We start from the raw sequence: 55,534 nt of genomic DNA, 5'->3' as shown, positions 1-55,534 counted from the left end.
GTTTTCCTCAGATACACGGCCCGCCCTCGGACGCACACGCCGCCCTGGCTGACACGGCCGCCCGGCTCCTCGGTGCCGCCGGCCCGTCAGAGGTGGGGAACCTCGCAGCGCACCTGCGCCTTCGCCCTGGCGTCGATTCCGCGCACTCCCTCCTCGGTGAGCCCGGTCACCGAAGCGATGTCGGCGTACGCGAGCCCGAACCCGTGGCGCAGCATGAAGACCGTCCGCTCCTCCTGGTCGAGCATGCCGAGGACGGTCGCGAGGGCCGCGGAGACCGACTCGGCCATCTTCAGATCGGGCTCGCCGCGCAGGGGCTCGGGCAGCCACGGGCCGATGTGCTCCTCGCCGTTGGCCTGGGCGGCCCGCAGGCGGGTGAGCGCCAGCACGGAGACCAGCCCGATGAGCGCGTCCGGGGAGCCCTCCGAAGGGTCACCCTGACCGGCCAGCCAGCGGGTGCGGGCCTCCTCGACCACGCGCGCGGCCTCCCCGGCGTCGCCGAGCATGCTGCGGGCCACCTCGTGGAGCAGCGCGGCGTGCTCCTCGAACGCCTGGGACGCGCGGCGCCGTTCTTCGGCCGGCCGTTCCGGATTACGCTCCATACACCCTCCTCGTAATCGTGGTCCGGCGTCCGGACCATAACGAACCGGTCCGGTGACTGGCCCCCGCCATTCGCCGGGAACACCTACAGGAACGGCGCCGACGAGCCCTGCGCCCCACGCTTCAGCGGTTTCTTCCCGACCCGCAACTTACACCCCGGAAACCGTTGCGCCCAGATTTGTTTTCCTCTCTCTCACCCTGCGGTCACGGCGAGACCCCGCTCGCCTTTCCCATCAAGACGAACGCGGCCCGCGAAATGTGACACAGGAACGGCCGGTGAATTCTCGATGCAATCCCGATGTCACGTTCCGGCCCCCTGGAAACGTCTTTCTTTTGGCGGCCCGATTCGCGGACCCCCTCCGCGCCGCACCATCGCCGCCTCTCCCAGTCCGCACTTCGAGGGAGCATCTGATGGTCTTCACACCGGACGCCTCCTACACCGATCCCAGCGCGTGGCGGATCGCCATGGACGCCAGCGAGGGAACGCTGTCGATGACGACGTCGAAGGGGCCGCGGCTCCTGCACGAACTCCCCTGTTTCCACGGGTCCTTCTATCTGCGCCCCGCCGGGCTCCTGGCGGGGTTCACGCTGCAGTTGCCGCTGCCGGTCTACCCGTCGTGGCTGCAGGAGGACGAGGCGCCCGTGCTCTTCTGGGAGTCCGTCGACCTGGAGGCCCAGGACCCCCCGAACCAGGTCCTGGGGAACGCGCGGCTGCGGCTGGGCAGGCGGCAGGTCTCCGCGGGCGTGTCCGGCCTGTGCACGGAGGTCCCGGTCGGCCACTCCGGCCGCCCCTATCTGAAGATCGTGCTGGAGACCGTGTTCCCCTCGGTGAGCATGCGCTGGCCGGTCGAGGCGTGGCAGCGGCTGCGGCCGGTGACGCTCAAGCTGCTCACCGAGATCCGTCCCGCCGACCCAGAGGAACCGCAGTGGCGGGTGCCGGAGCAGTGGGATCCCTGACCCGGCCCGGATCACGACGGCGCGGGCCCGGAGGAACCCTCCGGACCCGCCCGCACGAGAGCGGTCAGCGCGTCAGCGCGCGGCTCTGTCCCTCCGGCAGTGCCCCCTGTCCCTCCGGCAGTGCTCCCTGTCCCCGCGGGAGTGCGGCCTGCCCGTCCTCGTCGTGCGGATGACCGTTGACCGGTGGGATCTTCTCCCCGCCGTACGCTCTGGACATGCGCAGGCGCAGCCTGCCGAGCGGCCCGCGCAGCCCCTTGGGGGGCACGGTCTCGTCGTACGACAGCACCGGCACCGGTTCCCTGCCGCGCAGATGCGCCTCGATGTCCTCGGCCGGCCGCGAGTGGACTTCGACATACCCGCCGTTGGGCAGCCGCTTGATCACCCCCGATTCCACGCCGTGCGCGAGCACCGCGGCGTCGGAGCGCTGCAGCCCCAGGCAGACGCGGTAGGTGATCGCGTAGGCCAGGGCGGGCGCGACGAACACGAGGATCCGCCCGGCCCAGGTGGTCGTGTAGAGATCGACGCGGAAGTTGGCCGAGATGATGTCGTTGCCGCCGAACAGCCAGAGCACGCCGTAGAAGGCGATGACCGCCATGCCGATCGAGGTGCGGTGCGGATTGTTGCGCGGCCGGTCCGCGAGGTGGTGCTCGCGATGGTCACCGGTGATCCACCGTTCGACGAACGGGTAGAGCGCCATGCCGACGATGACGAGGCCCAGGGGCACCAGCGCCGGGATGACCACGCTGAGCGGGATCGTGCCCGCCTCGGCCGTGCCGAAGAGGTTGATCTCCCAGGCGGGCATGATGCGCAGCGCCCCTTCGAGGAAGGCCAGGTAGAAGTCGGGCTGCGAGCCGGCCGAGACGTCGGCCGGCGAGTACGGCCCGTACAGCCAGACGGGGTTGATCTGCGCGAACGTGCCGAGACCGGCGATCACGGCGAACGTGAACAGGAAGAACGCCCCCGACTTCGCCATGAAGGCCGGGTAGAAGGGCGCGCCGACCACGTTGCGGTTGGTGCGGCCCTTGCCCGGAAACTGGGTGTGCTTCTGCACCCACATGAGGATCAGGTGCGCGGTGACCAGCGCCAGGATCAGGCCGGGCAGAAGCAGGATGTGGATCGAATAGAAGCGGGAGATGACGTCCTCGCCCGGATACTCGCCTCCGAACAGGAAGAAGTTGAGGTAGGTGCCGACCACGGGCAGCCCGATGACCACGCCCTGGGTGACCCGCAGGCCCGCGCCGGACAGCAGGTCGTCGGGCAGCGAGTAGCCGGTCAGGCCCTCGAACAGCGCGATGGAGAGGATCACCACGCCGATGAGCCAGTTGAGCTCGCGCGGCTTGCGGTAGGCGCCGGTGAAGAAGACCCGCAGCGCGTGGGCCATCATGCCGCCGATGAAGACGAGGGCGGCCCAGTGGTGGATCTGCCGGATGAGCAGGCCGCCGCGGACCTCGAAGCTGAGCTTCAGCGTGGACGCGTACGCCTCGGACATCGTCACGCCCTTGAGCGGGGCGTACGTGCCGTCGTAGAGGATCTCCCCCATGCTCGGCTTGAACCAGAACGTCAGGAAGGTGCCCGTCAGCAGCAGGATGACGAACGAATACAGCGCGATCTCGCCGAGGAGGAACGACCAGTGGTCGGGGAAGATCTTGCGGATGTTGCGCCTGACGAAGCCGCCCGCGCCCAGGCGCTCGTCGAGGAAGGTTGCCGGCCCGGCGATGCGTCCGGGCACGGTTTTCATTGCACTCAAAAGTGGCCTCCGTTCTCCCTGGCCCGCGCCTCCGCGTCGCCGCGCTCCCAGTAGCCGGGACCGACGGGGGCGGGGAAGTCCCCCAGCGCGATGAGGTAGCCCTGTTCGTCGACGCCGATCGGCAGCTGCGGCAGCGGCCGGGCGGCGGGGCCGAAGACGACCCTGGCCCCGTCGGCGGCGTCGAAGGTGGACTGGTGGCACGGGCACAGGATGTGGTGGGTGGTCTGCTCGTACAGCGCCGCGGGGCAGCCCACGTGGGTGCAGATCTTGGAGTAGGCGACGATCCCGTCGTGGGTCCAGTTCGGGTTCGTGCGGGGCCCGAGCTCCTCGGGACGGAACTTGATGAGGATCACCGTCGCCTTGGCCAGGACGTTCAGGTCGTGTTCGTAGCCCTCCGGGACGACCGACAGGATGCCTCCGGGCGAGTTGAAGTCGGCGGCGCGGATCGGCTGGCCGCTGCCCTCGACGACGAGCCGCAGCGGCTTGCCGTCCTTGGTCTTCTCGCCCCAGACCGTGTGCGCCAGCCGCCGGTGGAGCCGCGCGCCGGGCGCGCCGCTGGTGTCGAGGTCGCGCAGCAGCACCAGCGGGGCCAGGCCCAGTGGCGCCGCCGCGAGCAGCAGCGTGCGGCGCAGCAGCCGGCGTTTGACGATGCCGCTCTCCCCCGCGCCTCGCACGAACGTGGCCGCGACCTCGGCCCGCACCTCCTCGGGCGAGGTCATGGGGTGACGCTGCTGGACCAGCTCGTACTTCGGCATGATCTGGCGCACCCAGATCACGATCCCCGCGGCCAGCGCGAGCAGCGCCAGGGTCAGCGCGCCGCCGAGCGCGACGTGCGAGGCGCCGGTCGCGCTCAGGCCGCCGACCTGGAACCGTACGTAGGCCACGAGGAAGGCCACGAGGGCGGCGAAGGCGAGCGTGAAGCACAGCGCCGCGATGCGCTCCGCCCTGCGCGCCTTCCGTTCGTCCTGCGGAACGACGCCGGGGACGGCGTGCTCCTCGCCGTGGGAGTCGGAAAAGGGTGCGTCCGATAAGGGCGTGCCGATGACGCGCGCGGGTGCCCGCCGCTCCGGCCGCCCGTTCTCGTGCTCGTTGTCTGTCATGGGGAAAGTCGCTTCTCTCGCGGCCTGTCAGCCTGCGGCGGCACGGATATGCCTGTTCCTTCCGGGTCGCCGGCCCGCGCCGACGCCGCCGAGCTTGTCCTGATTGGCGATGATCCAGATCCGCGTGACGAGGCCGGCGCTGTCGACGTCGACCACGATGACGGCGATCGGCTCGCCCCCGGCGGTGATGAGCGCCGCGGGCCCGCCGTTGACGTCCACGATGGATCCGCTCCCGACGTCGCCGGTCGCCCCGGCCGCGGCGTCCGCGGGACGCAGCACCCGGCGCAGGCCGCACACGAGCAGCCGGGCGACCTTCGCCGCGCCCTCGACCGGGTTCCTGGCCACGCCGCGGCCGCCGTTCCCGTCGATGGACAGGGTGACCTCCGGGGCGAGCAGGTCGAGCAGCGCCCGCAGATCGCCGCCCAGGCAGGCGGCCAGGAAGCGCTCGGTCACCCGCCTGCGGACCTCACGATCCTGCTGGAAGCGGGGCCGCCGGGCCCGGACGTTCGAGCGGGCGCGGCGGGCGAGCTGCCGGACCGCGGTCTCCGACCGGCCGACCACCGCCGCGATCTCGGCGAAGGAGAACTCGAACGCCTCCCGCAGCACGAACACGACCCGCTCCAGCGGGGAGAGGGTCTCCATCACGACGAGCATGGCCATGGAGACCGAGTCCGCCCGCTCGGCGCCCTCCTCGGTCGCGGGCCCGGTCGGCAGCGGCTCGGGGAGCCACTGCCCCACGTACGCCTCCCTGCGGGCCTTCGCCCAGCGCAGACGGTCGAGGGCGAGCCTGGTCGTGACCTGGACGAGGAAGGACCGGGGGTCGGCGACGCGGGAGTGATCGACGCGGTCCCAGCGCAGCCACGCCTCCTGGACGATGTCCTCGGCGTCGGTCGCGCTGCCCAGCACCCGGTATGCCACCCCGAACAGCAGATCCCGGCTGCATTCGAAACTGGCGACCGCGGTGGGCTCCCCCTGGGTCACGGCGGGCATCTGGCCTCCTTGTCTCCGCTCCCCTATAGAGACGTGCCGGATGCGCGAGACGTGACATGGAGGGCACCGGGCGCGCGGCCGCCCGAGATACACGCGGGGAATCTCCACACATCGTCCGTTTCGTGATGCTCACGGCTATTGACCGTCCAACACAGGCGGGTATAAACACATACGAAACAACATCGAAACGGCGGTGAACCAACACGATGTACGCGGAGGAGCGGCAGCAGGAGATCCTGCGGGCGGCCCGCGACGCCGGCCGGGTCGACGTGGTGACGCTGGCCGAGCGGTTCGGCGTCACGACGGAGACGATCCGCCGCGACCTGACCACGCTGGAGCGCGCGGGCGTCCTGCGGCGCGTGCACGGCGGCGCGATCCCGGTCGAGCGCCTGGGGTTCGAGCCCGCGCTGGCCGCCAGGGACGAGGTGATGACGGCCGAGAAGGAGCGCATCGCCAAAGCCGCCCTGGCCGAACTCCCCGAGGACGGCTCCGTGGTCATCGACGCGGGCTCCACGACGAGCCGGCTCGTGCAGGCGCTGCCCCCGGACCGCGAGCTCACCGTCGTCGTGAACTCGCCTCCGCTGGCCACGCTGCTCGCGGCCCGCCCCAACCTGACCGTGCTCATGCTGGGCGGCCGGGTGCGCGGCCGGACGCTGGCGACCGTGGAAGACTGGGCCATCCAGCAGTTGTCGCAGCTCAACGTCGACGTGGCCTTCATGGCCACCAACGGCTGCTCGGTCGCCAAGGGCCTGACCACCCCCGACCCGGCCGAGGCGGCGATCAAGCGGGCGATGATCGCCTGCGCCGACCGCGCCGTCCTGCTGGCCGACCACACCAAGTTCTCCGGCACCTACCTGGCGCGCTTCGCCACGCTCGCCGAGATCGACGTCGTCATCACCGACACCGGGCTCGACCCCGACCAGGCCGCGGCGCTGGCCGCCGCCGGGCCGGAGGTGGTGCGGGCGTGATCCTCACCCTGACCCTCAACCCCAGCCTCGACCGCACGATCGAGGTCGGCGCGCTGACGCGCGGGGCCGTCATCCGGGCGGCCGACACCCACCTCGATCCCGGCGGCAAGGGCGTCAACGTCTCACGTGCCCTGCTGGCCAACGACGTCCGGTCGTGCGCGGTCATCCCGTACGGCGGCAGCGAGGGGCGGCGGCTCCTCGACCTGCTGTCGGCCGAGGGCATCGACATGATCCCCGTGCCGGTCGAGGGTCCCACCAGGTCCAACGTCGCGATCGCCGAGCCCGACGGCACCGTCACCAAGGTGAACGAGCCGGGCACCGCGCTGACCCCCGCCGAGCTCGACACGCTGGCGGGCGCCGTGCTCGACGCCGCCCGGTCGGCCGACTGGGTGGTCGCATCGGGCAGCCTCCCGCCCGGCGTGCCGGTGGACGTCTACGCCCGGCTGTGCCGCCGGTTCGCCGACGCCGGCATCAACCTGGCGGTCGACACGAGCGGTCCCGCCCTCGTGTGCGCGGTGAACGCCGGCCCCGCGCTCGTCAAGCCGAACCGCGACGAGCTCGCCGAGGCCACCGGCACGGCGATCACCTGCGTCGGCGACGTGCTCGACGCGGTCGGCAAGCTGCGCGCCATGGGCGCGCGGTCGGTCCTGACCAGCCTCGGGGCCGACGGCGCGCTGCTGGTCGAGGACGACGACCAGGTCTGGTACGGCGAGTGCGCGGTCGGGGAGCCGCGCAGCAGCGTGGGCGCGGGCGACGCCCTGCTGGCGGGCTTCCTCGCCGCGGGGGCCCGCGGCGGGACGGCCCTCGCCGAGGGCCTCGCCTGGGCCGGCGCGGCAGTCGGGCTGCCCGGCAGCCGGATGCCCGGCCCGGCCGACATCGATCGCACACACGTCCGGATCGGTCCCCCCGACCCGGCCCGGCAGCTCATACCCGGGGGATGAGCGCCACCCCCACCAACCGGCCAGCCAGGCCGGTCGCCCCCTGAAGGAGCACGTCAATGGCCACGCCCTATACCCCCACTGTCACCGGCACCGGTGTGCGGGCCACGATCCAGCGTTTCGGCGGCCATCTCGCCGGGATGATCATGCCCAATATCGGCGCCTTCATCGCCTGGGGTCTCATCACGGCCCTGTTCATCCCGACCGGGTGGCTGCCGAACAAGACACTCGCCGAGCTCGTCGGCCCGATCATCAGCACCCTCCTCCCCGTTCTCATCGGCTACACCGGCGGCCGGATGGTCCACGCCCAGCGCGGCGCGGTCGTCGGCGCCGTCGCCACGATGGGCGTGGTCGTCGGGGCGGACGTCCCGATGTTCCTCGGCGCGATGATCGTCGGCCCGCTGGCCGCGCTCATCCTCAAGTACGTCGACCGGTTCACCGCCGAGCGCACCAGGGCCGGCTTCGAGATGCTGGTCGACAACTTCACCGCCGGCATCGTCGGCGCCGTCATGGCGATCGCCGGCGTGCTCGCCATCGGCCCGATCGTGGAGAAGATCACCGAGGTGGCGGGCAGCGGCGTCGAGTGGCTCGTCACCCACTCGCTCCTGCCGATCGCCTCGGTCATCATCGAGCCGGCCAAGGTGCTGTTCCTCAACAACGCGATCAACCACGGCGTGCTCGGGCCGCTGGGCGTCGCCGAGTCGGTCAAGCACGGCAAGTCGATCCTGTTCATGCTGGAGTCCAACCCCGGCCCCGGCCTCGGCCTGCTGATCGCCTACCTGCTGTTCGGCCCGAGGTCGCTGCGTCCCAGCACCCCGGCCGCGATGATCATCCACTTCTTCGGCGGCATTCACGAGATCTACTTCCCGTACGTGCTGATGAAGCCGCGGCTGATCCTCGCGGTGATCGCCGGTGGCGCCTCGGGCGTGCTCACCTTCCTGGTCACCGGGGCGGGCCTGGTCGCGACGCCGTCGCCGGGCAGCATCTTCGCCTACATGGCCGTTACCCCGAAGGGCGGCTGGTTCGGCGTGATCGCGGGCATCGTGATCGCGACGGCCGTCTCCTTCGCCGTCGCCGCAGTGCTGCTGGGCTTCGGCCGCGCCAACGGCGACCGGGCGGACGACGCGGCGCGGGCCGCGACCCTCAATGACACCGACGACACCGGCGACACCGCCATCACGAGCGACGAGAACCGCGACACAACCGGCGAGACGGCGGCCGAGAACGTGCCCGCCACCAAGGAGGCGTAGAACCGTGCCGAGCATCGAGGGCAAGGACGTCCGCAAGCTCATCGTGGCCTGCGACGCGGGAATGGGCAGCAGCGTCATGCTGGCGAGCACGCTCCGCAAGCAGCTCAAGGGCACCCAGGTCAGCGTGGAGCACACCCCGGTCAACTCGATCCCCGGGGACGCCGACGTGATCGTGTGCCACACCGGGCTGGCCGACCGGGCCAGGGCGAGCGCGCCCGGCGTCGTGCTGGTGCCGTTCCAGGTCTTCATCGGCGACCCGGCCGTGACGCGGGTCGTCACCGCCATCAAGAACGGGGGCACGATCGATGGCTGACCGGGCCGGCACGGCCCCGCTCCCCCTCGATCCCCGCGCCGTACGCACTGCCGCGACCGCGGCGGACGTCGAGGACGCCATCCGGCAGTGCGGCGCGGTCCTCCAGGAGGTCGGCGCCGTCGACGGGAGCTACATCGAGGCCATGCTCGAACGCGAGCGGTCGATCTCCACGTACGTCGGCGAGGGCGTCGCGATCCCGCACGGCACGCTGACCTCGAAGGAGGCGGTCCGCCACGACGCCATCTGCGTGCTGCGCTTCCCGGACGGCGTCGACTGGCACGGCGAGCACGTGACGGTGTGCGTCGGCATCGCGGCCCGCGGGGACGGCCACCTGCGGCTGCTGGCGGAGCTCGCCCAGATCCTGCTCGACCCGGACCGCGCCGCGGCCCTGCGCGCGGCCACCGAGGCCGACCAGGTCATCCAACTTCTGCAACCGGACGGAGAGGAAGACTCCGAGTGAAAGTCGCCCGTTTCCATGCTCCTGGGGACATCCGCCTGGAGGAGGTGCCCGAGCCCGTCGCCCGCCCCGGCGAAGTCAAGATCCGCGTACGCAACTGCTCGACGTGCGGCACGGACGTGAAGATCTACCGGTTCGGGCACCACCACATCAGGCCGCCCCGGGTGATGGGCCACGAGATCGCCGGAGAGATCGTGGAGATCGGCGAGGGCGTCACCGGCTGGAGCCCGGGCGACCGGGTGCAGGTGATCGCCGCGATCCCGTGCGGCCAGTGCGAGGAGTGCCGCCGGGGTCACCTCACGGTCTGCCCCGACCAGGAGTCGATGGGCTACCACTACGACGGCGGCTTCGCGCAGTACATGGTCGTGCCGGCCAAGGTGCTCGCCGTGGACGGGCTCAACCGCATCCCCGACGGCGTCGGGTTCGCCGAGGCGTCCCTCGCCGAGCCGCTCGCCTGCGTGCTCAACGGGCAGGAGCTGGCCCGCGTCGGCGAGGGCGACGACGTGGTCGTCGTCGGCTCGGGCCCGATCGGCTGCCTGCACGTGCGGCTGGCCCGCTCGCGCGGCGCGGCCCGGGTGTTCCTCGCCGATCTGAACGCCGAGCGCCTCGCCATGGCCGCCGATCTCGTACGGCCGGACGCGGCGATCTGCTCGGGCGAGACCGACCTCGTGGACGAGGTGCTCAAGCTGACCGGGGGCCGGGGCGCCGACGTGGTGATCACGGCGGCGGCCTCGGGTGCGGCCCAGCAGCAGGCGCTGCAGATGGCGGCGCGGCAGGGCCGGATCAGCTTCTTCGGCGGGCTGCCGAAGGACGACCCGATCATCGCCTGTGACTCCAACCTCGTGCACTATCGCGAGCTGACCATCGTCGGTGCCAACGGGTCGAGCCCGGCGCACAACGCCCGCGCCCTGCGGCTCATCGCCGAAGGCGCGGTGCCGGTCTCCGACCTGATCACCCATCGCCTCGGCCTGGACGAGGTCATGGACGCCATCGACGTCGTCGCCCGCGGCGCCGCCATCAAGGTCACCATCGAGCCCTGAGATCGAGCCCTGAGATCGAGCCCTGAGATCGAGCCCGGAAAACGAGCCCGGAAAACGAGCCCGGAAATCGATCTCTGAACCGAGTCCTGAGAGGAACGCGATGCCGGAAAGGACAGTGGCGGTCGCCTCGCGCTCCGGCCTGCACGCCCGACCCGCCAAGATCTTCGTCGAGGCGGCGGCGCGGCAGACGGTGCCCGTACGCATCCGTGTGGGCGGCGGAAAGGCCGTCCCCGCCAACAGCATGCTGGGCGTGCTGACCCTCGGCGCCGAGCACGGCACCGAGGTAACCCTGGAGGCCGAGGGCCCGGGAGCGGAGGAGGCCCTCGCCGCCCTCGCGGACCTGCTGTCCCGCGACCTCGACGCCGAAGGAGCCGCGGGAGCCGCCTGACCGATCGCCGGACCACCCGGCCGGTCGCCGTAGATGCCACGGACGCCGGGCCACCTGACCGATCGCCACAGACCCCGGCGTCGGCGGCGGGCTCGGCGCGCATCGAGCCGGGATCGCCGTTGCCGCGCGAGCCGCCCCGTGCCGTCCGACCCGTGCCGTCCGACCGGTGCCGCCTGACGAGTGCCGCCTGACGAGTGCCGGCGGTCAGGGAGCGACGGCGCGGGCGACGCACTCGCGCAGGAGTGCCCGGCGGCGCTCGTGGTCGGCGGCGGGCTCATCCGCGGTGGCGACGTAGACGCTGCTCGTCGGGGACCAGGCACAGGCCATGGCGATGACCAGGGTCAGCAGGTCGGAGGGGTCGCCCTGGCGGAGCCGTCCGGCGGCCTGGGCGGCGGCGATGGCGGCGAGCTTCGGCTCGTCGCCGGAAGGATCGGCGAGGCGTCCCGTCGGACGTCGTTCCAGCCGCAGCCAGGCCACGAGGCGGACCAGTTCGGGATGGCGCAGGTTCTCGTCGTACATCCGCACGGCCCAGCCGGGCAGGTCGTCGGCGTCGAATTCGACGGCGTCCATGAGCCGGTCGGCGCGGTCGGCGATCACCCGCGGCGACGCCCGCTACCGCTTCGTGCTCGACCTGTCCGACCTCGACCGGCCCGCCCACTCATAACGGCGACGGCCGTCGCCGCCGCGCTCCCCTTTCGTGGACACTGGAGGGCGGAAGGGAGGCGCGGGCGATGACGGCGGCGGAAACCGGCGGGCACGACGAGCCGTGCTACCTGCGCCGGCGGCCCGCGCCCGCGCTGCGTCCGCTGGTCGCGTGGTACAGCGGCTACCGCGAGGCCGGAGTCCCGCCGGCCACGCACCGCGGCCTGCCGTCGCCCTACCTGACGATGATCGTCACGCTCGACGACCCGCTCGTCGTCGCGGCGCACCCCGATCCGCGCACCCCGCCCGGGTCGTACGACACGCTGGTCGGCGGCCTGCACACCACCCCCGCGCTGATCACGCACGACGGGCGGCAGTCGGGCGTTCAGCTCGCGCTGACGCCGCTCGGCGCACGGGCCCTGCTCGGGCTGCCGGCCGGGGAGCTGTCCGGGCTCGACCTCGACGGCGGCGAGGTGCTCGGCAGGCTCGCGGGCGAGCTGCGCGAACGTCTGCTGGAGGCGCCCGGCTGGGACGAGCGCTTCGCGGTCCTCGACGCGGTCCTGTCCCGGCAGGCCCGCCCCACCCGGGCGCACCCGGCCGAGGTGGCGCGGGCCTGGCGGCGGATGCTCACCACCGGCGGGCAGGTCACCGTGTCCGGTCTCGCCCGCGAGACCGGCTGGAGCGCCAGGCACCTCAACGGCCGGTTCCGGGAGGAGATCGGCCTGTCCCCCAAGGAGGCGGCGCGGGTCGTACGGTTCGACCGGGCCCGCCGTCTGATCCAGCGGGCGGCGGCGTCCGGGCGGCGGCTCACCCTGGCCGACGCCGCGGCCGCGTGCGGGTTCTACGACCAGGCGCATCTCGCCCGCGAGTTCGGCGCCCTCGCCGGGTGCTCCCCCAGCCGGTGGCTGGCCGAAGACGGCGTGCAGTTCCGAAACGTACAAGCCGGGCAGGGGGACGGCTCGCCAGACTCGGTGGCATGAACGACACCACACCGGCACCACAGGTCTGGCCCACGCTGCGGGCCAGGGACGCACGCGCCCTGATCGCCTTCCTCGCCGAGGCGTTCGGTTTCGAGGAGACCGCCGTCTACGGCGAGGGCGACCGGGTCGACCACGCCCAGCTCTCCTGGCCGCACGGCGGCGGGATCATGCTGGGCTCGGTCCGGGACACGCCCGACGACAAGTGGAACCTCACGCCCGGCTCGTTCGGCGCGTACGCCGTGACCGACGATCCGGACGCGTTGTTCGCGCGGGCGACGGCGGCGGGGGCGCGGGTCGTCCAGGAACTGCACGACACCGATTACGGCTCCCGCGAGTTCGCCGTACGCGACATCGAGGACAACCTCTGGTCGTTCGGCACCTACCGCGGCGAGCCGCGGAAGGGAACCGCCACGGGGTGAGGCACTGCACCGCCTCCGAGGGCCGCCTCCCAGGGCGGCCCTCCAGGGCGGCCCTCCAGGGCGGCCCTCCAGGGCTCCGGCGGTGCGCGGGACGGACCGTGCCCACCGCCGGAAGCCCACGGCCACCGGCACGAATACCCCGACAAAAAGCGGAAAGGGGAGTCTTGAAGAGGAAAAACACCTCATTTGAGATCAAATAGCGAGAGGAGCCGTCCCATGACGGACGTGTCGAGCAAGGGACCGGAGCCCGGAGACGAGCGCCCGGTGCTGACCAACCGTCAAGGGCACCCGGTCTACGACAACCAGAACCAGCGGACGGTCGGCGCGCGCGGCCCGGCCACTCTCGAGAACTACCAGTTCCTGGAGAAGATCAGTCACTTCGACCGGGAGCGCATCCCGGAACGGGTGGTGCACGCGCGCGGCACGACGTCGTACGGCTTCTTCGAGGCGTACGGCAGGTGGGGCGACGAGCCGATCTCCCGGTTCACCAGGGCGAAGCTGTTCCAGGAGGCCGGCAAGCGCACCGACGTCGCGGTGCGGTTCTCGACCGTGATCGGTGGGCGCGACTCCTCCGAGTGCGCCCGCGACCCGCGCGGCTTCGCGGTGAAGTTCTACACCGAGGACGGCAACTGGGACCTCGTCGGGAACAACCTCGCGGTGTTCTTCATCCGCGACGCCATCAAGTTTCCCGACGTGATCCACGCGCTGAAGCCCGACCCGGTCACGTTCCGGCAGGAGGCGAACCGGATCTTCGACTTCATGTCGCAGACGCCCGAGAGCATGCACATGCTCGTCAACCTGTTCAGCCCGCGGGGCATCCCGGCGGACTACCGGCACATGCAGGGCTTCGGGGTGAACACCTACAGGTGGGTCAACGAGCAGGGCGACACCATGCTCGTGAAGTATCACTGGATGCCCAAGCAGGGGGTCAGGAGCATGACGGCCGAGGACGCCGCGCGCATCCAGGCCCACGAGCTGGGTCACGCCACGAAGGACCTGCACGACGCCATCGAGCGCGGCGACTATCCGGAGTGGGAGCTGCTCGTCCAGATGATGAGCGACGACGAGCACCCCGAGCTGGACTTCGACCCGCTCGACGACACCAAGGTCTGGCCGGAGGAGATCTTCCCGGCCAAGCCGGTCGGCCGGATGGTCCTCGACCGCAACGTGGACAACGTCTTCGCCGAGAACGAGCAGATCTCGTTCGGCACCGGCGTCCTCGTCGACGGACTGGACTTCTCCGACGACAAGATGCTGGTGGGCCGCACGTTCTCCTACAGCGACACCCAGCGCTACCGCGTCGGGCCGAACTACCTGCAGTTGCCGGTCAACCAGGCCAGGAACGCCGACGTGCGGACCAACCAGCGCGACGGCTTCATGACCTACCACCAGGACCGGGCGGGCGAGAACCCGCACGTCAACTACGAGCCGTCCATCACCGGCGGGCTGCGCGAGGGGCAGGGCCCGGCACACGACGAGCAGGGCCCGCAGATCATCGGCAGGCTCACCCGCAAGCGCATCCCGCGGACCAACGACTACAAGCAGGCGGGCCAGCGCTACCTGCTCATGGAGCAGTGGGAGCGCGACGACCTGGTGGAGAACCTGACCGCCAAGCTGTCGGAGTGCGACCGGCCCATCCAGGAGCGCATGGTCTGGCACTTCCTGCTGGTCGAGGACGACCTCGGGCTGCGCGTCGGCGAGGGGCTCGGCATCACGCCGGACGACGTCAAGCACCTGGAGCCGCTCGCGAGCCAGGACCTGACCGACGAGGACAGGGAGCGCCTGGCCAACCTCGGCAAGAACGGCCCGCGCGACGTCTCGGGCCTGAAGATGACGCACTGCGTCCCCGACGAGCGGGCCACCGTACCCGCCGCCTGAGACCGGCCGTGCAGGACCAGGGCCCGGCCCGGAGGTTCCGAGCCGGGCCCTGGCACGTCCGCACCCGCGTGGCCGCTACCCTACGGGAAGGCTGCGATGTTGAGGAGTGTGCGACTATGCGCGTTATTGACGCTTTCCGTGCGGCGTACGGCGGCGAGCCCGCCGGGGTCTGGCACGCGCCCGGCAGGGTCAACCTGATCGGGGAGCACACCGACTACAACGACGGCTTCGTGCTGCCGTTCGCGGTGCCGTGGGGCGTCACCGCGGCCGTCGGCCCCCGCGATGACCTCACCGTCCGGATCTCCTCGCTCCAGGCCCCCGGCCAGGCGCAGGTGCTGGAGGACATCGAGCGGGCCGAGGGCTGGGCCCGCTACCCCGCCGGGGTCGTCGCGACCCTGCGCGGCGCCGGGCTGCCGGTGCGCGGCGCCGACATCGTGATCGACGGCGACGTGCCCAAGGGCGCCGGGCTGTCCTCCAGCGCGGCGCTGGAGGTCTCCGTCGCGCTCGCCCTGAACGACCTGTACGGCCTGGGCCTTGAGCCGATGGAGCTGGCCAGGCTGTGCCAGAAGGCCGAGAACGAGTTCGTCGGCATGCCGTGCGGGATCATGGACCAGGCGGCCTCGGTGCTGAGCAAGGAGGGGCACGCGCTGTTCCTCGACTGCCGCTCGCTGGCCGGCCGCGCCGTGCCGTTCGACCTGTCGGCGTACGGCATGCAGATCCTCATCATCAACACCGGCGTGCACCACGAGCTGGCCGACGGGCAGTACGCCAAGCGGCGCCAGGACTGCGAGAACGCGGCCAAGCACCTCGGCGTCCCGTCGCTGCGGGACATCACCGACCTCGCCGCGGCCCTGGCGAAGCTCAGCGGCGACGAGCGGGCCCGCACCCAGCACGTCGTCACCGAGAACCACCGCGTCGAGGCCGTCATCGGGCTGCTGCGCGCGGGAGCCGTACAGGAGATCGGCGCCCTGCTGAACGCCTCGCACCTGTCCCTCCGGGACCAGTACGAGGTCTCCTGCCCGGAGCTCGACGTGGCGGTGGAGGGCGCGATCAAGGGCGGCGCGCGCGGGGCGCGGATGACCGGCGGCGGCTTCGGCGGCTCGGCCATCGCGCTCGTCGCCGACGACCGGGTGGACCGGGTGCGCTCCACCGTGGAACAGGCCTACGCCGGGCGCGGCTGGGCCGCGCCGACGTTCCTGCCGGCCACCCCGGCGGCCGGCGCCCACCGCGTCCGCTGACGCCCGATCAGACCGGGAACGATCAGACCGGGAACGATCAGACCGGGAACGATCAGACCGGGAACGATCAGACCGGGGACGATCAGACCAGGGCGGTCAGGCAGGGGACGATCAGGCCAGGGGCGGGAAGTCCGGCGGCCGGCGTTCGAGGAAGCTCGCCACTCCCTCGGCGAAGTCCGGCCGCCGGAACGACTCCGTCATCAGCCGCACGGCCTCGTCCCTGGCCTCGTCGAGTCCCGCCTGCCAGCCGCCCCAGATCTGCCGCTTGATGATCGCCATCGAGGCGGGCGAACACTGGGTGGCCAGCTCCTTCGCGTACGCGACCGCCTCGGCGAGCAGCCGCTCCCCCGGCACCGCGCGTACGGCGAGGCCCATGGCGCACGCCTCCGCGCCGGTGAAGACCCGGCCGGACAGCAGCAGGTCCATCGCCCGCGCCTGCCCGGCCAGCCGGGGCAGGATCCAGCCGAGGCCATACTCGGCGACGAGGCCGCGCCGGGAGAACGCCGTCGTCCACTTGGCGTCGTCGGCGGTCACGACCACGTCGCAGACGAGCGCGTGGACCATCCCCAGGCCGGCGCACGCGCCGTTGACCGCCGCGACCACCGGCGTGCGCAGGGTGGTGGGGAACGTGTTGGGCCGGGGATCCTGCTCGTCTGCGTACTCGCCGGACTGGATGGCCGTCAGGTCGGCGAAGTCGGCCCCGGCGCAGAAGCCCTTCCCCGCGCCGGTCACCACGATCGCCCGTACGGACGGGTCGCGGTCGGCCTCCTCCAGCAGGTCGAAGTAGCGCCGTCCCATCTCGGCGGTCCAGGCGTTCAGCCGTTCGGGCCGGTTGAACGTCAGGATCCGCACGCCCCCGTCGTCCTCGGACAGCACCACCATCGCACGCACTCCCCTTCACCCGAACTATGTTCTACACAGTTCTACACGGTTCTACGCCAGGGGAGGGCGGTGGACGTACGCCGGCGTCAGCGCTACGTCGTCGTAGTAGCGGTGGAAGACCGGCGTCGCGGCGCCGGACATGGGCGGCACGATCCACGACCAGTCCGCCGGGCAGACGCGCCCGCTGCGCTCCTCCCGCTCCAGATGGGTCAGGAAGCGCCGCGCCTCGGTGTGGTGGTCGGTGATGGTGACGCCGTCCTCGGCGAAGGAGTGCAGCACGGCGACATTGAACGTTTTTCATCCGCCGGGCGGCTAAGCCGGTCACAGCATGATCGCGATGCTCGGGTTTTCCTCATGATGTGGCGAAGCTCCTGGTAGACGGGTTGATCACCACAACCATCACCGTCATCGCCAGGAGCTTCGGGTGCTGTTCTATCGTGCTGCCGTCGATTTGTCGCGTTCAACGCTGAACTACGTGGCCGGACTGATCCGCAGGCGGCGCAAGGCCATCGGATCGACGTGGCGGCGGCTCAACCCCGGGCAGCAGGCGCTCCTGGTGCTGGTCTATCTGCGCAAGGGCGAGACATTCGCCGAGGTCGGAGCGGGTTTCGGAGTGTCGGCGGCCACCGCGTGGCGGTATGTGGAGGAAACCGTCGCCCTGCTGTCGGCTCGATCACCGAAACTGGCGACGGCGCTGCGGAAGGCCACGAAGGACGGCCTGCACTACCTGGTCTTGGACGGCACGCTCATCCGCACCGACCGAGTGAAGGCCGACCGGCCCTACTACTCGGGCAAGCATCGCGTGCATGGGATGAACGTGCAGGTCATCGCGGGACCGGACGGGACCATCGTGTGGACCTCCGGTGCGCTGCCAGGCAAGACCCACGACCTGACCGCCGCCCGGATCTGGGGCATCCTGCGCGCGCTCGACCAAGCCGGGATCATCACCCTGGCCGACAAGGCCTATCAGGGCGCCGGGGCCGAGGTGCTGATCACGCCGTACAAGGGCAGGAACAAGCCCGAGTCTCAAAAGCAGGCCAACCGGTCACACGCCAAGCTCCGCGGGCCTGGTGAGCGCGCGAACGCCCAGCTCAAGAGTTGGCGCATCCTGCGCAAGCTGCGATGTAGCCCGAGCAAGACCGGCCACCTGGTCAAAGCCATCGCGGTCCTTCAGAACCATCGGGTAGCACACGCCTCCCGAGGATGAAATTGGCTCATTGAGCTCCACCAGCGCCTGGTCGCGCCAGAGCGTGCGGTCGTGGGAGGTGTCGAGGCCGAGCCCCTCGGCGACCACCGGAAGCTGGTCGTAGCGATCCCGGTCGGCGAGGTTGCGCGCGCCGATCTCGGTGCCCATGTACCAGCCGTTGAACGGCGCGCACGGATAGGTGACCCCGCCGATCTCCAGCGACATGTTGGAGATCGCCGGCACCGCGTGCCATTTCAGCCCGAGATCGGCGAACCACGGGAAGGCCGGATGCCGGAGCGGCACCTCGAGGACCACCTCATCCGGCACCTCGCGCATGATCAGGGCGCCCTTGGCCTCCACGACCAGCGGCAGGACGTCGAACCTCGTGCCCTCCCCCCGCCAGCCCATCCGCAGGGCCCGCCTGGTGATCTCCGCGTTGGCCGGGTCGCCGAGCACCGAGCCGTCCTCGCGGGTGTAGCCGGCGTACCGGATGAGCTGGTCGTTGAGGATCCGCGGCGCCCGTTCGCCCGGCCGGTCGGGGGCGAACACCGTGATCGTGGGGCGGATCCTGCCCTTCCCGGTGGCCGCCCTTAGATGCTCGACGCACTCTTCCGCCACGCCGTCGGCGGTGTCGATGTGCCGCCGGTCGCGCACCTGCAGCGACTTCCAGTACAGGCGCCCGATGCATCTGCTGCTGTTGCGCCACGCCACCCGCGCGCCGAAGGTCAGCTCGCTCGTGGTGTGCGTGTACGTCCCGGTCTGGTCGATCTCCGAGAGGACCTCCCGGAGCCGGAGATCCACCGGGCCCGCACCGGGATTTTCCGCATGGTGGAGCCGGATGAAGTCCTCCGCCTCCCGCCTGTCGATCTCCTCCCCACGCTCCCGTACGGGTGCGGGGGTCTTCCCTTCGGCCTTCTCCCCGCATGCGCGCACGGGCGCCGGGGTCTTCTTCGTCTTTCGCCAAGTCAGCACGACCGCCACACACTTCGCGCTCACGAGCGTCCCGCGCCGGTTCCGGGCCGGCGGTGACACCCTTCCGCAGTGGCCCTCACCCCACTGCGCCGTCGTGGTCCGCGGCAACCGCGGCCGGTACGGCCACGGTGATCACATTTTCCGCGAAGTCTTTGGATTTGTCCGCCAAATCCACACACCGACGGCTTCAGATCTCCAGCGCCGCAAGGCTCTCCCCCACTCGTGCGGTCATCGGCCGGCCCTTGCCCGACCGCTGCCGCGGGGCAAGCACGCAGAGGGCGGCAGGCAGGCCCCGGATCCTCCGCCTCAACGAACAGCGCTTTTATCGTCACCATGCGTGAGACATGCTGGGACGTGCCGTGCTCCCTGGAGTACGGAAGTGAGGCCGGGACTACCGAGGGATATCGGGTGCCCGGCCTTCGCGTTGTCGCCTCATTCCAAGCAGATCAGGTGGATCCAGGCCGGCTCCCCTGTCGTGGCACCACTCACTCGGCAATGGCTTCCTGCTCCGCGATGGCCCGGCTCAGCTCGCGCAGATCGTCGCCGTCGGCCGTACGGCACGCCCCCGCTTCCTCTGCCGCGATCGGGAACGGCCGCTCCCGGCTGGCCCACAACCGCCCGGCGTCACTGTGCATGATCCTCCATCCGGCGAACCCAGAACCGAAGGAAAGCGCTCTACGGTGTGGCATAGGTCAGGAGTCACCTTCCCGATCCAGGACCTGCCGGTGCGCTACCACCGCGGCTGGTCCGTCTCGACCCCATGAAGCCAGATGCCTCACCGCGACGACTCTGTCATGGCTCGGAGATTCGACGGCCGAGTCGTACGCCCGAGGCGTGTCGCCCGGTTGCAGTCCACGACCGACGCCCCGCCACGACCGACGCCCCGCCACGACCACGCAGAGCCGTGTCGGCACGGCTCGACCTGGCGCTGGCACTCCTCGCCGCCGACCAACCCGAAGAGGCCGGGCATGCGGCCCTCACCGCGATCACGAGCGGGTGCCTGGTGCCCTCGAACTACTGGCGCGCGGCCGAGGTGATCAGGGCGTTGGAAGCGCGACGCCCACCCCGAGGCCGCCGAACTGCACGAGGCGTATCAAGAACTCTGCAGCCCCCGAACGGCCATAGCCGCGCTTCTTGGGCCCAGCGCCTGGCCCTTGGCCGCTCCGCCTTCCTGCTCGCCGAGAGGCTTCCGGGACCCCTTCAGGCTCCGGCATCGTCCTCTCACAGAGTCTCCGCCACACTCCCGTATAAACCATGTCATCTGACCTCCTCAGCAGAAATGATCTATCTGCAGGAATGCCAAAGCGCTTGACGGAGCCGACGGCATGGCATGTACTTGCAGTGGTCGGTGACAAGGGGTCCAGGGGACCTCTTCCCGGGAGACCGGGATAGCCGACCTCATTCATGCGGTGCCCCAGGGGGTCATCAACGAGTGGAGCTGCGGTTCAACGTGGCTCTCGAACCATTTACACGGCCGTTCTTCGAGAACGCGTTGAATCGCCCACAGGCTGTAGTCCGCAACTTGGATTCCCCAGGCGCTCTGCGCATCCCAGACACACAGGACGATTTCCCGATCAGCGGCGAATCGGTGACATACATCCTTCAGCGCCTCGCTGGCGTTTATGAGCTTACGACTCGTCGTCAGGCTGGCGGCGATCACGTAGAGGGTGTCGCCCGGCGCGCTGATCTGACACACGACATGCCTGAAGTGAGAGTGCCAGGCGAGCTTGTAGAGCCACTGCTGGCGGTCCCGCACTGCTGGATGCGCCTTGGCCTTGCACAGGAATGTCGCATCAAGGCGCGGTCTCTGCTGCCCGATCAAGTCGAAGACTTCGTCTCGGGTGAATTGCGAGTCATTCTTCGCATGAAGCCCTCTAGGCAGGTTGACCCCGCGTCGCTCCAAGTCGCAGCGAAGCCTCAACCCTTGCCAGATCTGCTCGCCGTGATCACCCCGGAACACAGCCGTACCGAATCCGAAATAGCGACTCACGCCAGGTATTCCCGGGACTCCCAGGTCGCCCGTTTCGTCGACATACATATAGATTTCCGCCATATCGAGCCTCACACAAGCAATAGAACAGCGGAAATCTTCCTAGCACATAGGCAGGACCGCTATCTCACTATCAGCAATCACCCAGCCTGCACCTCATTGCGAGATCCGCACGGAACGTGTGGCCGGTCTGGCGCTGCACGCCTCCCGCCGCGGGGCAAGGTGCGGCAAGTGGCGGCTCGGACGGCAGGCTTCCCTTGAGACGCCCTCAGATCGAGGAGGCCGCCCACGGCCTGTATGTGGGCGATGCGGCGGGTTTCCGGCATCACCGCCAAGCCGTACGCAGTCTGGCCGCCCAGGCGGCAGGCGGCGGCCTCGGACAGGGTGATCCGGGATCGATGGCCAGAACTCGTCCGGGCGCGCAGACGGGTCCGTTCGGGGTCGTGCCGACAGGGCGCGGCGGCCTGCGGCAGGTGCGAGGTGAATGGCCGTGAGGGGTGCGCCGTCACGGGCGAGGCACCGACCAAGCGCCTACACAAACAACCCGGGGCGGTGGTCTGTGACCACCGCCCCGGGTGAATGGCTCCCGCGATAGGACTCGAACCTATAACCTGCCGGTTAACAGCCGGCTGCTCTGCCGATTGAGCTACACGGGATCGTGCTGTGTACTGCTGGTACTGCCTGCTCCGCTCGTTCCGGCCTTTCGGCTTTCCTTGCGGCGCGGAACTAGATTAGCGCACTCCTGGGGGTGCCTGTCACATCGAATCCGTCCGCGAGTCGTCGGGTCTTGATCGGCGTACGGCAAAGAGCGCCGGGACGGCCCCGGAGCCCACCCGGGCGGGGCCGGGACGGCTGCGGTTGGATAGAGACAGGCCCTCGGGGTAGGGGGCCGGGGAACACGAGCGCGGAGGTGGAAGATGCGATACAAGGCGATGTTCGCCACCGGGCTGGCCATCGGCTACGTCCTCGGCACGCGGGCCGGGCGTGAGCGCTACGAGCAGATCAAGCGTTTCGCGCAGCGGTTCGCGGACAGCCCCACAGTCCAGGAAGCCGCCGGGCTGGTCGGCGCCCAGGCGTCGAAGGTGGCGGGCAAGGCCAAGGACCTCGCGAGCGACAAGGTGCCGTTCCTGAGGCGAACGGAGACCTGGGAGCAGGCCGACAGGAACGACCGGGTCGGGACGGCCACCGGCTGGCCCGCCGGCTCCGACCAGATCCCCTGAACCGTCCCCCGGCAGACCATGCCCTGACCACGGCCTGCGGGCCTCAGGAACGGACGACGGGCCCCGTTGCGGGCCCCGGAGGCCCGTCGCCTGTCCCCCGCCTCTCCAGGGCGCGAGCGCGCGCCGTGAGGCCCTCCCGCGACCCGCATGCCGCGCTGTAGGCCCCTTCCGCACGTGCCGCACCGTGAGCACGCGTGCAAGGCCCTTTCCGCGCGCACGGCCCGCTCCGTAGACCCCATACCGCACGGCCCACGCCGTAGGCTCCTTCCGCACGCCGGCGCAACGCCGTGGGCCCCTTCCGCACGCACGGCCCGCGCCGTAGAGCACGCCGCCGACGCCGCGCACCCGATGCGTCGCCGAGCCGAGCATGGCAAGGTCTCCCGGCTCCGGCGGCGTCAGACGCCGAGGCTGCGCCGCACCTCTTCGAGCGCCTGTTCGGCATGGGCGCGCAGGCCCGGGTCGTCGGAATCGAGCCCGGGGTCGAAGATGAACTCCCAGCGCGGGGTGTCGTAGCCGGGGATCCGCCGGGCGACCAGGCGCACTCCCCCGCGGCCGTCGATGGTGACGTGGCGGCTCGCGACGATCGTCGAGGTCACCCGCTCGCGGATCGTCTCCGGCAGCCTGCCCGGCTCGGTCAGGAGGGCCCGGTGGACGGCCCCGTCCGTCATCGTGACCGTCACGCCCTCCTCGTCCCACACGGCCCTGTCCATCAGGTGCCACGGCAGGCGCGGCCCGTCCGGCAGGTGCAGGGCAAGAGTGGTGGCGACGATGTGGCCGCCCCCCGGCGTCACCGCGTGGCTGACGGGACGCTCGCCACGCTCCAAAGCGAGGGCCGCACGGGCCTCACGGGGCAGCCGGGAGCCGAACAGGCGGGACAACGAGGGCTTCTGATAGGTCAAGGGAGCACCGCCAGCGTACGACGACCGTTAACACCCCCGAGGCTATCCGGCGCCCCGTCCCTCCTGTCGTACGGCTCCGCACCCGGGAGCCCCGGGGGACCGTACGCGAGCCGCTTCGCGCTCAGGAGAGCCACCCAGCGCCGAATCGGGGGCATAAAACGGCGACGAGCGCCTCCCCGGGGGCGGGAGGCGCTCGTTCGCGGTCGTGCCGTCAGTCCAGGTAGTCCCGGAGCATCTGGGCGCGGGTGGGGTGGCGCAGCTTGGCCAGCGTCTTGGACTCGATCTGGCGGATGCGCTCACGCGTGACGCCGAACTCCCGGCCGACCTCCTCCAGCGTGCGGGGGTGACCGTCGGAGAGCCCGAAGCGGAGCTGGATGATCCGCTGCTCGCGCTCCGACAACGTGGCCAGGATGTCGTCGAGCTGGTCCTGCAGCATGATGAAGGCCGCGGCCTCCATCGGCACCACCGCGTCGGCGTCCTCGATGAAGTCGCCGAGGTCGGAGTCCTCCTCGCCGATGGGCGCCTGGAGCGAGACCGGCTCCTGCGCGATGCGCTGGATCTCCACCACGCGGTCGATCGGGAGGTCCATCTCGGCGGCGATCTCCTCGGGGGCGGGCTCCCGGCCGAGATCCTGGTGGAGCTGCCGCTGCACGCGGACCAATTTATTGATCGTTTCGACCATGTGCACGGGAATCCGGATCGTTCTCGCCTGGTCGGCGATCGCCCGGGTGATCGCTTGGCGAATCCACCAGGTCGCGTACGTCGAGAACTTGTATCCCTTGGTGTAGTCGAATTTCTCGACCGCCCGGATGAGACCGAGATTGCCTTCCTGAATGAGATCCAGGAACAGCATTCCGCGGCCGACATAGCGCTTGGCGATGGAGACCACGAGCCTGAGGTTGGCCTCGATGAGGCGCTGCTTGGCGCGGACGCCCTCCCAGACCAGGTCTTCCAGCTCCGGCCGGGCGAACCTGGCGGCCGGGCTCTCGCAGAGCTTGTCCTCCGCGAACAGACCGGCCTCGATGGCCTTGGCGAGCTCCACCTCCTCCTCGGCGGTGAGCAGCGGAACCCTGCCGATCTCTCTGAGATAGATCCTGACCAGGTCGCTGGTCGGAGCGCGTTTGCCGAGATCCTCCTCGTCCGGCTTGCTGGGCTCCTCGTCGCCTTGCGGCTCGAGGACCTCAACCCCGTTCTCGGCGAGCATCCGCACGACGCGCTCCAGCGCGTCGGCGGGAAGCTCGGATCGGTCGAGCGCGGCGGCCACGTCGTCAACCGTGACGCTCCCGCGTTCCCTTCCCTTCGCGACGAGGTCCGCCACCTGGTCTACCGATGGCGGCCTGCTTGGCAGCACCGATGCACCCACGCAACACAGTGTGCAGGAAAGGCACCACTAAATGGCAGGCCTATTTTTGTCACCCAAGGTAAGGCGGAAGTCAATACCGAATCGAGATCAAAACATATGTTTGGCGACTGTGAGATCTGGAAAGGGACGTTTATTCAGGCCCCGCTGGCGCGTTCTCGCAACACGCGTCGCTGCTGTTCCAGCGCCACGAGTTCGCCGAACAGCCGGTTGTACTCCTGCTGCTCCTCGACCGGGTTGAGCCGCTGCAGCCGGGACTTCACCTGGGCGATGGCCCGGCCGACCGCGACCTCCTGGATCTTGGCCAGGACGGCCGCGCCGTACCGCTCCTCGATGTTGACGTCGGCGCGCACGGCCTCGACGGCGAACCGGGTGACGAGCGACCTCAGATCGACGCCGGTTTCGCCGGGCGCCGCGGCGTCGGCCTGCTCCAGCAGCCGGTCGACCCACTCGCGTCCGCCGGGCCCCCCGGCGACGGTCCCGCCCGCCGCCACGATGAGCTCGTAGAGCGCGACATGCTCGGGCAGGGTGAACGTCGCCGCGCCGAGCGCGTCGAACTCCGGTCCGAGCAGCGCGGGCCGCTGGACGGCGAGCTTGAGCGCCTCCGCCTCCAGGCGGACCGCGGGGTCCAGGGGCTCCTGGCGTGCCGGGGCGGGCCGCGCGGGCGCGGCCCCACGCGCCGCCTGCCGGCGTCCGGGAGCGTGGCCGCCCTCCTGCGCCCGCCCAACGACCTGCTGTACGCGCTGGATGACGAAGCCCTCGTCGATGAAGCCGAGCCAGCGGTCGAGGTCGACCACGTAGGTCTTGCGCAGCCCGGGGTCCTTGATCGAGGCCACGATGGGCGCGGCGGCGTCGAGCGCGGCCAGGCGTCCCTCGTTGGTGTTGAGGTCGTAGCGCGACAGGGTGCTGCGGATCGCGAAGGCGAACAGCGGCTCGCGGCTGGCGATCAGGTCGCGCACGGCGGCGTCGCCCTGCTTGACCCGCAGGTCGCAGGGGTCGAGGCCGTCGGGCTGCACGGCGACGAAGGTCTGCGTGACGAACTTCTGCTCGTCCTGGAACGCGCGCAGGGCGGCCTTCTGTCCCGCCGAGTCGCCGTCGAAGGTGAAGATCACCTCACCCCGGAACTCGGCCTGGTCGAGCAGCAGCCGGCGCAGCACCTTGATGTGGTCCTCCCCGAAGGAGGTGCCGCAGGTGGCCACCGCGGTCGGCACACCCGCCAGATGGCAGGCCATGACGTCGGTGTAGCCCTCCACGATGACGGCCTGCGACCTCTTGGCGATCTCCCGCTTGGCGAGGTCGACGCCGTAGAGCACCGAGCTCTTGTGGTAGATCGGGCTCTCGGGGGTGTTCAGGTATTTGGGACCGTCGTCGGAGTCGAGCAGCTTGCGCGCGCCGAACCCGATGACGTCGCCGGTGATGTCGCGGATCGGCCAGATCAGCCGGCCGCGGAACCGGTCGACGGGGCCGCGCCTGCCCTCGCGGGCCAGCCCGCCCTTGATCAGCTCCTGGGAGGTGAACCCGCGGCCCATGAGGTGCCGCGACAGCGCCTCCCACTCGTTGGGGGCGTAGCCGACGCCGAAGTGCTCCGCGTCGGCCCGCTCGAAGCCGCGCTCGGACAGGAAGCGCCGGCCGGGCGCCGCCTCGGGGGCGGACAGCCGTTCGGCGTAGAACTCGGCGGCGGCGCGGTGCGCCTCGATGAGCCGCAGCCGCTCGCCCTGCTCGCGGCCGGGCACGTAGCCGCCCTGCTCGTAGCGGAGCTGGATGCCGGCGCGCTGGGCGAGCCGCTCGACCGCCTCGGTGAACGTCAGGTTCTCGATCTTGCGGACGAACGTGATGACGTCGCCGCCCTCGGCGCAGCCGAAGCAGTAGTAGTAGCCCCGGGCCGGGGTGACGTTGAAGGATGGAGACTTCTCGTCGTGGAAGGGGCACAGCCCCTTGAGGTTGCCTCCGCCCGCGTTGCGGAGCTGGATGTGCTCGCCGACGACGTCGGCGATCGGCGAGCGCTCCCGCACGAGCGCGATGTCCTCGTCACTGATCCGACCGCTTCGCCCTGCCACGCTCGCGAGTCTAGAGCCTGCCCCCGACAGCCCGGGCGCCCCACCACGGATGGCCGAGGACATGTCACGACTTTTCGGAACCGGTCGTGATGTGCGGCTTGGTCCGTTAGAAAGGAAAGGTTCGGTAACGTCGACCAGGTGGAGATCATGCGATCGGGGAGACTGGCCGCCCTCGCCGGCGCCGCGTTCGTCGCGGCGTCCTGCGGAGCGCCCGCCGGGGTCGCGGGAGTGAGCACGCTGCCGCCCACGCCGCCGCAGGGAAACGGCATCACGGCCGCCATGGACGACGCCCAGCCCGGCCACATCGTGCCTCCGCCCGGCGACGAGCCGGTGCGGGTCCCGCCGCCGAAGGTGTCTCCCTACACGTACGCCTTCCCCATCAAGGGCTGCAGGGTGTCGTACTCCCGCAAGCTGCTCGTGCTGCCCAAGACGATCATCTGGGCGGCCAAGGGCTGCGCGTTCGTGTCGCCGGTCGACGGGGTGGTCCAGGAGGTCAACCTCAGGAACCTCTGGTCGCCCTCCACCGACCGCGGCCCCGACCGCGAGGGCCGGTTCGTCACGATCAAGGGCGAGGACGGCGTGCTGTACCTCGGCGGCCACCTCGACTCCGTGGAGGAGAGCGTCACGCCGGGCACCAAGGTCAAGGCCGGGCAGTTGCTCGGCCGGGTGGGCAACACGGGCAACGCGCGCGACACCGCGAGCAACCTCTACTTCGCCATGTCGTGGCCGGTCGCGCCCCAGTATTGGTGGATACGGCGGGGCGTGGTGCCGCCGTGGCCCTTCCTGGACGCCTGGGACGACGGCAACCGCACCGTCTCGCCGCGCAAGGCCATGCTCACGCTGCGCAAGAAGATGGGCGAGACCCCGCCCTGCACGCAACTGTGCACCTCCAAGCAGGTCACGCCCGTCCCCGAGGAGACCAAGCCGCCCACGAAGAAAAAGAAGAAGAACCGCGGCGGTGGCGGTGACGACGACGTCGTGGTCATCCCGCTCTAGACGAGCGGGCCCCGCGCCGCGGAGAACCGCTTCCGGGCCTCGTGACGGACGGCCGGACCGGCCGTGCCGCCGAGGGAGCGGGGCGGCGGGCTTCGCACGCGGATGACCGTCGCGGCGGGCGGGGTCGTCGCACACGGCCCCGCCCGCGGGACGAGGACGGTCACCAGGGCACCGGGCCGTCCTCGGCGAAGAACCCGCCCGACGGTCCGTCGGCGCCGAGCGTCGCGAGCGTGACCGCGACCGCCGCGCCCTGCGCCGCCGTACGCGGCAGGGACATGCCGAGGTCCCTGGCGAAGTCGGTGTCGCACGCCCCGGGGGCGATGGCGTTGACCAGGATGCCGAGCGGCCGCAGCTCCTTGGCGTACTGGATGGTGAGCATGTTCAGCGCGGCCTTCGACGGCGGGTAGCCCGCGACGGTCTGCCTCCGGGCGAAGTAGTGATCGGGGTCGGTCATGTGCGTCATCGACGCCGTGCCGCTGCTCACGTTGACGATCCGCCCGGCCGGCGACCGCCGCAGCAGCGGCAGCATCGCGTCGGTCACCCGGATGACGCCGAACACGTTGGTCTCGAACACCTCGCGCACCGCACCGAGGTCGACCGAGCCGGGCGTCTGCCGGGCGCCGCCGGAAATGCCGGCGTTGTTGACGAGCACGTCGAGACGGCCGAACCGCTCCCCCACCTGTTGCGCCGCCGCCCGCACGCCCTCCTCGTCGGTGACGTCGATCGTCAGGGGGTGGACCTCCAGGCCCTCCGCCCGCAGCTTCGCGGTCGCCTCGTCCCGGCGCCCCGGATCGCGCGCCCCGAGCAGCACGGTCATGCCGAGCTCGCCGAGCTGCCTGGCGATCTCGTGTCCGATTCCCTTGTTCGCGCCCGTGACCAGGGCGATGGTGTCAGTGCCGTTCATGGAGGCAAGCCCACCATCCCGTCCCTCCCGGTGCCCAACACCGTCTCGGTCACGGGCGATACCCTCGCGGTATGACCGCCGGTGACGACACCGTGGAGACGCGGGAGCTGACCTATTTCGTGGCGGTGGCAGAGGAGCTGCACTTCGGGCGGGCGGCCCAGCGGCTCGGCATCGCGCAACCGCCGCTGTCGCGGGCGATCCAGCGGCTCGAACGCCGCCTCGGGGTGCGGCTGCTGGAGCGCGACCACCGCACGGTGGAGCTGACCGAAGCGGGCGAGACGCTGCTGCGGGAGGGCCACGCCGCGCTCGCCGCGGTGTCGGCGGCCGTACGCAGGACCCGGCGGGCCGGCCGCGACACGCCCTCGCTCGTGCTCGCCGCCAAACCGGGCGGGGACGCCGACCTGCTGCCGGAGATCCTCGCGGCGTACGCGGCCACGCCGGGCGCGCTGCCCGTCGACATCGTCTTCAGCGCCCGGGAGCGAGGGGCGATGGTGCGGGACGGCCGGGCCGACGCCGCCCTGCTGCACGCGCCGCGCGAGGATCTGACCGGCCTGGCGGTCGAGGAGCTCCTGGTGGAAAGCCAGGTGGCGGTGCTCCCCCGGGGGCACCGGCTCGCCGGCCGCGCGGAGCTGTCGATGGCGGATCTCGACGGCGAGCCGCTGCCGCGGTGGCCCGAGGACATCGCCGGGGGCTCCTTCGGCATCGTCGAGAGCGGCCAGCTCATGCATCTTGTGGCGCTCGGCCGGGCCGTGGCGGTCGTCCCCCGGTCGATCCGGGGGAACCTGCGTCACGACCTCGTCGGCGTGCCCGTGCCCGACGCGCCGCCGACGACGCTGGTCCTGGCCTGGCCGCAGGACGCGCGGTCGCGCGCGCTGGCCGCCTTCGTGCGTACGGCGGCGGAGGTGGCGCGGCGGGCCGGACGGCCCTGAGCCGGACACGGTGATCCCCACGCGTCGGCCCGGGGACGGCTCGGGCAGGGGTCAGCCTGCCCTGAGGCTGTGGGCGCCCGCCGACAGGCGGCGGTGCCAGCCCATGGCGGAGGCGTCGGTCAGCGAGGCGATCTGGTCGACCACCGCGCGCAGCCGTCCCGCGTCGTCGGCGGCCTGCTCGAACTGCTGGCGCAGCGCGGGCTCCAGGGTCGCCGGGGCGCCACGCAGGACGAGGTCGCCCAGCTCGGCGATGATCTCGCGCTGGCGGGCCTGGACGGCGTGGTGGTCCTCCCTGGACATCACGTAGCGGGCCGTCACTCCCTTGAGCAGCGCGCACTCCAGGCGGGTCGTCCGCGGCACCACCAGGTCCGCGTCGTACCGGCTCCGGCCGCTCCTGCCGCCCGGCGCGGGGCGGCAGCCGTACGCCTCCCGGGTGGCGTCCTGGGCGGAGCGGCACAGCCGGCCGATGAGGGCGCTGGTGAGCCGCTTGAGCGCGGCGAGGTCGGCGAGCCCGGCGTCGAACGCGGACGGCCACAGCGGCTCGGCGAGCAGCCGGGCGAAGGTCTCCGACAGCTCCTCCAGGGCGGCGTCGGGCGCGTACCACTCCCTCGTCAGGCGGCACACCTCCAGCCGCTCCTCCGGGTCGCGCAGGGCCGCCATCGTGACGTGACCGCACGTCAGCGCGTCCTCCAGATCGTGCACCGAGTAGGCGACGTCGTCGGCCCAGTCCATGACCTGCGCCTCGAAGCCGACCGCGTAGTCGGGCGCCCCCTCCCGCGCCCACAGGAAGACCGCCAGGTCGTCGGGGTAGACGCAGTAGGGCCTGCCCTCGTCGGCGAGCGGGACCCCGGGGATCCGGCAGGAGGACCCGGCCCAGGGATACTTGCAGACCGAGTCGAGCGCGGCCCGGGTGAGGTTGAGCCCGGCGCTGCGGCCGTCCTCGGTGAGGACCTTGGCCTCCAGCCGGGTCAGCAGGCGCAGGTTCTGCGCGTTGCCCTGGAACCCGCCGCACGGCGCGGCCAGCTCGTCGAGTGCTGCCTCGCCGTTGTGGCCGAACGGGGGATGGCCGAGGTCGTGGGCGAGACAGGCGGTCTCCACGAGGTCGGGGTCGCAGCCGAGCACCTTGCCCATCTCGCGGCCGATCTGCGCGCATTCGAGGGAGTGGGTCAGCCGGGTGCGGGGACTGTGCAGGCCGGTGCAGTCGGCGGGGGTCACCACCTGCGTCTTGGCGGCGAGCCTGCGGAGCGAGGCGCTGTGGAGCACGCGTGCCCGGTCCCGCTCGAACGCGCCGCGCTCGGGGTTGCCGGGCGGTTCCGGCACCCACCGTGCCTGGTCGTGCTCGTCGTAGCGGGCCATGCGTCCTCCTTCCTTGTGGCAAACCCCGTGGCTGCGGGGAATGGAGCGTACCCGCGAAGGTCCGGTTTCACGACAGATCCAGTAGTCCGATGGGAGATTGCCCCCTTGCCCGGTAAGCGGCCACGGGTGATGCGCGTCGGCGCCGCCCGGGGACGCCGGTGAGCTGCCCGTCGACGGTGCCGCAGTAGGCGGACTCCTTGCCGATGACCCGGTAGACGCAGTCGGCGTTCTGGACGAGCAGCAGCGCGGCCGCCCGGTTGCGGGAGGTCTCTCGGTCGATCACCTCGTCGGGCGGGTAGAAGCCGGGGTTGCTCCCCCGGGGATACATCTCGAACGTGTACGTGAAGATCTTGTACGTGCCCCACATCCAGTCGTCGATGGAGCCGTCGGTGATGTAGAGGTCGCTCGACTGCTCGGCGGTGTAGCCGTTGGTGGCCGCCATGCGCCGGCCGAGTGCGGCGTGCGCGTCCCGGTCGTCCTGCGTCATGCCCGGGGCGGTGTCGGCCGTCGTGTACCCGTACGGCCAGAGCACCAGCTCGCTGTAGGTGTGCCAGTCGATGGCCGCCTTGATCTGCTGGACGCCGCCGACCACGCGGCTGCGCACGAAGTCGGCCGCCGCCCTGACCTCCGGGGCCGACTCGGCGGCCGAGCCGCGGTAGGTCTCGCTCGACGGGGTGCCGGAGGAGCCGCCGCAGCAGCCCCACCGGTAGGCCCAGTTGCGGTTGAGGTCGGTGCCCACGCCGGAGGACCCGGAGGTGGGCTGGCGGTTCTTGCGCCACGACCGGTAGGAGCCGGTGGCGATGTCGTACTCGCCGCCGTCGGGGTTGAGGTCGGGCAGGATCCAGATCTCCCGCGTGTTCACCAGGTCGGTGATCTGCGCGTCGCCGCCGTAGTTGTCGGTGAACAACCGCAGCAGATAGATCGCCATCTCGACGGTGAGGTGCTCGCGCGCGTGCTGGTGGGCGGTGAACAGCACCTCCGGCTCGTTCTCGTCGATGGCCACGTTGTCGCTGATCTTGACGCCCATCAGGTCGCGGCCCTCGTACGAGCGGCCGTAGCTGAACCTGCGGGCGATCGTGGGATGGGCGGCGACGACCTGGTCGACCAGCGCGCTGAGCTCGGCGTAGTTGTGATAGGCGGAGTCACGCGAGGGGAAGTCGAACGTCTGCGGCCCACGGTCCTCGGCGGGCGACACCAGCTCGGTGACTGTGAACCCGAGCCTGCGGATGGCGTCGGCCTCCTGGGGCGTCGCGGTGACGACCATGCTCCGACCGTGCACCTCGTCGACGGCGGCACCCGTGCGGGCCACCGCGCTGCGCTGCGCGACGTTCGCCGGGCCGTCCACCTGATACTGCCGCGACGGCGACGGCTCCCGGCCCACCTGCCGAGCCTGCCCCACCTGCCGAGCCTGGCCCGCCTGCTCGGCCGACGCCGCGGGCGCCGCGCCGAGCGGTGTGGCTCCGAGCGGTGTCGCTCCGAGCGGTGTCGCGAGGGTGCACAGCAGCGCCGCGGCGACCCCCAGCGCCGGCAGACGGCGACGTCTTCTCACTCCACGCCCTCCCTCTCGGTAGGTACGTAGAGTGATCAGTCAATCGCCCGGCTTCAACATCCACCGGGCCGTGTCGCACGACCCGGTGAACCGCCCGCACTCCGATCTGGTCATTCCACAACCAGTCCGGATGCTCTATGGAATTTCACCTCATCTCGTGTCGGACTGCGCGCAGGTCAGCGCGGCACGGCCCGCCTCCAGCCGGGCCACCGGAATGCGGAACGGGGAGCAGGAGACGTAGTCGAGGCCGATCTCGTGGCAGAAGTGCACCGAGTCGGGGTCGCCGCCGTGCTCGCCGCAGATGCCGAGCTTGATATCCGGCCGGGTGCGCCTGCCCTCCTCGACCGCGACTCGCATCAGCCGTCCGACGCCCTCGCGGTCGATCGACTCGAACGGCGAGACCCCGAAGACGCCCAGGTCGAGATATCTGCTGAAGAAGGCGCTCTCCACGTCGTCGCGGGAGAAGCCCCACGTCATCTGGGTGAGGTCGTTGGTGCCGAACGAGAAGAACTCCGCGGCCTCGGCGATCTGACCGGCCGTCAGCGCCGCCCTCGGCACCTCGATCATCGTGCCGATCGCCGCCGCCACGCCAGCCTCGGCGAGGATCCGCTCCGCCTCCTCCTTGACGATCTCCAGCTCCTGCACCGCGCCGACCAGCGGAATCATGATCTCCGCACGCGCGTCCTCCACCTGCCGGGCCGCCGCGGCGATGGCCCGCACCTGCATGGCGAACAGGCCGGGGATCGTCAGGCCGAGCCGTACGCCGCGCAGGCCGAGCATCGGGTTCTGCTCGTGCAGCCGCTTGACGGCCTCAAGCAGCCTGCGGTCGCGGTCGTCGGCCGCGTCTCCCGCGACGGCCACCTTCACGGCCAGGTCCGTGAGGTCGGGCAGGAACTCGTGCAGCGGCGGGTCGATCAGCCGGATCGTCACCGGCAGCCCGCGCATGGCCGCGAAGATGCCGGTGAAGTCGCCGGTCTGCAGCGGTTCGAGCGCGTCGAGCGCCGCCTGCCGCTCCTCGGGCGTCGCGGCCAGGATCAGGTCTTCGACGAGCCGCCGCCGCTCCCCCAGGAACATGTGCTCCGTACGGCACAGCCCGATGCCCTGGGCGCCGTAGCGCCGGGCTCGGGCGGCGTCCTCGGGGGTGTCGGCGTTGGCCCGTACGGCGAGCCGGCGCACGGAGTCGGCATGGGTCATGATCCGGTCGACGGCCTCCACCAGCTCGTCCTCGGCCGGCTCGCCCTCGAAATACCTGGCGACCGGTGAGGGGGTGACCGGCACCTCGCCCAGGTAGACGGCACCGGTGCCGCCGTCGATGGAGATCACGTCGCCCTCGTTGACGACGATCCCGCCGGGCGCGGTGAACCGGCGGGCGCGCGGGTCGACCTCCAGCTCCTCGGCCCCGCACACGCAGGTCTTGCCCATGCCGCGCGCCACCACGGCGGCGTGGGAGGTCTTGCCGCCTCTGGAGGTGAGCACGCCGCGGGCCGCGATCATCCCGGCGAGGTCGTCGGGGTTGGTCTCCCGCCGCACGAGGATGACCGCCTCGCCCTGCCCGGCCAGCTCGACGGCCCGCTCGGAGCTGAAGACGGCCCTGCCCGCGGCGGCGCCGGGCGAGGCGTTCATGCCGGTGGTCAGCCTGTGGTTGCCGGCCGTCGCGGCGAAGCGGGGGAACATGAGCTGGGCGAGCTGGTCGCCGGTGACCCGGGTGACCGCCTCGTCCATGTCGATCAGGCCCTCGTCCACGAGCTGGGTGGCGATGCGGAAGGCGGCTGCGGCCGTGCGCTTGCCGACCCGGGTCTGCAGCATCCACAGCTTGCCGCGCTCGATCGTGAACTCGATGTCGCACAGGTCGCGGTAGTGCCGCTCCAGCGTCGCCATGATGTCGAGCAGCTCGCGGTAGGCCGCCGGGTTGATCTTCTCCAGCTCCTGCAGGGGGACGGTGTTGCGGATTCCGGCGACGACGTCCTCGCCCTGCGCGTTGCACAGGTAGTCGCCGTAGACGCCCTGGCGTCCCGAGCCGGGGTCGCGGGTGAAGGCGACCCCGGTGCCGGAGTCGGGGCCCATGTTGCCGAACACCATGGCGACGATGTTGACGGCCGTGCCGAGGTCGGCGGGGATGCGCTCCTGCCGGCGGTAGAGGATCGCGCGCGGGGCGTTCCAGGAGTCGAAGACCGCCCTTACGGCGAGGTCCATCTGCTCCCGGGGGCAGGCGGGGAAGTCGCGGCCCGTACGCTCCCGGACGATGCCCTTGAAGATCTCGACCAGCCGCTGGAGGTCGCCGGCGTCGAGCTCGGTGTCCTCCCGCTCGCCCTTGAGGTCGTCCATGGCGTCCTCGAACAGCTCGCCGTCGATGCCCAGGACGGTCTTGCCGAACATCTGGATGAGCCGGCGGTAGGAGTCCCACGCGAAACGGTCGTTTCCCGACTGCTTGGCCAGCCCGATGACGGAGTCGTCGTTGAGGCCGATGTTGAGGACGGTCTCCATCATGCCGGGCATCGAGAACTTGGCTCCCGACCTCACGCTCACCAGCAGCGGGTCGTCCGCCTGGCCGAGGCGCTTGCCCATCCGCGCTTCGAGGGCGGCGAGGTGCTCGCCGATCTCCTCCTCCAGCCCCTCGGGCATGCGGCCGTGCCCCAGATAGTGGCGGCACGCCTCGGCGGTGATCGTGAAGCCGGGAGGCACGGGGAGGCCGATGTTGGTCATTTCCGCCAGATTGGCGCCCTTGCCACCGAGCAGGTCTTTGAGGTCCTTGTTGCCCTCGGTGAAGTCGTAAACGTACTTGGGCATGCGACGCTCCTTCGCCGACTTCAATAAAACCGCGGATGCGGTCCGCAACCGGACTGTACCTAGGAAAAGCAGCACCAAACCTCACCCTTCACCACATATGGCGTCTAAGCAGGTAGGAGGCATTGCAGAGGTCTAATCCAATCAAAGAACGGCCATTTTTCCGGTGATCGCGAACTGGTATAAACCAATTCGTCACCAAGGGCGGCATGAAGGTTCCGGAGCGGCCGAGAGGAAATGGTTTAGACCATTGTCCGGTAAGGCGGAGTTCCGGTGAGTCGGCGATGCGGCGCCGAGTGCATGCGATATAAACGAGGCACCCTCCGAACAGAGTCGAACACGGAGGGTTGTCGGTGTCGCGAGCGTTGTCGCGAGGGGTTCTGGAGCAAGGGGTTCTGGAGCAAGGGGTTCTGGAGCAAGGGGTTCTGGAGCAAGGGCTTCCGGAGCGAGGGGAATCGGCGCGAGTGACGGCGCGGGGAATGACGGCACGAATGCGGGCCGCACGGGTTCTGGCGGCGCGGGTCCAGGCAGCACAGGTCCTGGCGGCACAGGTCCTGGCGGCACAGCGTACGGCGGCGCGGCGCACGGCGACACGGCGCACGGCGACACGGCGGGTCGGGCCGGTGATGGCGGCGGTGGTCGCCGGGCTCGGCACGATGGCGGCGACCACCGGCTGCGGGGCCGCGCGGGTCACCCCGGTGGCGTACGTGTCGAGCACGCCGTCCCTGGCCTGGAAGGCGTGCGAGGAGACGGCGTCCGCCTCGGGCTTCGAGTGCGCCACGCTGCAGGTGCCCCTCGACTACGCCGAGCCGGAAGGCAAGAAGATCGGCATCGCCCTGGTCCGGTTGCGGGCCACCGACCCCAGCCGGCGGATCGGCTCCCTGGTCTTCAACTTCGGCGGTCCCGGCGGCTCCGGCGTCACCACGCTCATCAACGCGGCCCACGCGTTCTCCACCCTGAACACCCGCTATGACCTGGTCGGCTTCGACCCGCGCGGCGTGGAACGCAGCAGCGGCATCCGCTGCCTCACCGGGCCCCAGATGGACCAGTACATGAGCGAGGAGCCCAGCGACGACACCGCGACCGAGACCAAGCTCGTCACGGGATTCGCCCAGGCGTGCGAGCGCAACGCGGGCTGGATCCTCCCCTACGTCGGCACCGTCAACGCCGCGCGCGACATGGAGATGCTGCGCACGGCACTCGGCGAGCCGCACCTCAACTACTTCGGCTTCTCCTACGGCACCCACCTCGGGGCGGTGTACGCCACGCAGTTCCCGAAGAAGGTGGGGCGGATGGTGCTCGACTCGGCCGTCGACCCCTCGGTCAGCATGCTCGAAATGGCCAAGACGCAGACCCTCGGCTTCCAGAAGGCGTACGAGGACTACCTGGCCGACTGCGCCAAGACGCGGACGAGCTGCCCGCTCGGCGCAACCCCCGCCGAGGCGAACGCCACCGTGCTGAAGCTCCTCGACACCCTGGCCCGCACGCCGGGGAAGGTCGGCTCGCGCACGGTCACCGAGGACATCGCCAGGGCGGGCATCACCCAGGCGCTCTACAGCAAGCTCACCTGGCCGCTGCTCACCGAGGCGCTGGACGAGGGCAGGAAGGGCAAGCTCGACGGCCTGCTCGCCCTGGCCGACCAGTACGCCGGGCGGCAGCCGAACGGCACCTACTCGACCCTGCAGTTCTCGCTGCCGTCGGTGCTGTGCGTCGACAGCACCGACCGCCCCTCGGTCGCCCAGGCCAAGGAGCTGGCCCGGCAACTGGAGAAGAAGAGCCCGATCTTCGCCTCGACCGCGATCAGCGCGGGGTCGTGCAGCGTCTGGCCTGTGCGCGGGAACGACGCCGCCCAGCACGTCGACGCCACCGGGTCCAATCCCATCCTGGTCGTCGGCGTCACGAACGACCCGGCCACGCCCTACCAGTGGGCGCCGCGGCTGGCCGAGCAGCTGCGCACCGCCGTGCTGCTGACGCTGAACGGCGAGGGCCACGGCGCGTACGGCCAGGACCAGTGCATCGACGAGAAGGTCAACGCCTACCTGCTGGAGGGGACGGTCCCGCCCAACGGAACGCGCTGCGGCTGAGCACGCTCCCCCGCTCGCTCCGACGCCCTCCACAAGCGGCCCCTCACAAGCGGCCCCTCACAAGCGGCCCCTCACAAGCGGCACAGTGCGGCCGACGTCGGCGCTCACCGTGCCGCCGACGCCCTGCCGCTCAGTGTGTGCCTGTAGGGGGCCCGCTTCTACCGGGCCGTCCGTACGGCGCCGAGCCCGGCCACCACGTGGTCGACGATGCCGTACGCCTTGGCCTCCTCGGCGGTGAACCACCGGTCGCGGTCGGCGTCCGCCTCGATGCGCTCCAGCGGCTGGCCGGTGTGGAAGGCGGTGCGCTCGGCCAGGGTCTTCTTCGTGTGGCGCATCTGCTCGGCCTGGATCGCGATGTCGGCCGCCGTGCCGCCGATGCCGCCGAGCGGCTGGTGCATCATGATGCGCGCGTGCGGCAGGGCGTAACGCTTGCCCTGCGCGCCGGCGCACAGCAGGAACTGTCCCATCGAGGCGGCGAGGCCCATGGTGACGGTCACGACGTCGTTCGGCACATATTGCATGACGTCGTAAATCGCAAGACCGGCCGACACGGAACCACCGGGGGAATTGATGTAAAGGCTGATGTCCCGCGTGGAGTCCTCCGCGCTCAGCAGCAGCAGTTGGGAGCAGATCCGGTTGGCGATGTCGTCGTCGACCTCCTGGCCGAGCACGACGATGCGGCGTTCCAGCAGCTTGTGGCCGAGATCGCCGAAGCCGAACCGGTCGGCGGCGCGGTCGCCTGAGCGCGCGAAGTGGTCCATCTGGTCTCCCTGTTCCGGTAGCCGGGTTATGCCGCGACATTAGTCCCGGAACCCCGGAACAGGACTGCTTATTTCACTCTCAGCACATTTTCGCCGCCGGAAATTACGCTACAAGCATATTTCTCGCGATTAGCCGCGATCTTTCGTGCCGCGAGGCCGGGAGCGGTTCCCGGCGAGCCCGCGGCCCGTCAGACGGCGGGGTCGTACTGGAACGCGCGGACCTCCTGCGCGCACCGGCACGCGACCGCCATCTTCGCGGCCCACTCCAGCGCCGCCTCGCGGGACGGCAGCTCCAGGATGCTGTAGCCGCCTTCGAGCCGCCGCGTCTGCGGGTAGGTGCCCTCGGTCACGGTCCCGTCCCCGTCCACCATGACGGGCGGAACGCTCTCGTCGATGCCGCCGCCGAACACCCAGACACCGGCGTCCTTCGCCTCCTGCACGACGGCGTGCGCCGCGGTCGCGGCCGCCTGCAGCTCCTCGCCGGAAAGGGCCATGGCGGCACTCGGAAACGAGATCAGGTATTTCGCCATCGCGTCGGCTCCCTGGTCGCTCTGCACAGACGGCACCCATCCTCGCCGACGCCGGCGTGCCGCGCAGGATCTTCTCGGGCCGATGAGCCGTCCGTCGACCACAACGGCGAACCGGCGATCAACCGATCGCACCACTCACCGATCAATGACGAAAGGCGCCTGTCCGGGGATTTCCGGGCAGGCGCCTTGTCGTGGTGATCTAGTCGTTGAGGTGCTGACGCAGGTACGACTCGACCTGGTCGAGCGCGACCCGCTGCTGGGCCATGGTGTCCCGCTCGCGGATCGTCACGGCCTGGTCCTCAAGAGTGTCGAAGTCGACCGTGATCGCGAACGGCGTGCCGATCTCGTCCTGGCGGCGGTAGCGGCGGCCGATGGCGCCCGCGTCGTCGAAGTCCACGTTCCACCGGCGGCGCAGCTGGGCCGCGAGGTCGCGGGCCTTCGGCGACAGGTCGGCGTTGCGCGACAGCGGCAGCACCGCGACCTTGACCGGGGCGAGCCGGTGGTCGAGGCGCATCACGGTCCGCTCCTCCATGACGCCCTTGGCGTTGGGCGCCTCGTCGACCGTGTAGGCGTCGAGCAGGAAGGTCAGCGTCGCGCGGTCCACACCGGCCGCCGGCTCGATGACGTACGGCACGTAGCGCTCGCCCGACTCCTGCTCGAAGAACGACAGGTCGGTGCCGGACGCCTTGCCGTGCGCGGTGAGGTCGAAGTCGGTGCGGTTGGCGATGCCTTCAAGCTCGCCCCACTCGCCGCCGGCGAAGTTGAAGCGATACTCGATGTCCACGGTCCGCTTCGAGTAGTGGGACAGCTTCTCCTTCGGGTGCTCGTAGAGCCGGAGGTTGTCCTTGTTGATACCGAGGTCGACGTACCAGCGCAGGCGCTCGTCGATCCAGTACTGGTGCCACTCCTCGTCCGTGCCGGGCTTGACGAAGAACTCCATCTCCATCTGCTCGAACTCACGGGTGCGGAAGATGAAGTTGCCCGGGGTGATCTCGTTGCGGAACGACTTGCCGATCTGGCCGATACCGAACGGGATCTTCTTGCGGGCCGACTGCTGGACGTTCAGGTAGTTGATGAAGATGCCCTGGGCGGTCTCCGGCCGCAGGTACGCCAGGCCCGACTCGTCCTCCACCGGGCCGAGGAAGGTCTTCAGCAGGCCGCTGAACTGCTTGGGCTGGGTGAAGGCGCCCTTGTTTCCGCAGTTGGGGCAGGTGATGTCGGCCAGGCCGCCCGCCGGCTCGCTGCCGTGCTTGGCCTCGTACGCCTCGATGAGGTGGTCGGCGCGGTAGCGCTTGTGGCACGACTGGCACTCGGTGAGCGGGTCGGTGAAGGTCTCGACGTGACCGCTGGCCTGCCAGACCTCACGGGCGAGGATGACGCAGGAGTCGAGGCCGACGACGTCGTCGCGGCCCTGCACCATGGCCTTCCACCACTCGCGCTTCACGTTGTTCTTGAGCTCGACACCGAGAGGGCCGTAGTCCCAGGACGCCCGCAGGCCTCCGTAGATCTCGCTCGACGGGAAGACGAGCCCGCGGCGTTTGGCGAGGCTGACGATCGTTTCCAAGACGTCGGTGCGACGTGCCATCAGTGGAACTCCATCCGGCTGGGTGTCGGCGTTGAGATCGGGGTCAGCGGCGCGATGCTTCGCTGAAGCGGGCGGGCCGGCCCGGCCGCCGTGTCGCGGCTGCGGGACGTCCGGCCACCTGCCAGGATCCGTGCTCAAGCTTAGGGGAATCCGGCGCCCCCGCGCTCAAGCCTTGCCCACGGTCCCGGCGCTCGCCCCCTCGCCCGGCAGCGTGTAGACGCTTTCGAAGGCGCCGGGCTCGTTGATCATAAGGGTCATCAGGGGATACATCACCATGCGGGCCGCGGACAGGGCACGCCGGTAGTAGCCCGCGCCCTCCCACTCGCTGACCACGGCCCACAGGGCCGGCTCGTCCACCGACCTGCCGATCTGCCCGCGCAGGTATCCAGGCTGCGCGGCCAGCAGGTCGAGGATGTCGCGCGCCTGGGCGGCGAACTCGTCGGCGCGGGCGCCCGGCACCGAATAACGGATCACGGCGAGCATGCCGCCCAGCATGCCACCCCTCTCGTACGGCCCGCCGGGGAGGGGGCGGCCCCGGCCGGAGCGGCATAGCCGGCGACAGGGCCACGACGGGGCCGATGCGCACTAGGCTCGAACACGTGGGAAGCGAAACCGAACCGCCGCGCCGTCAGGTGCCGGCCCATCCCCTGGCGAGGAAGGCCCCCGCCCGGGAGAACGCGGCGCCCCCTCGCATGCGGCGGCCGCTGCCGCAGGGCGAGCAGTTCTTCACGCCCGGCGCCACCGGGCTGCGCGCGGAGGTCGAGCGCAGGAGCGCCGCGCCGCTGGTCTTCCTGTTCCAGCAGCCCCGCTGGGTGGTCCCTCTGGTCATGGTGGCCCTGCTGATCGCCGGGCTGGTGGTGGCCGACTGGCGTGGCGGGGTGGCCGTGCTTCCGGTGCTCGCGTTCATCGTCTGGCTGGCCTACCTGTCCTGGCCCTCGCTGCGTCCGGTGGGCCGGCTGCTGCGCGTGGCGGTGGCGACGTTCCTGGTCCTCCTCGCCGCCACCCGTTTCGGCCTGATCTGACGCGAACCGGCCTAACCTGGTAGGTCGTAGGGCGAAGCCGTACACAGGAGTCCTGATGACGAAGAGCCGTGACGCCGTTCACGAGATCCTCCGGCAGAGCCGGGGGTTCCGCAGCGCGCAGGACGTGTTCGCCGAGATGCGTGCGATCGGCTCGAAGATCGGCCTGACGACCGTCTACCGGGCGCTCCAGTCGCTCTCCGACGCCGGCCGGGTCGACGTGCTGCGCACCGACGAGGGCGAGTCGGTCTACCGGGCGTGCCAGACCGACTCTCACCACCATCACCTGGTGTGCCGGGACTGCGGGCGTACGGTCGAGGTGGCCGGGCCGGACGTCGAGCGCTGGGCCGAGGTCGTGGGGGCCGAGCACGGCTTCATCAACGTGACGCACACCGTGGAGGTCTTCGGCACCTGCTCCTCGTGCGCGGAGGCGGCGTCGCGGGCGGAGACGGCCGGAAAGGGCTGACCCCGTCCCACGCGGGCCTTATGAGAGGTACGCTGCGGGCGCCGCGACAAAGGACACGATCCCGCCCGCCGCGACTAGAGGGAGATGGCGTGCCGTTCAGCCATGACATGGTGTACTCGCTGGGGACGGTGGTGGACCTCATCAACACCGGCGCCGGCGAGCGCGACACGCTGGCCGAGGTCGGCGACCTCGAGGAGTTCGTCCGCAGGCGAGAGGTCAGCGGAGTCGAAGCGGTGACCCGGCGGGACCTCGCCGAGGTCCGCGCGCTGCGCGAGGAGTTCCACGCGGTGTTCACCGCGCCGGACCAGCCGACGGCGGTCGGCCTGCTCAACACGCTGCTGCAGCGCACCCGCATCACGCCGCACCTCGCCGAGCACGACGGCCACCCTCTCCACGTGCACTACTTCGCGCCGGGCTCGTCGATCGCCGAGCACCTGGCCGCCGACTGCGGGGTCGCGCTCGCCCACGTGCTCGTGGAGAACGAGCGGGATCGCCTGCGCACGTGCGCGGCGCCCGACTGCTCCCAGGTCTTCGTGGACGAGTCGCGGAACCGCTCCCGGGTCTACTGCGACAGCCGCACCTGCGGCAACCGCATGCACGTCGCCGCGTATCGGGCCCGCCGCCGCGACGCCTCCTGACGACGCCGGGCCCGCCGCGTTCGAGCGCCGTTCCGTCAGCCGCGCGCGGCGCCGGAGTTCGCGGCCGTCTCGTTCGGCATGGCCCCGCCATACCTGCGGTCGCGCTTGGCGTAGATCTCGCACGCCTGCCACAGGTCGCGCCGGTCGAAGTCGGGCCACAGCTGGTTGAGGAAGACCATCTCGGCGTACGCGGACTGCCAGAGCAGGAAGTTGGACGTGCGCTGCTCGCCGGACGAGCGCAGGAACAGATCCACGTCAGGGATCTCCGGCTCGTCCAGATAGCGGGCGAAGGTCTTCTCCGAGACCTTGTCGGCCTTGACCCTGCCCGCGGCGATGTCCTGGGCCAGCCGCACGGCGGCGTCCACGATCTCCGCGCGACCGCCGTAGTTCACGCAGAACTGGAGGGTCAGCGTGCTGTTGCCGACCGTCATCCGCTCGGCGTCCTCCAGCTCCTTGATCACGCTCTTCCAGAGCCGCCCGGGACGCCCGGCCCAGCGGACCCGTACGCCCATCGCGTTGAGCTGGTCGCGGCGGCGGCGGATGACGTCGCGGTTGAACCCCATGAGAAAGCGCACCTCGTCGGGCGAGCGCCTCCAGTTCTCCGTGGAGAAGGCGTACGCCGACAGGTAGGGGATGCCGATCTCGATAGCGCCCTCGATGACGTCGAACAGCGACGACTCGCCCATCTTGTGCCCCTCGGTCCTGGGCAGCCCGCGCGCCTTGGCCCATCGGCCGTTGCCGTCCATGACGATCGCCACGTGGCGCGGCAGCAGGTCGCGGGGAATGGCAGGCGGGGTGGCACCGGACGGATGCGGAGTGGGAGGACGGACCATGTACCGAGGGTATTGCGTCCGGGCCGGTCCCACGCTCGCGAGAGGTGTGGATCCCGTGCGGATTCTGTGCGTTTTGGACGACCCCCCAGACCCCCGTGAGGGCCGCTCAGACGATCCTCGCTTCGCTTGCGGTCACCTGGCAGCGCCAAACCGGGGCACGCCCCCCGGACCCCCGGAGTGCCAGGTCAAATGATCCGCACTTCGCTTGCGGTCGCCTGAGGCCACTCCCTCTCCACATGACGCAGGGAGCGGATGCCGTGCTCCAGGTGCCACTGCAGGTAGGCGGCGACCAGGCCGCTGCACTCGGTGCGGTGCCGGGCCTCGGAGGCGTCGGCCGCCGCCCAGTCGCCGCGCAGCAGGGCGATCATCAGCGCGATCGTCTCCGCGGCGGGTACGGCGGCGCCGGCCGGGCGGCACGCGCCGCACACCACACCACCGGCGACGATCGCGAAGGCGCGCACGGCCTCAGCGCCGCACCGCGCGCACTCCGACAGGGCGGGCGCGTAGCCCGCGACGGCCAGCGAGCGCAGGAAGAACGCGTCGAGCACCAGCCGGGCCTCGTGGCCGCCCTCGGCGAGCGTGCGCAGCCCGCCGACCAGCAGCAGGAACTGGCGCAGCGCCGGCTCCTTCTCCCCCACCGTCAGCCGGTCGGCCGTCTCCAGCATCGCGGTCCCCGCGGTGTATCTGGCGTAGTCGGCCACGATCGCCTCGCCGTACGGGTGCAGGGTCTCGACCTGGGTGATCACGTCGAGCGACCTGCCGCTGTGGAGCTGCAGGTCGACGTGGGAGAACGGCTCCAGCCGCGCGCCGAAGCGCGACTTGGTCCTGCGCACGCCCTTGGCCACGCCGCGGACCTTGCCGGTGCGCCGGGTGAGGATGGTGATGATGCGGTCGGCCTCACCCAGCTTCTGGGTGCGCAGCACGACGCCCTCGTCCCGGTAGAGGCTCACCCCGCCATCGTATGGGTGAGCGCGGGCGCCCGCCCCGTCAGTCGGGCATTCGCCCCGTTGAGGCGCACGAACGGTGAAAATTCGGTAATGATCCGGCGACGATGCCCTGTGACGAACCCGTCCCAAGCTGTACATCCAGGGGCCGTACGGTAAACCTGGGGTGCATCGGTTCAACCGAAAGGTCACTAAGCTTTGGGTTCCGGCGGACTTCCCCGCGCCGGTCAAGCCTGAGGGCCTGATCTCCCCCCGTTGCGTGAAAGGTTGCCATGACCCGCGTGGTCCTGCTGGGCGCCCCGCCCGGCCCGATCAGTCCCCCGCCGCTCGGCGGTCAGCCCGCCCTGCCCGCGGCCATCACGCTGAAATCGCTGCCCGGGGCCCCCACCGCGTACGACAGGCTGCTCGCGCAGGCCGCCGCGCTGGACCCGGAGCCGACAACGATCGCCCGCCCGGGGGACGCCGCCGCCTACCGCAGGCCGTACGGCCGCGTGGTGGAGAGCCCCGACATCGCAGGCGACCTGCGTGCGCTGGCCGACGCGGTCGAGGGCGCCGAGGACAACCTGCTGATCCTGCCGGCCGACTCGCTGATCCACGACGAGCTGATCTACCAGATCACCAAGGCCAAGCGCGGCGCGCTCGCGCTGGTCGCTCGGGAGCAGCGCGAGGAGGGGGACGAGCAGGACGAGAACGCCCAGGAGACCGAACTCGTCCCGATCGAGGAGGCGGAGCCCGAGATCGGCCAGACGGTCGTCGAAGGGCTGCCCATGCGCACCCGCATCGGCCGCAGCCGCATCGTCTCGGTCGGCACCGCCTACCACGCGGTGACACGGCCCAACGCGGTGCTGCTCGGGCCGCTCCACCTCCACCAGCGGCACCTGCAGACCCTCGCCGAGGTCGCCCGCGAGCTCGCGGACATGGCCCACCTGTTCGGCCCCGAGGACGACGTGACCGAGCTTCTCACGCTCGGCCTGGTCCGGCGGGGCGTGTCGGTGGGCCGGCGGGGCCGCCGCGACCTGTTCTTCCGCCGCATCCGCAGCCAGGCCGAAGCCGACGAGGCGCAGGCGGAGATGGCGGAGTACAACGAGGACCGGGCCCGGCTGAACAACGCCGTGAAGGGCGCCGACGGCTTCTTCACCACGTTCTTCGTCAGCACCTACTCGCGCTTCATCGCCCGCTGGGCGGCCCGCCGGGGGCTCACGCCCAACCAGGTGACGCTGATCTCGATCGCCCTCGGCCTGCTGTCGGCAGGCGCGTTCTCCACCGGCACCCGCTGGGGAGCGGTGGCCGGCGCGCTGCTCATCTACTTCGCGTTCGTCTTCGACTGCGTGGACGGCCAGCTCGCCCGCTACGCGCGCAAGTTCGGCGTGCTCGGCGCCTGGCTCGACGCCACCTTCGACCGGTTCAAGGAGTACGCCGTCTTCGTCGGCCTCGCGGTCGGCGCGACGGTGTCCGGGCAGTTCGGCGACGGCGAGGGCGTCTGGACGCTGGCGCTGGTCGCGATCGCCCTCCAGTCGGTCAAGCACCTGCTGGACTTCTCGTTCGGTGCGGCCAACCGGCGCAAGGCGCCCATACCGCTGCCCACGCTGGACCTGACGGTCGCCGACGACCGGCCGCTGCGGGAGGCGCTGGAGGAGCGCCGGGCGAGCCGGAACACCGGCGTGCGCGGGCTGCTGAAGCTCTGGACCAACGCCGGCAAGTTCCGCCCGGTCCACTGGGCCCGCAAGATGATCGTGTTCCCGATCGGCGAGCGTTTCGCCGCGATCGCGATCACCGCCGCGTTCTTCAACCCCCGGGTGACGTTCCTCACGCTGATCGTCTGGGGCGGCGTCGCGGCCACCTACACCCTCACCGGACGTCTCCTGAGGTCGCTCGCATGATCACTCAGCCGCAGGTCACCACGCCGCTTCCCGACCCGGACGAGGAGCGCCGCCGCATCCAGACCGCGCGCCTGCTCGCCTACCGCGACGACGGCCCGCTCGCCACCGCGCTGAAGGGCTCCCTGGGCCGGCTGCTGCCGCCCGTGCCCGCGACCGTGGTGGCGCTGATCGCGATCGTGGCGCTGACCGTCGCCGGTTCGCTCACCGACGGCCCGATCCTGATCGTGCCCGTCGCCGTGCTGCTCGTGCTGGTCCTGCCCACCGCCGGACGCGACCACCTGGGCCGCTTCGACTGGCTCACTCCCCCGCTGCTGCGGGCGGCCGAGTTCATGACGATCATCGTGCTCGGGCTGGCCGAGGACACGCCCAAGTGGCTGCTGTTCGTGCTGCTCTACGTGATCGGCTACCACACGTACGACACCGTCTATCGCACCCGGCAGGGGATCTGGCCCCCCGCCTGGCTCTACCAGGCCGGGCTGGGCTGGGAGGTCCGGCTGCTGGTCCTGGGCGTGGCCGCCGCCGCCGGATGGCTGACCCCCGTGGCGGCCGTCCTCACGGCGTACCTGCTCGTGCTGTTCGCGATCGAGAGCATCACGAGCTGGGTGCGGCTCGACAAGGCCTCCGCGCAGGCCCAGGCCGACCAGGACCTGGAGCAGTCGCCCGAGGAGGCGGCCGAGCAGGTCACCGGCGAGGCCGAGCAGGGCTGAGCAGGGCCGACCCGATCCGTCCCCGAAGGCCCTCCGAGGCCGGCGGGACCATGACGACAGGCGGGCCGCCGCCGGCATCCGATGCCGGCGGCGGCCCGGCCGCTTTCCGGGGGGCGGATGCCGCTCAGGAGGCGGGCGAGGCGTCGAAGAGGGCCCAGACCACCTTGCCGCCGCCGCGGGTGAGGATCCATCCCCACGCCGCCGTCAGCGCCTCGACCAGATGCAGCCCCCGGCCCGACTCCGATAGATCGCTCCAGGGCGAGATCGCGGGCACGCGGGCGCTGGCGTCGCTCACGCCGCAGCCGATATGAAACCGGTGCCTCACCAGCCTCAACCGGATCTGCGGGGCGTCCGCGGGGTCTCCGGGAGCGTGCCGCAGCGCGTTGGTCACCAACTCCGACACCACGATCTGCGCGTCCGGCACGAGGCCGGGCAATCCCCAGCCGCACAGCGTCCTGGCGGTGAAATCACGCGCGGCGGCAGCGGACGTGGTGCGCCCATGAAAGGTGCACGTCGCAGACGGAGGCAGGGACAAGCCGGCGACGTCGTCCCGCTCGAACATCGAGGTCAACCACGGAGGCGCTGTCGCGGCTCCCGGGCCCGCCAGGTCTGCTGTCATCGCCGATCCCTCAGGTCTCACCCATTACATGATGTGAATTTCCCTGCCGTCGTGTATCTTGCCCTGTGCCTTGCGGATGCAAGCACGCGTGCACGTGCAAATGTCACGCGTCCCCGACTTTCGTGGAAGTCCCCAGAAAAGACGGCCTCGCTCCGGTCCGGTAGGATGATCAACTCGATTGGTTCACCAGGAATCCTTCCGGGAGCGCCGCCGATGGAGCGATCGTGAACGCACAGGCGGGAAACACCGCCCCCGCACCGGTCTGGACCGCCCGCGGCGGCCCGACGGCCCTGCGGCTCCTGCTCGGGGCCCAGCTCAGGCGGCTGCGCCGGGAGAGCGGCATCACGCCAGAAGAGGCGGCCCGTGCCATCCGCGGGTCGCACGCCAAGATCAGCAGGCTCGAGCTCGGCCGGGTCGGCTTCAAGGAGCGGGACGTCGCCGACCTGCTCACCCTCTATGGCATCACCGACCCCGACGACCGAGCCGTGCTGCTCGACCTGGCGCGGCAGGCGAACATCCCCGGCTGGTGGCACAAATACAGCGACGTGCTGCCGGGCTGGTTCGAGTTCTACGTCGGGCTGGAGGAGGCGGCGTCCGTCATCCGCTGCTACGAGCTGCAGTTCGTGCCCACGCTGCTGCAGACGCCCGAGTACGCGCGGGCCCTCGTGCTGCGGAGCAACGTGGGGCGGTCCGCCGACGACGTCGACCGGCGCGTGGACCTGCGGATGCGCCGGCAGGAACGGCTGACCGGGCCCGAGGCCGCGACCCTGTGGGCCGTGATGGACGAGGGTGCACTGCGCCGCCCGATCGGCGGCAGGAAGGTGATGCGGGCCCAGCTCGAACACCTCATCGAGGTGACGCGGCAGCCGAACATCACGCTGCAGATCGTGCCGTTCGACCATGGCGGGCACGCCGCGTGCGGCGGTCCCTTCACGATCCTGCGCTTCGACGCACCCGAACTGCCCGACGTCGTCTACCTGGAGCAGCTCACCAGCGCCCTCTACCTCGACAAGCCCGAGGACACCGAGGCGTACACGCAGGTGATGAACGCGGTGTGCGTGGACGCCCGGCCGGCCACGCAGACCGGCGCGTTCCTGGAGGAGCTGCTCGCCGACCTCGGGTGACCTACTTCCTGGCGAAGAACGCCTGACAGGTCTCGGCGAAGGCGACCGCCCGGGCGGTGGGCCGCACGCCGCGCACCGAGGCGAGCACGACGTCGAGCGCGGGCACGTCGTCGCTGATCGGGACGCAGGCGACCCGGCCGCCGTCGTAGGTCTGGTCGCTTTCGGCCCGCTGGTTGAGTATCGAGTAGCCGTGCCCGCCCGCCACCAGCGAGCGGGCCGTCTCGTAGCTCGACGTACGGAACCGGACGCGCGGCTCGGTCGGATAGATCGCCCGGAAGTAGTCGCGGCTGCGCGGCAGGTCGAGCAGGATCATCGGCTCGGACGCCAGGTCCGACAGCGACACCGCCTCGGCCTGGGCCAGGGGGTGCTCCGGCGGCAGCAGCGCGTACGGCCTGGCCCGGGTGAGCGTCCGGATGTCGAGGTCGAGGGCGAGATCGATGGCGTAGACGAGGGCGACCTCGCACCGCCCGTCGAGCAGCGCCGCCTCCATGGCGGAAAGCTCGCCCTCCGCGACGCTGACCCGCACCCCGGGGTACTTCTCGGCGAACTCGCGCAGCAGCCGGGACAGGTAGAACGGCGCGAGCGTGGTCAGGCAGCCGACGGCGAGCTCACCGGTCAGCGAGCCCGCGAGGCCGCGCGCCGACTGGGCGAGCGCGGCGGCATGGGACAGGAACTCCCTGGCCTCGACGAGGAAGCGCTCGCCCGCGCGGGTCAGCGACAGGCCGCGGGCATGGTGGCGGATCAGGAGCTGGACGCCCAGCTCCCGCTCCACCTGGGCGATGGCGGCCGAGATCGCCGACTGCGCCACCATGAGTTCCCTGCTGGCCGCGGTCATGCTGCCGAGCTCGGCCGCGGTTACGAAGTAACGCAGCTGGACGAGGGTGAAGTTGACGTCCGCCACGCCCCCATTGTGACCGCCTCCGTGCCTGGCGGCGCCCGCAAACCGGTATGAACTTCGAATGCCTTTTACTACCCCTGATCAGGCGTTTTCCGTTTGGAAACGCCTGGTGCCCAAGGTAACGCCCAGGACGGCGAAGGCCAGGGACACGACTACGCCCCACACCAGGGCCGACGACGTGTAGGACCCGGCGAACAGCGCGCGCATCCCCTCGACCGCGTAGCGGAACGGCGTGAGCCGCGACAGCACGTCGAGCCAGGCGGGCGCGAGCGACATCGGCAGCAGCGCTCCCGACAGCAGCATCAGCGGGACCACCACGGTGGACATCACGGGCGCGAACAGCTCCTGCCGCATCGTGAGCGCCGCCGTGTACGACAGCGACGCCAGGCCGACCGCCAGCACGGTGATCAGCAGCAGCGCCCCCAGCGCCCCCGCGAGCGGCGCCCGCAGGCCCAGCGCGTAGCCGGCCGCGATGATCGCCACCGCCTGCACCAGCAGCACGACGCTGTCCCTGAGCACCCGGCCGAGCAGCAGCGTCACCCGGCTCACCGGCGTGACCCGCATGCGTTCGAGCACGCCGAACCGGTGGTCGAAGACGATGCCGAAGCCCGCCATCCCCGCGCTCGTCAGCCCGAGCTGCACCAGCAGGCCGGGCACGAGGACGTCCCACGAGCCCACGCCGCTGCGGTCGAACAGCGGGCCGAACAGCACGAGATACAGGAACGGCTGCAGGGCGCTGAAGACCAGGCTGAACTTGTTGCTGAAGGACGCGCGCAGGTAGTGCCCGGTCAGGGCGGCGAGGGCGGTCACGCGGCGGCCCCCTCGCGCAGCTCGCGGCCGGTGACCGCGAGGAAGACGTCGTCGAGCGTGCTCGCGCCGTGCTCGGTCTTCAGCTCGTCCGGCGTGCCCGCGGCGACGATCCGGCCGTGGTCGATGATCAGGACGCGGTCGCAGAGCGCGTCGGCCTCCTCCAGGTAGTGGGTGGTGAGAAAGACCGTCAGGCCGTCCCGCTCGCGCAGCCGGCGCACGTGGTGCCACAGGTTGGCGCGGCTCTGCGGGTCGAGCCCGGTCGTGGGCTCGTCGAGGAAGAGCAGCTCGGGCCGGTGGAGCAGGCCCATCGCGATGTCCAGCCGGCGCTTCTGGCCGCCCGACATCGTGACCGTCGTACGCTCCTCGACCCCGGGCAGGTCCAGCTCGGCGAGCAGGGTGGTGACGCGTTCGCGGGCCTGCTCCCTGCTCAGGCCGTACAGGCGGGCCTGGAGCACGAGCTCCTGGCCCACCGGGGAGAACGGCGCGAACGCGCCGCCCTGGGCGACGTAGCCGATCCGGCGGCGTACGGCCGCGGGGTCGGCGAACAGGTCGGCGCCCGCGACGGTGGCGGTGCCGGACGTGGGGCGCAGCAGCGTGGTGAGCATGCGCAGCGTGGTGGTCTTGCCCGCGCCGTTCGGCCCGAGGAAGCCGACGATCTCCCCTCGGGAGACGTCGAGATCGATCCCCCGGACGGCCTCGACCGGGCCGAAGGTCTTGGTGAGCCCTCTGGCGTGAATCATGCCGGTTAGAGTAACACCAAATTTGGAGTCACTTAAAGTTTGTGCTCACCCTTACAATCGGAGCATGGAAGAGGGCCTGCGGGAGCGGAAGAAGCGGGAGACCCGGCAGCGCATCGCCGACGTCGCGATGGGGCTATTCCTGCAACGGGGGTTCGACAACGTCACGGTGGCCGAGGTGGCCAGGGCGGCCGACGTGTCGGTCAACACCGTCTTCAACTACTTCCGCACGAAAGAGGACATGTTCCTCGACCGCAGCGAGGAGACCGAGGACCTGCTGGCCCGGGCCGTGCGCGAGCGCCGCGCGGGCGAGACTGCGGTCGAGGCGGTGCGACGGGACTTCTTCGAGGCACTCGACGCCGGCGACTGGCGTTACGGGATGAGCGAGGGCCTGGACCTGTTCACGCAGCGGGTGCGGGAGAGCCTGGCGCTCCAGTCACGGGTGCGCATGCTCGAGGTCAACCGGGAGGACCGGCTGGCCCGGACGCTCGCCGAGGAGACCGACGCCGATCCCGACGACCTGACCCCCCGTCTGGTGGCGGCGCAGATCTGCGCCGCCGTCCGCACGCTGACCCGCCACTTCGCGATGCGGCAGACGGCGGGCGAGGACGCGGCGCTGATCAGGGCGGACGTCAGGGAGCACGCCGAGCGCGCCTTCGACCTGCTGGAGCACGGGATCGGCGACTACTGCCCCCGGCCCGAGCCGTAACCGCCCGCCACAACCACCCACCGCAACCACCCACCGCAACCACCCACCGCAAACACCCGCCGTCCCCGCACACCGGCGGGCGTTTCGCAGCGCATTTCCCTACACTCTTGACTGGTTTTTAGGGGAAATTTACCATCGAAGGGCGATCTTGCGGCGTGGGATCCCATCCCGCCGTTCTCCGGACCCCCGACCGTCTCCGTCCCCTTCGGAAGCCGTGGGCGCCGGGGCGTGAGCCGGGCTTGTCCGGGGGCAGGCCGGCCACCTCGTCGTGGTCCGGATGGAGCGCCGCCGCGACCGCACCATCGCATCGCATGACCGCCGCATCCTTCGACCGCTGGGAGGTGGACCGATGACGGGTCTCGACGAGGTGCTGACCGGGATCGCGAGCCGCGCGGAGCGGCACGACCGGGAGGGCGACTTCGCCTTCGAGGCGTTCGAGGACCTGCACGCGGCCGGCGTCCTCGCGCTCACGCTGCCACGCGAGGCGGGCGGGCGCGGCGCCGGCCTCGCCGAGACGGCGGCGGTCGTGACGGCGGTCGGCCGGGCCGACCCCTCGGTGGCGCTGGTGACCGCGCAGTATCTGATGACCCACGCCGCGCTCGCCCGCCCGGACAACCCCTGGCCCGCCCACGTACGCGGGCGGGTGCAGAAGTCGGCGATCGAGGGCCCTGCCCTCGTCAACGCCCTGCGGGTGGAGCCAGACCTGGGCACGCCCGCCCGGGGCGGCCTGCCCGCGACGGTGGCCGCGCGGGAGGACGGCGGATACCGGCTCACCGGCCGCAAGACCTACTGCACGGGCATCCCCGGTCTGCGTTGGATGCTGGTCTGGGCACGCACCGACGACCCCGAGCCCCTGGTCGGGTCCTTCCTCGTGGAGGCCGGCGGCGGTGGTTACCGGGTGGAGCGGACCTGGGACCACCTGGGCATGCGTGCCACTCGCAGCGACGATGTGATTTTCGAGGGGGCGTGGATCCCCGGGGATCACGCGGTGGAGGTCGCCCCGGCGGGGATGCCGCCGACCGGCCGCGGCGCGACCTTCATGGGCTGGAACAACGTGCTGATCGGGGCGGTGTACCACGGCGTGGCGCAGGCCGCCAGGGACTGGCTGATCGAGTACCTGGGCGAGCGCACACCCGCGAACCTGGGCCGGCCGCTGGCCACGCTCCCCCGTTTCCAGGCCGCCGTCGGGGAGATCGAGGCGTGGCTGCTGGTGAGCGACCGGCTGCTGGAGTCCGCGGCCCGCGCGGTGGACGACGGGGACGAGGCGGCCATGGCCCGGTCCGGGCTCGCCAAGCACACCGTCACCGGCAACGCGATCAGATCCGTCGAGGCCGCCCTGGCGCTCGTCGGCAATCCCGGCCTGTCGAGGGCCAATCCTCTGGAGCGCCACTACCGCGACGTGCTGTGCGGCAGGATCCACACGCCGCAGGACGACACGGTCCTGACCGGTGCGGGGGTGGCCGCGCTCGGCCCGCGCGCCCACTCGTGACCCGCGCCGGGCACGGGCAGGCCGGTACGAGGACGGCCGCTGCCCGGCTGGGGCCTTCCGGGCAGGAAGACGTCGTGAGAAGTGGACGCCCCGTCGGCCGGGCCGTCGCGAGAATCAGGAGAAACAGGTGAGCATCGTTCTACCCGAGGATCCGTTCCACCGCAGGCTGCACCACGTGGTGCCCGCGGGCCTGACCTCGGAGACCGCGCAGACCGGCGGCATGCACCGGCGGGCCGCCATCAGCGGCGGGACCGTGGGGTCGAGCCGGCTGTGGATGGGCCAGACCCACGTGGCTCCGGCGACCGTCTCCGCGAACCACCACCACGGCGACTCGGAGACCGCGATCTACGTGGTCAGCGGCACGCCGTCGTTCGTGTTCCTCGACGTCGACGCCGAGGAGCCGCACGAGGTGCGCATCGACACCAAACCGGGCGACTACATCTTCGTGCCGCCGTTCGTGCCGCATCGGGAGGAGAATACCCACCCCGATCTGGAGGCCGTCGTGGTCATCGCCCGCAGCACGCAGGAGGCGATCGTGGTCAACCTGCCCGAGCTCAAGTGGACCGGCCCGGTTCGTACGACGGCGTGACCGTGGAGGTCGTCGAGCACACCGGCCCCGGCCGCGTCTGATCCTCGGCCGCCCGCCCCGTCCTGGCGCGGCGACGGCGCCCGCCGTCCCCGCGCCTCGCGCGTCCTGGCGAGTCGTCAGGGTTCCGGCGGCGCCTCGCCGCCCGCGAGCCGGTGGGCGTTCCACACCAGCGACTCGGTGACGCGGGCCTGCGACAGGCCGAGGGTCCGCCGCTGGAACTGGTAGACCTCGGGCGCGAGCGGCGCCAGCACGGCGTCCGCCTTGCCCTCCGGATCCGGCACCCCCGCCTCGGTCAGCAGCATCCGCACGTGGGTGCGCCAGAAGCGGTAGGCGCCGGTGCCGAACCGCGCGCTGCCCGTCTCGGCCCCCAGCACGAGGTGCAGGTGACGCTCCAGCAGATCGATCATCGCGACGTAGAACGCGGCGAGCCGATCCGCCGGTGAGGCACCGGGGCCGAGCGGCGGCGGGCCGTTCAGGATGTGTCCCTGCACCTGCCGCTCGTGCTCGTCCAGGAGCGCCGTCGCGATCGAGGCGGTGTCCGGATAACGCCGGTAGAGCGTGGCCCGCCCCACCCCCGCCGCCTTGGCGATCTCGTCCATGGTGACGTGTCGCGCGTCCCTGGTCGCGAAGAGCTGTTCGGCCGCCTTCAGCACGCGCATGCGGTTGCGCGCGGCGTCCGCCCGTTCGCGCACCGGCGCCGGGCGGCCCGGTTCGAGATCGAGCACGGGCAGTTCCCGGCCGGCAGGCATGGTCCCCCCTGATGGAACGCGGCCGTTCTTCACGTTCCCGCCGGGATCCACAAACCCGTTGTCCATGAGGCCATCGTAGCCCCCGGTCGAACTATGTGGACATCGCGTCCACTTTGTCTTACGCTCATCCGGACACCATGTCCGGTTCTGATCCGGCTTTTCGAATCCGGTTCTCTAGAAGAGGGATCGCGATGCATGCCCTGTTCCTCGCCTCGGCGCTGCTGGCCGGCTGCCTACTGGCAGTGCAAGCCTCGGTGAATCTCCAGCTCAACAAGGCCGTGGGGACGCCGTACGGCGCCTCGACCCTGCAACTGGGCGTGGCGACGGCCCTGCTGGCGCTCCTCGCCGCCGCCGTCGGCGCCATCGGCGCGATCCGCCTCGCGCCCGGCGTGCCGTTCTGGCACCTGCTCGGCGGTCTGGCCAGCCCGCTCTACATCACCAGCGGGATCCTGCTCTTCCCGCGCCTCGGCGCGCTGGCCGCGGCGGGCCTGTTCGTGACCGGTCAGATGTTCGCGTCGCTGGGGCTCGACCTGTTCGGCCTGCTCGGCATCGCGCGCAGGCCGCTCAGCGTCGGCATCGTGCTCGGCGCGCTCGCGGTCCTCGCCGGCATCACGGTCATCATCCGCGGGCAGCGCCCGGCGCAGACGCCGCCCGCGGCGGGACCGGCGACCGGCGGCGGGTCCGGCGGGTCCGGCGGTCCCGGCCGCGGCGCGACGGCCACCGCCACCGCCCCGGCCGCCACCGCCGTACGCCGGACCCGTGGCCTCGGCCAGAGCGGCTGGATCCTGCTGGGCATAGTGGCCGGCGCGGTCCTGCCGGTGCAGGGAGCGGTCAACGCCGCGCTGCGCAAGGACATCCGCGAGCCGGTGACCACCGCGATGATCAGCTTCATCGTGGCCACGATCACCATCGCCGTGGTGCTGCTCGTCCTGCTGGCGACGCGCCGCACCCCCCGGCCGCAGCTCGGCGGGCTGCGCACGATGCCCTGGTGGGGCTGGCTCGGCGGCGCCTGCGCCGCGGCGTACGTCACCGCGACCTTCACGCTCATCCCCACGATCGGCGCCGCCACCACCGTGGCGCTGACCGTGACCGGCCAGCAGGTCGCCTCGGCCGTGATCGACAACTACGGCTTCCTGCGGCTGCCCCGGCGCCCGCTCACGGCGCCGCGCCTGTCCGGCCTCGCCCTGCTCATCGTCGGCTCGGTGCTGGTCCAGCTCACCTGAGCCGTGCCCGGCTCGGGGCGGCGGCGGGCACGGCGCGGGGCATGCCGGGCCCCGGCGGCTGTATACAGGTCCACGTGAGGTTGGACGAGCTCGATCGCGCCATAATCCGGGCCCTCGTCGAGGACGCCCGGGCGACGTACGCCGAAATAGGCGC

At 70.9% G+C, this 55,534-nt stretch carries 55 protein-coding genes, 1 tRNA gene and 1 pseudogene (1 of these 57 running past the window's edge); 28 read left to right on the top strand and 29 right to left on the bottom strand.

Translation table 11 applies throughout. From position 1 onward, the window contains the following. Window positions 1-86: 86 nt before the first annotated feature. Window positions 87-599, bottom strand: a complete 513-nt coding sequence (locus OHB01_RS22595) for a sigma factor-like helix-turn-helix DNA-binding protein (RefSeq protein ID WP_168066230.1) — start codon at window positions 597-599, stop codon at window positions 87-89. Between the two features lie 409 nt (window positions 600-1,008). Between OHB01_RS22595 and OHB01_RS22590 the strand changes: the two genes are divergently transcribed. Continuing rightward, window positions 1,009-1,554 carry a hypothetical protein gene (locus tag OHB01_RS22590; RefSeq protein WP_328853933.1) on the top strand — a complete coding sequence of 182 codons (546 nt, stop codon included), beginning with the start codon at window positions 1,009-1,011 and terminating at the stop codon, window positions 1,552-1,554. A gap of 64 nt (window positions 1,555-1,618) precedes the next feature. On the opposite strand, the gene OHB01_RS22585 is transcribed toward OHB01_RS22590, so the two are convergent. Genes OHB01_RS22585 through sigJ form a run of 3 tightly spaced genes read right to left on the bottom strand, consistent with a single transcriptional unit; the run spans window position 1,619 to window position 5,391 of the window. Then, on the bottom strand, window positions 1,619-3,292 hold the full coding sequence (locus OHB01_RS22585; RefSeq protein WP_328853932.1) for a ubiquinol-cytochrome c reductase cytochrome b subunit: 1,674 nt from the start codon (window positions 3,290-3,292) through the stop codon (window positions 1,619-1,621). Between the two features lie 5 nt (window positions 3,293-3,297). Beyond that, window positions 3,298-4,401 carry a ubiquinol-cytochrome c reductase iron-sulfur subunit gene (locus OHB01_RS22580; protein WP_328853931.1) on the bottom strand — a complete coding sequence of 368 codons (1,104 nt, stop codon included), beginning with the start codon at window positions 4,399-4,401 and terminating at the stop codon, window positions 3,298-3,300. Between the two features lie 27 nt (window positions 4,402-4,428). Next, a complete protein-coding gene (gene sigJ / locus OHB01_RS22575; protein ID WP_328853930.1) occupies window positions 4,429-5,391 on the bottom strand; it encodes an RNA polymerase sigma factor SigJ in 963 nt (320 codons plus the stop codon). A gap of 206 nt (window positions 5,392-5,597) precedes the next feature. Between sigJ and OHB01_RS22570 the strand changes: the two genes are divergently transcribed. The 7 genes from OHB01_RS22570 (at window position 5,598) to OHB01_RS22540 (ending at window position 10,745) form a co-directional block, all read left to right on the top strand. Next, a complete protein-coding gene (locus tag OHB01_RS22570; protein ID WP_142649765.1) occupies window positions 5,598-6,359 on the top strand; it encodes a DeoR/GlpR family DNA-binding transcription regulator in 762 nt (253 codons plus the stop codon). Next, window positions 6,356-7,300 (top strand): 1-phosphofructokinase, encoded by a 945-nt coding sequence (gene pfkB / locus OHB01_RS22565; RefSeq protein ID WP_142649766.1) that lies wholly within the window; start codon window positions 6,356-6,358, stop codon window positions 7,298-7,300. Before OHB01_RS22570 ends, pfkB begins: the two co-directional genes overlap by 4 nt. Before the next feature lie 56 nt (window positions 7,301-7,356). After that, window positions 7,357-8,547, top strand: coding sequence for a PTS mannitol transporter subunit IICB (mtlA, locus tag OHB01_RS22560; protein ID WP_142649767.1), 1,191 nt, complete (start codon window positions 7,357-7,359; stop codon window positions 8,545-8,547). A 4-nt stretch (window positions 8,548-8,551) separates the two neighbouring features. Next, a complete protein-coding gene (locus OHB01_RS22555) occupies window positions 8,552-8,860 on the top strand; it encodes a PTS lactose transporter subunit IIB (protein ID WP_147942297.1) in 309 nt (102 codons plus the stop codon). After that, the gene (locus tag OHB01_RS22550) at window positions 8,853-9,320 is read left to right on the top strand and encodes a PTS sugar transporter subunit IIA (RefSeq protein WP_142649769.1); all 468 of its coding nucleotides are present in this window, start codon (window positions 8,853-8,855) and stop codon (window positions 9,318-9,320) included. The genes OHB01_RS22555 and OHB01_RS22550 overlap by 8 nt, the downstream gene beginning before the upstream one ends. Continuing rightward, window positions 9,317-10,357 carry a zinc-dependent dehydrogenase gene (locus tag OHB01_RS22545; RefSeq protein ID WP_142649770.1) on the top strand — a complete coding sequence of 347 codons (1,041 nt, stop codon included), beginning with the start codon at window positions 9,317-9,319 and terminating at the stop codon, window positions 10,355-10,357. The genes OHB01_RS22550 and OHB01_RS22545 overlap by 4 nt, the downstream gene beginning before the upstream one ends. Window positions 10,358-10,457: 100 nt before the next feature. Next, on the top strand, window positions 10,458-10,745 hold the full coding sequence (locus tag OHB01_RS22540; protein WP_142649771.1) for an HPr family phosphocarrier protein: 288 nt from the start codon (window positions 10,458-10,460) through the stop codon (window positions 10,743-10,745). Between the two features lie 204 nt (window positions 10,746-10,949). Here OHB01_RS22540 and OHB01_RS22535 read toward each other — a convergent pair whose 3' ends face one another. After that, entirely contained in the window at window positions 10,950-11,315 is a 366-nt protein-coding gene (locus OHB01_RS22535) for a hypothetical protein (RefSeq protein ID WP_142649772.1), read from the bottom strand. Window positions 11,316-11,476: 161 nt separating this feature from the next. Between OHB01_RS22535 and OHB01_RS22530 the strand changes: the two genes are divergently transcribed. The 4 genes from OHB01_RS22530 to galK all read left to right on the top strand — a co-directional run bounded on the left by OHB01_RS22530 (window position 11,477) and on the right by galK (window position 15,902). Continuing rightward, window positions 11,477-12,367, top strand: coding sequence for a helix-turn-helix domain-containing protein (locus tag OHB01_RS22530; RefSeq protein WP_328709566.1), 891 nt, complete (start codon window positions 11,477-11,479; stop codon window positions 12,365-12,367). Beyond that, window positions 12,364-12,786 carry a VOC family protein gene (locus OHB01_RS22525; protein WP_142649774.1) on the top strand — a complete coding sequence of 141 codons (423 nt, stop codon included), beginning with the start codon at window positions 12,364-12,366 and terminating at the stop codon, window positions 12,784-12,786. The genes OHB01_RS22530 and OHB01_RS22525 overlap by 4 nt, the downstream gene beginning before the upstream one ends. Window positions 12,787-13,002: 216 nt before the next feature. Beyond that, the gene (locus tag OHB01_RS22520; protein ID WP_147942300.1) at window positions 13,003-14,664 is read left to right on the top strand and encodes a catalase; all 1,662 of its coding nucleotides are present in this window, start codon (window positions 13,003-13,005) and stop codon (window positions 14,662-14,664) included. Between the two features lie 116 nt (window positions 14,665-14,780). After that, entirely contained in the window at window positions 14,781-15,902 is a 1,122-nt protein-coding gene (galK, locus tag OHB01_RS22515) for a galactokinase (protein WP_142649776.1), read from the top strand. Between the two features lie 111 nt (window positions 15,903-16,013). Here the strand turns inward: galK and OHB01_RS22510 are convergent, their stop codons facing one another. Then, entirely contained in the window at window positions 16,014-16,784 is a 771-nt protein-coding gene (locus OHB01_RS22510; protein WP_142649777.1) for an enoyl-CoA hydratase-related protein, read from the bottom strand. Window positions 16,785-16,835: 51 nt separating this feature from the next. Further along, window positions 16,836-17,063, bottom strand: coding sequence for a nitric oxide synthase oxygenase (locus OHB01_RS22505; RefSeq protein ID WP_328853929.1), 228 nt, complete (start codon window positions 17,061-17,063; stop codon window positions 16,836-16,838). Between the two features lie 145 nt (window positions 17,064-17,208). Between OHB01_RS22505 and OHB01_RS22500 the strand changes: the two genes are divergently transcribed. Continuing rightward, on the top strand, window positions 17,209-17,991 hold the full coding sequence (locus tag OHB01_RS22500; RefSeq protein ID WP_142652781.1) for a transposase family protein: 783 nt from the start codon (window positions 17,209-17,211) through the stop codon (window positions 17,989-17,991). Window positions 17,992-18,003: 12 nt separating this feature from the next. Here OHB01_RS22500 and OHB01_RS22495 read toward each other — a convergent pair. The 4 genes and pseudogenes from OHB01_RS22495 to OHB01_RS22480 all read right to left on the bottom strand — a co-directional run. Next, window positions 18,004-18,903: pseudogene (locus tag OHB01_RS22495) on the bottom strand (nitric oxide synthase oxygenase); the annotation flags it as partial. A 524-nt stretch (window positions 18,904-19,427) separates the two neighbouring features. Continuing rightward, window positions 19,428-19,577 carry a hypothetical protein gene (locus OHB01_RS22490; RefSeq protein WP_240971780.1) on the bottom strand — a complete coding sequence of 50 codons (150 nt, stop codon included), beginning with the start codon at window positions 19,575-19,577 and terminating at the stop codon, window positions 19,428-19,430. Between the two features lie 767 nt (window positions 19,578-20,344). Further along, complete coding sequence (locus OHB01_RS22485; protein WP_147942302.1) at window positions 20,345-20,995, bottom strand: DUF3800 domain-containing protein; 651 nt, start codon at window positions 20,993-20,995, stop codon at window positions 20,345-20,347. A gap of 517 nt (window positions 20,996-21,512) precedes the next feature. Continuing rightward, window positions 21,513-21,588 (bottom strand) — tRNA-Asn (locus tag OHB01_RS22480). Window positions 21,589-21,849: 261 nt separating this feature from the next. Here OHB01_RS22480 and OHB01_RS22475 point away from each other — a divergent pair. Next, on the top strand, window positions 21,850-22,152 hold the full coding sequence (locus tag OHB01_RS22475; RefSeq protein ID WP_142649780.1) for a YtxH domain-containing protein: 303 nt from the start codon (window positions 21,850-21,852) through the stop codon (window positions 22,150-22,152). Window positions 22,153-22,547: 395 nt separating this feature from the next. Here the strand turns inward: OHB01_RS22475 and OHB01_RS22470 are convergent, their stop codons facing one another. From OHB01_RS22470 to dnaG, 3 genes are all read right to left on the bottom strand, one after another. Then, on the bottom strand, window positions 22,548-23,051 hold the full coding sequence (locus OHB01_RS22470; RefSeq protein ID WP_261985631.1) for a hypothetical protein: 504 nt from the start codon (window positions 23,049-23,051) through the stop codon (window positions 22,548-22,550). Between the two features lie 211 nt (window positions 23,052-23,262). Further along, window positions 23,263-24,402 carry an RNA polymerase sigma factor RpoD gene (gene rpoD, locus OHB01_RS22465; protein ID WP_221889969.1) on the bottom strand — a complete coding sequence of 380 codons (1,140 nt, stop codon included), beginning with the start codon at window positions 24,400-24,402 and terminating at the stop codon, window positions 23,263-23,265. A 146-nt stretch (window positions 24,403-24,548) separates the two neighbouring features. Continuing rightward, window positions 24,549-26,468, bottom strand: a complete 1,920-nt coding sequence (gene dnaG, locus OHB01_RS22460; protein WP_328853928.1) for a DNA primase — start codon at window positions 26,466-26,468, stop codon at window positions 24,549-24,551. A 147-nt stretch (window positions 26,469-26,615) separates the two neighbouring features. On the opposite strand from dnaG, the gene OHB01_RS22455 reads away from it, so the two are divergent. After that, on the top strand, window positions 26,616-27,464 hold the full coding sequence (locus OHB01_RS22455; RefSeq protein ID WP_142649783.1) for a M23 family metallopeptidase: 849 nt from the start codon (window positions 26,616-26,618) through the stop codon (window positions 27,462-27,464). Between the two features lie 160 nt (window positions 27,465-27,624). On the opposite strand, the gene OHB01_RS22450 is transcribed toward OHB01_RS22455, so the two are convergent. Continuing rightward, window positions 27,625-28,368: an SDR family oxidoreductase gene (locus OHB01_RS22450; RefSeq protein ID WP_142649784.1), complete on the bottom strand. Its 744-nt coding sequence runs from the start codon at window positions 28,366-28,368 to the stop codon at window positions 27,625-27,627. A gap of 71 nt (window positions 28,369-28,439) precedes the next feature. On the opposite strand from OHB01_RS22450, the gene OHB01_RS22445 reads away from it, so the two are divergent. Then, entirely contained in the window at window positions 28,440-29,297 is an 858-nt protein-coding gene (locus OHB01_RS22445) for a LysR family transcriptional regulator (RefSeq protein WP_168066232.1), read from the top strand. A gap of 51 nt (window positions 29,298-29,348) precedes the next feature. Here OHB01_RS22445 and OHB01_RS22440 read toward each other — a convergent pair whose 3' ends face one another. The 3 genes from OHB01_RS22440 to ppdK form a co-directional block, all read right to left on the bottom strand. Beyond that, window positions 29,349-30,653, bottom strand: coding sequence for a deoxyguanosinetriphosphate triphosphohydrolase (locus OHB01_RS22440; protein ID WP_142649785.1), 1,305 nt, complete (start codon window positions 30,651-30,653; stop codon window positions 29,349-29,351). 67 nt (window positions 30,654-30,720) lie between these two features. Continuing rightward, window positions 30,721-32,202, bottom strand: coding sequence for a M14 family metallopeptidase (locus tag OHB01_RS22435; RefSeq protein ID WP_261985633.1), 1,482 nt, complete (start codon window positions 32,200-32,202; stop codon window positions 30,721-30,723). A 150-nt stretch (window positions 32,203-32,352) separates the two neighbouring features. Further along, window positions 32,353-34,989, bottom strand: a complete 2,637-nt coding sequence (ppdK, locus tag OHB01_RS22430; protein ID WP_147942304.1) for a pyruvate, phosphate dikinase — start codon at window positions 34,987-34,989, stop codon at window positions 32,353-32,355. 488 nt (window positions 34,990-35,477) lie between these two features. Here ppdK and OHB01_RS22425 point away from each other — a divergent pair, with 488 nt between their 5' ends. Then, window positions 35,478-37,070, top strand: coding sequence for an alpha/beta hydrolase (locus OHB01_RS22425; protein WP_328853927.1), 1,593 nt, complete (start codon window positions 35,478-35,480; stop codon window positions 37,068-37,070). Window positions 37,071-37,228: 158 nt separating this feature from the next. On the opposite strand, the gene OHB01_RS22420 is transcribed toward OHB01_RS22425, so the two are convergent. The 4 genes from OHB01_RS22420 to OHB01_RS22405 form a co-directional block, all read right to left on the bottom strand. Further along, a complete protein-coding gene (locus OHB01_RS22420) occupies window positions 37,229-37,831 on the bottom strand; it encodes an ATP-dependent Clp protease proteolytic subunit (protein WP_142649788.1) in 603 nt (200 codons plus the stop codon). Window positions 37,832-38,019: 188 nt separating this feature from the next. Beyond that, window positions 38,020-38,397, bottom strand: coding sequence for a YciI family protein (locus OHB01_RS22415; protein WP_205830665.1), 378 nt, complete (start codon window positions 38,395-38,397; stop codon window positions 38,020-38,022). Window positions 38,398-38,560: 163 nt separating this feature from the next. Further along, window positions 38,561-39,946 carry a glycine--tRNA ligase gene (locus OHB01_RS22410; RefSeq protein ID WP_142649789.1) on the bottom strand — a complete coding sequence of 462 codons (1,386 nt, stop codon included), beginning with the start codon at window positions 39,944-39,946 and terminating at the stop codon, window positions 38,561-38,563. Between the two features lie 165 nt (window positions 39,947-40,111). Then, a complete protein-coding gene (locus OHB01_RS22405; RefSeq protein ID WP_142649790.1) occupies window positions 40,112-40,429 on the bottom strand; it encodes an antibiotic biosynthesis monooxygenase family protein in 318 nt (105 codons plus the stop codon). Window positions 40,430-40,545: 116 nt separating this feature from the next. Between OHB01_RS22405 and OHB01_RS22400 the strand changes: the two genes are divergently transcribed. The 3 genes from OHB01_RS22400 (at window position 40,546) to OHB01_RS22390 (ending at window position 42,069) form a co-directional block, all read left to right on the top strand. Next, on the top strand, window positions 40,546-40,968 hold the full coding sequence (locus OHB01_RS22400; RefSeq protein ID WP_312845767.1) for a DUF6703 family protein: 423 nt from the start codon (window positions 40,546-40,548) through the stop codon (window positions 40,966-40,968). Between the two features lie 55 nt (window positions 40,969-41,023). Beyond that, entirely contained in the window at window positions 41,024-41,431 is a 408-nt protein-coding gene (locus OHB01_RS22395) for a Fur family transcriptional regulator (RefSeq protein WP_142649791.1), read from the top strand. Window positions 41,432-41,520: 89 nt separating this feature from the next. After that, window positions 41,521-42,069: a CGNR zinc finger domain-containing protein gene (locus OHB01_RS22390; protein ID WP_221889967.1), complete on the top strand. Its 549-nt coding sequence runs from the start codon at window positions 41,521-41,523 to the stop codon at window positions 42,067-42,069. Window positions 42,070-42,104: 35 nt separating this feature from the next. Here OHB01_RS22390 and OHB01_RS22385 read toward each other — a convergent pair whose 3' ends face one another. Then, window positions 42,105-42,902 (bottom strand): isoprenyl transferase, encoded by a 798-nt coding sequence (locus tag OHB01_RS22385; RefSeq protein ID WP_142649792.1) that lies wholly within the window; start codon window positions 42,900-42,902, stop codon window positions 42,105-42,107. Between the two features lie 185 nt (window positions 42,903-43,087). Continuing rightward, window positions 43,088-43,852, bottom strand: coding sequence for a DNA repair protein RecO (gene recO / locus OHB01_RS22380; protein WP_142649793.1), 765 nt, complete (start codon window positions 43,850-43,852; stop codon window positions 43,088-43,090). 266 nt (window positions 43,853-44,118) lie between these two features. On the opposite strand from recO, the gene OHB01_RS22375 reads away from it, so the two are divergent. Next, window positions 44,119-45,726, top strand: coding sequence for a CDP-alcohol phosphatidyltransferase family protein (locus OHB01_RS22375; RefSeq protein WP_328853926.1), 1,608 nt, complete (start codon window positions 44,119-44,121; stop codon window positions 45,724-45,726). Further along, window positions 45,723-46,433: a DUF5941 domain-containing protein gene (locus tag OHB01_RS22370; RefSeq protein ID WP_142649795.1), complete on the top strand. Its 711-nt coding sequence runs from the start codon at window positions 45,723-45,725 to the stop codon at window positions 46,431-46,433. Before OHB01_RS22375 ends, OHB01_RS22370 begins: the two co-directional genes overlap by 4 nt. Window positions 46,434-46,557: 124 nt before the next feature. Here OHB01_RS22370 and OHB01_RS22365 read toward each other — a convergent pair whose 3' ends face one another. Continuing rightward, on the bottom strand, window positions 46,558-47,052 hold the full coding sequence (locus tag OHB01_RS22365; RefSeq protein ID WP_142649796.1) for an ATP-binding protein: 495 nt from the start codon (window positions 47,050-47,052) through the stop codon (window positions 46,558-46,560). A 224-nt stretch (window positions 47,053-47,276) separates the two neighbouring features. Between OHB01_RS22365 and OHB01_RS22360 the strand changes: the two genes are divergently transcribed. Continuing rightward, window positions 47,277-48,176 (top strand): helix-turn-helix domain-containing protein, encoded by a 900-nt coding sequence (locus OHB01_RS22360; RefSeq protein ID WP_142649797.1) that lies wholly within the window; start codon window positions 47,277-47,279, stop codon window positions 48,174-48,176. A gap of 1 nt (window position 48,177) precedes the next feature. On the opposite strand, the gene OHB01_RS22355 is transcribed toward OHB01_RS22360, so the two are convergent. From OHB01_RS22355 to OHB01_RS22345, 3 genes are all read right to left on the bottom strand, one after another. Continuing rightward, the gene (locus OHB01_RS22355; protein ID WP_142649798.1) at window positions 48,178-49,077 is read right to left on the bottom strand and encodes a LysR substrate-binding domain-containing protein; all 900 of its coding nucleotides are present in this window, start codon (window positions 49,075-49,077) and stop codon (window positions 48,178-48,180) included. 78 nt (window positions 49,078-49,155) lie between these two features. After that, window positions 49,156-49,884, bottom strand: coding sequence for an ABC transporter permease (locus tag OHB01_RS22350; RefSeq protein WP_328709557.1), 729 nt, complete (start codon window positions 49,882-49,884; stop codon window positions 49,156-49,158). Further along, window positions 49,881-50,624: an ABC transporter ATP-binding protein gene (locus tag OHB01_RS22345; RefSeq protein ID WP_142649800.1), complete on the bottom strand. Its 744-nt coding sequence runs from the start codon at window positions 50,622-50,624 to the stop codon at window positions 49,881-49,883. Before OHB01_RS22345 ends, OHB01_RS22350 begins: the two co-directional genes overlap by 4 nt. A 64-nt stretch (window positions 50,625-50,688) precedes the next feature. Here OHB01_RS22345 and OHB01_RS22340 point away from each other — a divergent pair, with 64 nt between their 5' ends. From OHB01_RS22340 to OHB01_RS22330, 3 genes are all read left to right on the top strand, one after another. Next, the gene (locus OHB01_RS22340) at window positions 50,689-51,330 is read left to right on the top strand and encodes a TetR/AcrR family transcriptional regulator (protein WP_147942305.1); all 642 of its coding nucleotides are present in this window, start codon (window positions 50,689-50,691) and stop codon (window positions 51,328-51,330) included. Between the two features lie 349 nt (window positions 51,331-51,679). Then, window positions 51,680-52,819, top strand: coding sequence for an acyl-CoA dehydrogenase family protein (locus OHB01_RS22335; protein WP_142649802.1), 1,140 nt, complete (start codon window positions 51,680-51,682; stop codon window positions 52,817-52,819). 127 nt (window positions 52,820-52,946) lie between these two features. Next, window positions 52,947-53,408, top strand: a complete 462-nt coding sequence (locus OHB01_RS22330; protein WP_185949028.1) for a cupin domain-containing protein — start codon at window positions 52,947-52,949, stop codon at window positions 53,406-53,408. 116 nt (window positions 53,409-53,524) lie between these two features. On the opposite strand, the gene OHB01_RS22325 is transcribed toward OHB01_RS22330, so the two are convergent. Next, on the bottom strand, window positions 53,525-54,223 hold the full coding sequence (locus tag OHB01_RS22325; RefSeq protein WP_328853925.1) for a TetR/AcrR family transcriptional regulator: 699 nt from the start codon (window positions 54,221-54,223) through the stop codon (window positions 53,525-53,527). A 125-nt stretch (window positions 54,224-54,348) separates the two neighbouring features. On the opposite strand from OHB01_RS22325, the gene OHB01_RS22320 reads away from it, so the two are divergent. Continuing rightward, window positions 54,349-55,380 (top strand): DMT family transporter, encoded by a 1,032-nt coding sequence (locus tag OHB01_RS22320; RefSeq protein ID WP_142649803.1) that lies wholly within the window; start codon window positions 54,349-54,351, stop codon window positions 55,378-55,380. A gap of 74 nt (window positions 55,381-55,454) precedes the next feature. Beyond that, a protein-coding gene (locus OHB01_RS22315; RefSeq protein WP_142624257.1) for an Lrp/AsnC family transcriptional regulator crosses the window boundary here: on the top strand, window positions 55,455-55,534 show its 5' portion. It continues 370 nt past the right edge of the window; 80 of the gene's 450 nt are visible here — the first part of the coding sequence; its start codon is at window positions 55,455-55,457; its stop codon lies beyond the right edge, outside the window.

Origin of the sequence: Microbispora hainanensis (assembly GCF_036186745.1) — a bacterium.
GTDB lineage: Bacteria > Actinomycetota > Actinomycetes > Streptosporangiales > Streptosporangiaceae > Microbispora.
The sequence above is the reverse complement of the archived record's forward strand: the minus strand, read 5'-3'. Positions and strand labels throughout refer to the sequence as shown.

Coding starts and splice junctions, on each gene's coding strand:
- OHB01_RS22385 (WP_142649792.1), bottom strand. CDS start 42,902: ATGGTCCGTCCTCCCACTCCGCATCCGTCCGGTGCCACCCCGCCTGCC.
- OHB01_RS22440 (WP_142649785.1), bottom strand. CDS start 30,653: ATGGCCCGCTACGACGAGCACGACCAGGCACGGTGGGTGCCGGAACCG.
- OHB01_RS22455 (WP_142649783.1), top strand. CDS start 26,616: ATGCGATCGGGGAGACTGGCCGCCCTCGCCGGCGCCGCGTTCGTCGCG.
- OHB01_RS22520 (WP_147942300.1), top strand. CDS start 13,003: ATGACGGACGTGTCGAGCAAGGGACCGGAGCCCGGAGACGAGCGCCCG.
- OHB01_RS22490 (WP_240971780.1), bottom strand. CDS start 19,577: ATGCACAGTGACGCCGGGCGGTTGTGGGCCAGCCGGGAGCGGCCGTTC.
- OHB01_RS22475 (WP_142649780.1), top strand. CDS start 21,850: ATGCGATACAAGGCGATGTTCGCCACCGGGCTGGCCATCGGCTACGTC.
- OHB01_RS22535 (WP_142649772.1), bottom strand. CDS start 11,315: ATGGACGCCGTCGAATTCGACGCCGACGACCTGCCCGGCTGGGCCGTG.
- OHB01_RS22405 (WP_142649790.1), bottom strand. CDS start 40,429: ATGCTCGCCGTGATCCGTTATTCGGTGCCGGGCGCCCGCGCCGACGAG.
- OHB01_RS22335 (WP_142649802.1), top strand. CDS start 51,680: ATGACGGGTCTCGACGAGGTGCTGACCGGGATCGCGAGCCGCGCGGAG.
- OHB01_RS22325 (WP_328853925.1), bottom strand. CDS start 54,223: ATGGACAACGGGTTTGTGGATCCCGGCGGGAACGTGAAGAACGGCCGC.
- OHB01_RS22570 (WP_142649765.1), top strand. CDS start 5,598: ATGTACGCGGAGGAGCGGCAGCAGGAGATCCTGCGGGCGGCCCGCGAC.
- OHB01_RS22375 (WP_328853926.1), top strand. CDS start 44,119: ATGACCCGCGTGGTCCTGCTGGGCGCCCCGCCCGGCCCGATCAGTCCC.
- ppdK (WP_147942304.1), bottom strand. CDS start 34,989: ATGCCCAAGTACGTTTACGACTTCACCGAGGGCAACAAGGACCTCAAA.
- OHB01_RS22370 (WP_142649795.1), top strand. CDS start 45,723: ATGATCACTCAGCCGCAGGTCACCACGCCGCTTCCCGACCCGGACGAG.
- OHB01_RS22320 (WP_142649803.1), top strand. CDS start 54,349: ATGCATGCCCTGTTCCTCGCCTCGGCGCTGCTGGCCGGCTGCCTACTG.
- sigJ (WP_328853930.1), bottom strand. CDS start 5,391: ATGCCCGCCGTGACCCAGGGGGAGCCCACCGCGGTCGCCAGTTTCGAA.
- OHB01_RS22550 (WP_142649769.1), top strand. CDS start 8,853: ATGGCTGACCGGGCCGGCACGGCCCCGCTCCCCCTCGATCCCCGCGCC.
- OHB01_RS22340 (WP_147942305.1), top strand. CDS start 50,689: ATGGAAGAGGGCCTGCGGGAGCGGAAGAAGCGGGAGACCCGGCAGCGC.
- OHB01_RS22345 (WP_142649800.1), bottom strand. CDS start 50,624: ATGATTCACGCCAGAGGGCTCACCAAGACCTTCGGCCCGGTCGAGGCC.
- OHB01_RS22365 (WP_142649796.1), bottom strand. CDS start 47,052: ATGACAGCAGACCTGGCGGGCCCGGGAGCCGCGACAGCGCCTCCGTGG.
- OHB01_RS22530 (WP_328709566.1), top strand. CDS start 11,477: ATGACGGCGGCGGAAACCGGCGGGCACGACGAGCCGTGCTACCTGCGC.
- OHB01_RS22485 (WP_147942302.1), bottom strand. CDS start 20,995: ATGGCGGAAATCTATATGTATGTCGACGAAACGGGCGACCTGGGAGTC.
- OHB01_RS22590 (WP_328853933.1), top strand. CDS start 1,009: ATGGTCTTCACACCGGACGCCTCCTACACCGATCCCAGCGCGTGGCGG.
- OHB01_RS22580 (WP_328853931.1), bottom strand. CDS start 4,401: ATGACAGACAACGAGCACGAGAACGGGCGGCCGGAGCGGCGGGCACCC.
- OHB01_RS22525 (WP_142649774.1), top strand. CDS start 12,364: ATGAACGACACCACACCGGCACCACAGGTCTGGCCCACGCTGCGGGCC.
- OHB01_RS22395 (WP_142649791.1), top strand. CDS start 41,024: ATGACGAAGAGCCGTGACGCCGTTCACGAGATCCTCCGGCAGAGCCGG.
- galK (WP_142649776.1), top strand. CDS start 14,781: ATGCGCGTTATTGACGCTTTCCGTGCGGCGTACGGCGGCGAGCCCGCC.
- mtlA (WP_142649767.1), top strand. CDS start 7,357: ATGGCCACGCCCTATACCCCCACTGTCACCGGCACCGGTGTGCGGGCC.
- OHB01_RS22420 (WP_142649788.1), bottom strand. CDS start 37,831: ATGGACCACTTCGCGCGCTCAGGCGACCGCGCCGCCGACCGGTTCGGC.
- OHB01_RS22510 (WP_142649777.1), bottom strand. CDS start 16,784: ATGGTGGTGCTGTCCGAGGACGACGGGGGCGTGCGGATCCTGACGTTC.
- OHB01_RS22445 (WP_168066232.1), top strand. CDS start 28,440: ATGACCGCCGGTGACGACACCGTGGAGACGCGGGAGCTGACCTATTTC.
- OHB01_RS22410 (WP_142649789.1), bottom strand. CDS start 39,946: ATGGCACGTCGCACCGACGTCTTGGAAACGATCGTCAGCCTCGCCAAA.
- OHB01_RS22450 (WP_142649784.1), bottom strand. CDS start 28,368: ATGAACGGCACTGACACCATCGCCCTGGTCACGGGCGCGAACAAGGGA.
- OHB01_RS22595 (WP_168066230.1), bottom strand. CDS start 599: ATGGAGCGTAATCCGGAACGGCCGGCCGAAGAACGGCGCCGCGCGTCC.
- OHB01_RS22585 (WP_328853932.1), bottom strand. CDS start 3,292: ATGAAAACCGTGCCCGGACGCATCGCCGGGCCGGCAACCTTCCTCGAC.
- OHB01_RS22540 (WP_142649771.1), top strand. CDS start 10,458: ATGCCGGAAAGGACAGTGGCGGTCGCCTCGCGCTCCGGCCTGCACGCC.
- OHB01_RS22425 (WP_328853927.1), top strand. CDS start 35,478: ATGCGGGCCGCACGGGTTCTGGCGGCGCGGGTCCAGGCAGCACAGGTC.